This window comes from Pseudomonas sp. LS_2, from assembly GCF_042709235.1.
Lineage (GTDB): Bacteria > Pseudomonadota > Gammaproteobacteria > Pseudomonadales > Pseudomonadaceae > Aquipseudomonas.
Genome location: NZ_JAVAYC010000034.1, coordinates 1 through 45,576 on the forward strand (window position 1 = coordinate 1; position 45,576 = coordinate 45,576).

General features: G+C 64.3%; 44 protein-coding genes and 1 tRNA gene. 27 read left to right on the top strand and 18 right to left on the bottom strand.

Features of this window, described 5'->3' with window-relative positions; genetic code table 11:
• From RAC97_RS21985 to RAC97_RS22005, 5 genes are all read left to right on the top strand, one after another.
• The coding region (locus RAC97_RS21985; RefSeq protein WP_375101756.1) for a carbon starvation CstA family protein at positions 1 to 427 on the top strand (427 nt) is incomplete at its 5' end.
• A 20-nt stretch (positions 428 to 447) separates the two neighbouring features.
• Complete coding sequence (locus RAC97_RS21990; protein ID WP_375101757.1) at positions 448 to 645, top strand: YbdD/YjiX family protein; 198 nt, start codon at positions 448 to 450, stop codon at positions 643 to 645.
• A 74-nt stretch (positions 646 to 719) separates the two neighbouring features.
• A complete protein-coding gene (yjiA, locus tag RAC97_RS21995; protein WP_375101758.1) occupies positions 720 to 1,697 on the top strand; it encodes a GTPase in 978 nt (325 codons plus the stop codon).
• A 105-nt stretch (positions 1,698 to 1,802) separates the two neighbouring features.
• Positions 1,803 to 2,165 carry a type II toxin-antitoxin system RelE/ParE family toxin gene (locus tag RAC97_RS22000; protein ID WP_375101759.1) on the top strand — a complete coding sequence of 121 codons (363 nt, stop codon included), beginning with the start codon at positions 1,803 to 1,805 and terminating at the stop codon, positions 2,163 to 2,165.
• A 4-nt stretch (positions 2,166 to 2,169) separates the two neighbouring features.
• Complete coding sequence (locus RAC97_RS22005; RefSeq protein WP_375101760.1) at positions 2,170 to 2,472, top strand: Fis family transcriptional regulator; 303 nt, start codon at positions 2,170 to 2,172, stop codon at positions 2,470 to 2,472.
• A gap of 64 nt (positions 2,473 to 2,536) precedes the next feature.
• On the opposite strand, the gene glyA is transcribed toward RAC97_RS22005, so the two are convergent.
• Both glyA and RAC97_RS22015 read right to left on the bottom strand, forming a co-directional pair.
• Complete coding sequence (gene glyA, locus RAC97_RS22010; RefSeq protein WP_375101761.1) at positions 2,537 to 3,790, bottom strand: serine hydroxymethyltransferase; 1,254 nt, start codon at positions 3,788 to 3,790, stop codon at positions 2,537 to 2,539.
• Positions 3,791 to 3,951: 161 nt separating this feature from the next.
• Entirely contained in the window at positions 3,952 to 7,782 is a 3,831-nt protein-coding gene (locus tag RAC97_RS22015; protein ID WP_375101762.1) for an EAL domain-containing protein, read from the bottom strand.
• A 258-nt stretch (positions 7,783 to 8,040) separates the two neighbouring features.
• Between RAC97_RS22015 and RAC97_RS22020 the strand changes: the two genes are divergently transcribed.
• On the top strand, positions 8,041 to 8,436 hold the full coding sequence (locus RAC97_RS22020; protein WP_375101763.1) for a hypothetical protein: 396 nt from the start codon (positions 8,041 to 8,043) through the stop codon (positions 8,434 to 8,436).
• 11 nt (positions 8,437 to 8,447) lie between these two features.
• On the opposite strand, the gene RAC97_RS22025 is transcribed toward RAC97_RS22020, so the two are convergent.
• Positions 8,448 to 9,017: a CGNR zinc finger domain-containing protein gene (locus RAC97_RS22025; RefSeq protein ID WP_375101764.1), complete on the bottom strand. Its 570-nt coding sequence runs from the start codon at positions 9,015 to 9,017 to the stop codon at positions 8,448 to 8,450.
• 287 nt (positions 9,018 to 9,304) lie between these two features.
• On the opposite strand from RAC97_RS22025, the gene ettA reads away from it, so the two are divergent.
• Both ettA and gdhA read left to right on the top strand, forming a co-directional pair.
• Positions 9,305 to 10,972 (top strand): energy-dependent translational throttle protein EttA, encoded by a 1,668-nt coding sequence (gene ettA, locus RAC97_RS22030; protein ID WP_375101765.1) that lies wholly within the window; start codon positions 9,305 to 9,307, stop codon positions 10,970 to 10,972.
• A gap of 312 nt (positions 10,973 to 11,284) precedes the next feature.
• A complete protein-coding gene (gene gdhA, locus RAC97_RS22035) occupies positions 11,285 to 12,625 on the top strand; it encodes an NADP-specific glutamate dehydrogenase (protein ID WP_375101766.1) in 1,341 nt (446 codons plus the stop codon).
• A 91-nt stretch (positions 12,626 to 12,716) separates the two neighbouring features.
• Here gdhA and RAC97_RS22040 read toward each other — a convergent pair whose 3' ends face one another.
• The 4 genes from RAC97_RS22040 to RAC97_RS22055 all read right to left on the bottom strand — a co-directional run bounded on the left by RAC97_RS22040 (position 12,717) and on the right by RAC97_RS22055 (position 16,133).
• Positions 12,717 to 13,214: a GreA/GreB family elongation factor gene (locus RAC97_RS22040; RefSeq protein WP_375101767.1), complete on the bottom strand. Its 498-nt coding sequence runs from the start codon at positions 13,212 to 13,214 to the stop codon at positions 12,717 to 12,719.
• A 68-nt stretch (positions 13,215 to 13,282) separates the two neighbouring features.
• The gene (locus tag RAC97_RS22045; RefSeq protein WP_375101768.1) at positions 13,283 to 13,639 is read right to left on the bottom strand and encodes a hypothetical protein; all 357 of its coding nucleotides are present in this window, start codon (positions 13,637 to 13,639) and stop codon (positions 13,283 to 13,285) included.
• 75 nt (positions 13,640 to 13,714) lie between these two features.
• Positions 13,715 to 15,568 carry a DUF4105 domain-containing protein gene (locus RAC97_RS22050; protein ID WP_375101769.1) on the bottom strand — a complete coding sequence of 618 codons (1,854 nt, stop codon included), beginning with the start codon at positions 15,566 to 15,568 and terminating at the stop codon, positions 13,715 to 13,717.
• Positions 15,569 to 15,644: 76 nt separating this feature from the next.
• Positions 15,645 to 16,133, bottom strand: a complete 489-nt coding sequence (locus tag RAC97_RS22055) for a DUF3015 domain-containing protein (protein WP_375101770.1) — start codon at positions 16,131 to 16,133, stop codon at positions 15,645 to 15,647.
• A 255-nt stretch (positions 16,134 to 16,388) separates the two neighbouring features.
• On the opposite strand from RAC97_RS22055, the gene RAC97_RS22060 reads away from it, so the two are divergent.
• The 5 genes from RAC97_RS22060 to RAC97_RS22080 all read left to right on the top strand — a co-directional run bounded on the left by RAC97_RS22060 (position 16,389) and on the right by RAC97_RS22080 (position 21,076).
• A complete protein-coding gene (locus tag RAC97_RS22060; RefSeq protein ID WP_375101771.1) occupies positions 16,389 to 18,827 on the top strand; it encodes a Lon protease family protein in 2,439 nt (812 codons plus the stop codon).
• Positions 18,828 to 18,990: 163 nt separating this feature from the next.
• On the top strand, positions 18,991 to 19,329 hold the full coding sequence (locus RAC97_RS22065; protein ID WP_375101772.1) for a hypothetical protein: 339 nt from the start codon (positions 18,991 to 18,993) through the stop codon (positions 19,327 to 19,329).
• A 107-nt stretch (positions 19,330 to 19,436) separates the two neighbouring features.
• Entirely contained in the window at positions 19,437 to 19,925 is a 489-nt protein-coding gene (locus RAC97_RS22070; RefSeq protein WP_375101773.1) for a TIGR00645 family protein, read from the top strand.
• A gap of 137 nt (positions 19,926 to 20,062) precedes the next feature.
• Complete coding sequence (locus RAC97_RS22075; protein ID WP_375101774.1) at positions 20,063 to 20,368, top strand: DUF6482 family protein; 306 nt, start codon at positions 20,063 to 20,065, stop codon at positions 20,366 to 20,368.
• A 90-nt stretch (positions 20,369 to 20,458) separates the two neighbouring features.
• Positions 20,459 to 21,076, top strand: coding sequence for an FKBP-type peptidyl-prolyl cis-trans isomerase (locus RAC97_RS22080; protein ID WP_375101775.1), 618 nt, complete (start codon positions 20,459 to 20,461; stop codon positions 21,074 to 21,076).
• Positions 21,077 to 21,180: 104 nt separating this feature from the next.
• Here RAC97_RS22080 and RAC97_RS22085 read toward each other — a convergent pair whose 3' ends face one another.
• The 3 genes from RAC97_RS22085 to RAC97_RS22095 form a co-directional block, all read right to left on the bottom strand.
• Positions 21,181 to 21,426 (bottom strand): hypothetical protein, encoded by a 246-nt coding sequence (locus tag RAC97_RS22085; protein WP_375101776.1) that lies wholly within the window; start codon positions 21,424 to 21,426, stop codon positions 21,181 to 21,183.
• Positions 21,427 to 21,575: 149 nt separating this feature from the next.
• Complete coding sequence (locus RAC97_RS22090) at positions 21,576 to 21,917, bottom strand: zinc ribbon domain-containing protein YjdM (protein ID WP_375101777.1); 342 nt, start codon at positions 21,915 to 21,917, stop codon at positions 21,576 to 21,578.
• 169 nt (positions 21,918 to 22,086) lie between these two features.
• Positions 22,087 to 23,055, bottom strand: coding sequence for a polyprenyl synthetase family protein (locus tag RAC97_RS22095; protein WP_375101778.1), 969 nt, complete (start codon positions 23,053 to 23,055; stop codon positions 22,087 to 22,089).
• 245 nt (positions 23,056 to 23,300) lie between these two features.
• Here RAC97_RS22095 and rplU point away from each other — a divergent pair, with 245 nt between their 5' ends.
• The 5 genes from rplU (at position 23,301) to RAC97_RS22120 (ending at position 26,994) form a co-directional block, all read left to right on the top strand.
• Entirely contained in the window at positions 23,301 to 23,615 is a 315-nt protein-coding gene (gene rplU, locus RAC97_RS22100) for a 50S ribosomal protein L21 (RefSeq protein WP_375101779.1), read from the top strand.
• Between the two features lie 38 nt (positions 23,616 to 23,653).
• On the top strand, positions 23,654 to 23,911 hold the full coding sequence (gene rpmA, locus RAC97_RS22105) for a 50S ribosomal protein L27 (protein ID WP_375101780.1): 258 nt from the start codon (positions 23,654 to 23,656) through the stop codon (positions 23,909 to 23,911).
• Positions 23,912 to 24,098: 187 nt separating this feature from the next.
• Complete coding sequence (cgtA, locus tag RAC97_RS22110) at positions 24,099 to 25,322, top strand: Obg family GTPase CgtA (RefSeq protein WP_375101781.1); 1,224 nt, start codon at positions 24,099 to 24,101, stop codon at positions 25,320 to 25,322.
• Positions 25,323 to 25,408: 86 nt separating this feature from the next.
• The gene (proB, locus tag RAC97_RS22115; protein WP_375101782.1) at positions 25,409 to 26,527 is read left to right on the top strand and encodes a glutamate 5-kinase; all 1,119 of its coding nucleotides are present in this window, start codon (positions 25,409 to 25,411) and stop codon (positions 26,525 to 26,527) included.
• A gap of 23 nt (positions 26,528 to 26,550) precedes the next feature.
• Complete coding sequence (locus RAC97_RS22120; protein ID WP_375101800.1) at positions 26,551 to 26,994, top strand: CreA family protein; 444 nt, start codon at positions 26,551 to 26,553, stop codon at positions 26,992 to 26,994.
• 87 nt (positions 26,995 to 27,081) lie between these two features.
• Here the strand turns inward: RAC97_RS22120 and mksF are convergent, their stop codons facing one another.
• From mksF to mksB, 3 genes are read right to left on the bottom strand one after another with little or no spacing between them, the layout of a single operon-like run.
• Positions 27,082 to 29,913: an Mks condensin complex protein MksF gene (gene mksF / locus RAC97_RS22125; protein ID WP_375101783.1), complete on the bottom strand. Its 2,832-nt coding sequence runs from the start codon at positions 29,911 to 29,913 to the stop codon at positions 27,082 to 27,084.
• Positions 29,910 to 30,617, bottom strand: coding sequence for an Mks condensin complex protein MksE (gene mksE, locus RAC97_RS22130; RefSeq protein ID WP_375101784.1), 708 nt, complete (start codon positions 30,615 to 30,617; stop codon positions 29,910 to 29,912). Before mksE ends, mksF begins: the two co-directional genes overlap by 4 nt.
• Entirely contained in the window at positions 30,607 to 31,896 is a 1,290-nt protein-coding gene (mksB, locus tag RAC97_RS22135) for an Mks condensin complex protein MksB (protein ID WP_375101785.1), read from the bottom strand. Before mksB ends, mksE begins: the two co-directional genes overlap by 11 nt.
• A gap of 237 nt (positions 31,897 to 32,133) precedes the next feature.
• On the opposite strand from mksB, the gene RAC97_RS22140 reads away from it, so the two are divergent.
• Positions 32,134 to 32,916 carry an energy transducer TonB gene (locus tag RAC97_RS22140; protein WP_375101786.1) on the top strand — a complete coding sequence of 261 codons (783 nt, stop codon included), beginning with the start codon at positions 32,134 to 32,136 and terminating at the stop codon, positions 32,914 to 32,916.
• Complete coding sequence (gene rimI / locus RAC97_RS22145) at positions 32,913 to 33,368, top strand: ribosomal protein S18-alanine N-acetyltransferase (protein ID WP_375101787.1); 456 nt, start codon at positions 32,913 to 32,915, stop codon at positions 33,366 to 33,368. Before RAC97_RS22140 ends, rimI begins: the two co-directional genes overlap by 4 nt.
• A gap of 108 nt (positions 33,369 to 33,476) precedes the next feature.
• On the opposite strand, the gene RAC97_RS22150 is transcribed toward rimI, so the two are convergent.
• Positions 33,477 to 34,634, bottom strand: a complete 1,158-nt coding sequence (locus RAC97_RS22150) for a hypothetical protein (RefSeq protein ID WP_375101788.1) — start codon at positions 34,632 to 34,634, stop codon at positions 33,477 to 33,479.
• A gap of 68 nt (positions 34,635 to 34,702) precedes the next feature.
• Here RAC97_RS22150 and RAC97_RS22155 point away from each other — a divergent pair, with 68 nt between their 5' ends.
• Positions 34,703 to 35,293, top strand: coding sequence for a D-Ala-D-Ala carboxypeptidase family metallohydrolase (locus tag RAC97_RS22155; protein WP_375101789.1), 591 nt, complete (start codon positions 34,703 to 34,705; stop codon positions 35,291 to 35,293).
• 53 nt (positions 35,294 to 35,346) lie between these two features.
• On the opposite strand, the gene RAC97_RS22160 is transcribed toward RAC97_RS22155, so the two are convergent.
• Both RAC97_RS22160 and RAC97_RS22165 read right to left on the bottom strand, forming a co-directional pair.
• A tRNA-Met gene (locus RAC97_RS22160) sits at positions 35,347 to 35,423 on the bottom strand.
• Between the two features lie 96 nt (positions 35,424 to 35,519).
• On the bottom strand, positions 35,520 to 36,449 hold the full coding sequence (locus tag RAC97_RS22165) for a FecR domain-containing protein (RefSeq protein WP_375101790.1): 930 nt from the start codon (positions 36,447 to 36,449) through the stop codon (positions 35,520 to 35,522).
• Positions 36,450 to 36,638: 189 nt separating this feature from the next.
• Between RAC97_RS22165 and RAC97_RS22170 the strand changes: the two genes are divergently transcribed.
• The 3 genes from RAC97_RS22170 (at position 36,639) to RAC97_RS22180 (ending at position 39,431) form a co-directional block, all read left to right on the top strand.
• Positions 36,639 to 37,862, top strand: a complete 1,224-nt coding sequence (locus tag RAC97_RS22170) for an MFS transporter (RefSeq protein ID WP_375101791.1) — start codon at positions 36,639 to 36,641, stop codon at positions 37,860 to 37,862.
• 162 nt (positions 37,863 to 38,024) lie between these two features.
• Positions 38,025 to 38,183, top strand: a complete 159-nt coding sequence (locus RAC97_RS22175; RefSeq protein WP_375101792.1) for a hypothetical protein — start codon at positions 38,025 to 38,027, stop codon at positions 38,181 to 38,183.
• 87 nt (positions 38,184 to 38,270) lie between these two features.
• Positions 38,271 to 39,431: an MFS transporter gene (locus RAC97_RS22180; RefSeq protein WP_375101793.1), complete on the top strand. Its 1,161-nt coding sequence runs from the start codon at positions 38,271 to 38,273 to the stop codon at positions 39,429 to 39,431.
• Between the two features lie 19 nt (positions 39,432 to 39,450).
• On the opposite strand, the gene RAC97_RS22185 is transcribed toward RAC97_RS22180, so the two are convergent.
• Together RAC97_RS22185 and RAC97_RS22190 are read right to left on the bottom strand one after the other, a co-directional pair.
• Positions 39,451 to 40,407, bottom strand: a complete 957-nt coding sequence (locus RAC97_RS22185) for a FecR domain-containing protein (RefSeq protein WP_375101794.1) — start codon at positions 40,405 to 40,407, stop codon at positions 39,451 to 39,453.
• Positions 40,394 to 40,909 carry a sigma-70 family RNA polymerase sigma factor gene (locus RAC97_RS22190; protein WP_375101795.1) on the bottom strand — a complete coding sequence of 172 codons (516 nt, stop codon included), beginning with the start codon at positions 40,907 to 40,909 and terminating at the stop codon, positions 40,394 to 40,396. Before RAC97_RS22190 ends, RAC97_RS22185 begins: the two co-directional genes overlap by 14 nt.
• Before the next feature lie 174 nt (positions 40,910 to 41,083).
• Here RAC97_RS22190 and RAC97_RS22195 point away from each other — a divergent pair, with 174 nt between their 5' ends.
• The 3 genes from RAC97_RS22195 to RAC97_RS22205 all read left to right on the top strand — a co-directional run bounded on the left by RAC97_RS22195 (position 41,084) and on the right by RAC97_RS22205 (position 45,338).
• Positions 41,084 to 41,710 carry a DNA-3-methyladenine glycosylase family protein gene (locus RAC97_RS22195; RefSeq protein ID WP_375101796.1) on the top strand — a complete coding sequence of 209 codons (627 nt, stop codon included), beginning with the start codon at positions 41,084 to 41,086 and terminating at the stop codon, positions 41,708 to 41,710.
• Between the two features lie 127 nt (positions 41,711 to 41,837).
• Complete coding sequence (gene ada, locus RAC97_RS22200) at positions 41,838 to 42,881, top strand: bifunctional DNA-binding transcriptional regulator/O6-methylguanine-DNA methyltransferase Ada (RefSeq protein ID WP_375101797.1); 1,044 nt, start codon at positions 41,838 to 41,840, stop codon at positions 42,879 to 42,881.
• A 54-nt stretch (positions 42,882 to 42,935) separates the two neighbouring features.
• On the top strand, positions 42,936 to 45,338 hold the full coding sequence (locus RAC97_RS22205; protein ID WP_375101798.1) for a DUF3772 domain-containing protein: 2,403 nt from the start codon (positions 42,936 to 42,938) through the stop codon (positions 45,336 to 45,338).
• Positions 45,339 to 45,576: the final 238 nt, after the last annotated feature.

Consider the following 45,576-nt stretch of genomic DNA (forward strand, 5'->3'; position numbering starts at 1 on the left):
ATTGTTCGGTATCTCCAACCAGATGCTGGCCGGTATCGCCCTGATGCTGGGGACCGTGGTGCTGATCAAGATGAAGCGCCAGCGCTATGTGTGGGTCACCCTGGTGCCGGCGCTGTGGCTGCTGATCTGCACCACCACTGCCAGCCTGATCAAGCTGTTCGACCCGAACCCGGCGGTCGGCTTCCTGGCCCTGGCCAAGAAGTACAGCGCGGCGCTGGATGCAGGCCAGGTGCTGGCTCCGGCCAAGGACATCGGCCAGATGCAGCATGTGATCCTCAACGCCTACACCAACGCCGGCCTGACGGTACTGTTCCTGATCGTGGTATTCAGCGTACTGTTCTTCGCCATCAAGGTCGGCATCGCCGCCTTGGGTCGCAAGGAGCGCAGCGACAAGGAAACCCCGTTCCAGGCATTGCCTGACGCTTGATCGAATAGAGGAATGCAGTGATGTTCAACGACCTGGGTCGACTGGGTAAGTACCTGGGACAGGCCGCCCGCCTGATGGTGGGCATGCCTGACTACGACACGTATGTCGAGCATATGCAGAAGACGCACCCGGACCTGCCGGTGATGAGCTACGAGGCGTTCTTCCGCGAGCGCCAGGAGGCACGTTACGGCGGCAAGGGCGGCCCCAAGTGCTGTTGACCCTGCTACACGCGTGAACCTGTGGGAGCCCAGCCGGGCTCCCACATCTTTTTCGGCTTCATGGAGGCACCTGCTTGCAAACGCCTATTCCCGTTACTGTCCTGACCGGCTTTCTCGGCGCCGGTAAGACCACGCTGCTCAAGCACATGCTCAAGGCCGAACACGGCCTGAAGATCGCGGTGATCGAAAACGAGTTCAGCGAGGCCGGCATCGACAGCCAACTGCTCGGTGACGAGCCGGTCCAGGTGATGACCCTGGCCAACGGTTGCGTGTGCTGCAGCATCCACGGCGACCTGACCCGCGCGCTGGTACTGCTGCTCGAACGCCTCGATGCCGGTGAAATCGCCTTCGACCGCCTGGTGATCGAGTGCACCGGCCTGGCCGACCCGGCCCCGGTGGCCCAAACCTTCTTCATCGACGAAGAACTGCGCGACCGCTACATCCTCGATGGAATCATCACCCTGGTGGATGCCAAGCACGCAGACGTACACCTGACCCAGGCCATCGCCCAGGCCCAGGTGGGTTTTGCCGACCGCTTGCTGCTGTCCAAGACCGACCTGGTGGAGCCCGCAGAGCTCGAGGCCTTGGGCGAGCGCCTGGCGCGCATCAATGGCCGCGCCGCCCAGCGCGTGGTCGAGCACGGTCGTATCGACCTGGCAGAGCTGCTGGATGTGCGGGGCTTCAACCTCAACCCGGACCTGGGCGGCAGCCTCAAGCCAACCCTGCGCCCGGTACTCAAGCCAGCCACGCCCGATCGTATCTCCACCTTGGTGCTGCGCACCGACACCGCGCTGGATATCGACCGCCTCAGCGACTTCATGAACGAGCTGCTGGAAACCCATGGCAAGCAACTGCTGCGCTACAAAGGCGTGCTGAACATCGCCGGCAACGACCGCCGCCTGGTATTCCAGGGCGTGCTCAAGCTGTACGGTTTCGACTGGGATGCCGAGTGGGCCGATGGCGAGGTGCGGGAGAGTGTGATGGTGTTTATTGGCGATGAACTGCCGGAGGAGAAGATCCGGGCAGGCTTCGAGGCGTTGAGCGACAGCTGAGTCGGAAGCGTCTGATTGGTTAATGCCGCCGCAAGGCGGCATTTTTTTGCCTGCGATTTTGCGCCATCGCCAAGCAGATAAACCTGAACTCAATGAGTACCTTTTTTGGTACAGTTCTCCTCGTGCGATCAGCACATCGTTCTAAATGTCAGATTCTTCCGGACCGAGCTTGGTAACGAGCCCGTACGCGAATGGTTGAGTGCGTTGCCTCGTGAGCATCGTCAACGCGTAGGTATCGAGATCAAGAGCGTACAGATGGGGTGGCCGTTAGGCATGCCCCTGGTCAGGAAAATGGAGCCCGGTCTATGGGAGATTCGTGTGGACTTGGGGGAGAGCATTGCTCGCGTGATGTTCACGCTGGCAGAGGATTGCTTGTTGCTTCTCCATGGCTTCATCAAGAAAAGTCGCAAGACGCCTACAGCTGATCTGGTCTTGGCCCGGCAGCGCAAGGCAAGACTAAGGAGGTAACCCTATGCACCCGCACATAGGTTCGGATTTCGAAGATTTTCTCGTTGAAGAGGGGCTGGCCGAGGAGGTATCTGCGGCTGCTTTGAAAAGAGTCATTGCCTGGCAGCTTGCCAAGGCAATGAAGTCGCAGAAGATCAGCAAGACGATGCTGGCGCAACGCATGCACACCAGTAGAACGGCTGTAGACCGTGCTCTGGACCAGACCGACCCAGGCATGACCCTGGCAACGTTGGCCAGCGCAGCCAAAGCGCTGGGGCAGAGAGTCGAGATTCGGCTGGTACCGGAAATACCCCCCGGCCCGCCGTAGAAACCAAAGAAAAAGCCCGGCACATGGCCCATGGCCGGGCTTTTTCACAACAGGCGTTCGTCAATCAGTTGCCGTACACCGGCAGCTTCTTGCAGATGGCCTTGACCTTCTCGCGAACGGCGTCGATCACCGCTTCGTTGTTCAGGTCGGCGAGGATGTCGCAGATCCAGCCGGCCAGCTCGCGGCACTCGGCTTCCTTGAAACCGCGGGTGGTGACGGCTGGGGTGCCGAAACGCAGGCCCGAGGTGACGAAGGGCGAACGTGGGTCGTTCGGTACCGAGTTCTTGTTGACGGTGATGAACGCCTTGCCCAGGGCGGCGTCGGCGTCCTTACCGGAGATTTCCTGCTTGATCAGCGACAGCAGGAACAGGTGGTTCTGGGTGCCGCCGGAAACCACGTCGAAACCGCGCTCGATGAACACGCTGGCCATGGCCTGGGCGTTTTTCACCACTTGCTGCTGGTAGGCCTTGAACTCAGGCTGCAGGGCTTCCTTGAAGCAGATGGCCTTGGCCGCGATGACGTGCTCCAGCGGGCCGCCCTGGGCGCCTGGGAAGACGGCCGAGTTCAGCTTCTTCTCGATGTCGGCGTTGGCACGGGCCAGGATCAGGCCGCCACGCGGGCCGCGCAGGGTCTTGTGGGTGGTGGTGGTGACCACGTCGGCGAACGGCACCGGGTTCGGGTACACGCCAGCGGCAACCAGGCCGGCCACATGGGCCATGTCGACGAACAGGTAGGCACCGACCTTGTCGGCGATTTCGCGGAAGCGTGGGAAGTCCAGGACCTGCGAGTAGGCCGAGAAACCGGCGACGATCATCTTCGGCTTGTGCTCTACAGCCAGGCGCTCGACTTCGTCGTAGTCGATCAGGCCGTTGGCGTCGATGCCGTACTGCACCGCGTTGTACAGCTTGCCGGACGAGGAAACGGTGGCGCCGTGGGTCAGGTGGCCGCCATGGGCCAGGCTCATGCCCAGGATGGTATCACCGGCCGACAGCAGCGCCAGGTAGACCGCGGCGTTGGCCTGGGAGCCAGCGTGCGGCTGGACGTTGGCGTAGTCGGCGCCGAACAGTTCCTTGGCGCGGTCGATGGCCAGTTGCTCAACGATGTCGACATACTCGCAACCACCGTAGTAGCGCTTGCCTGGGTAGCCTTCGGCGTACTTGTTGGTCAGCACCGAGCCCTGGGCTTCCATGACGGCGGGGCTGGTGTAGTTTTCCGAAGCGATCAGCTCGATATGCTCTTCCTGGCGCAGGGCTTCTTGCTGCATGGCTTCGAAGAGCTCTGCGTCGTACTTGGCAATGGTCAAATCACGGCTGAACATGGCGGTCCTCAAGGATCGGGGCAGGTAATGGGGGGGCATTCTACCCCATTGCCCCTGGCCTGGCATATGAAGTGGCGTCATGTCGCGGACCAATGGAATTCAAGGTCATTCGTGGTCGCTGCGGGCCTCTTCGCGGGTTTACCCGCGAAGAGGACGGCGCGTCACTGGAACATGAACAACGTTTCGTTGCTGAACTGCGCCTCGAACTGGTTGGCCGGCATCGGCCGCCCGAACAGGTAGCCCTGCACTTCGTCGCAGCCGTGTTCGCGCAGGAACTCCAACTGCTCGTGGGTTTCCACGCCCTCGGCGATCACCGCCAGGTTCAGGCTGTGGGCCATGGCGATGATCGCCCGGGCAATCTGTGCGTCCTGCTCGCCTTCGGGCAAGCCGTCGACGAAGGTACGGTCGATCTTCAGCACATCGATGGGGAACTGCTTGAGGTAGTTCAGCGAAGAATAACCGGTGCCGAAGTCGTCGACCGCGATGCTCAGGCCGAGCTTCTTCAGGCTGTCGAGGATAACCATCGCCTCGTTGACCTCGCGCATCAGGATGCTTTCGGTCAGTTCCAGCTCCAGGCACGCCGGCGGCAGACCGGTTTCATCGAGGATATTGGCGATGCGCGTGCCCAACTGGCCGTCGGAGAACTGCCGCGCCGAGATGTTCACCGAGACCTTCGGCACCCGCACCTTGGCTGCGTGCCAGGCCTTGAGCTGGCGGCTGGCCTCGCGCAGTACCCAGTCGCCGACGTCGACCACCAGGCCCAGCTCCTCGATCACCGGAATGAACTCGCCTGGCGGCACCAGGCCGCGACGCGGATGGCGCCAGCGCAGCAGTGCCTCGGCACCGGTCAGGCGCTTGCCGTCGCCGCTGAACTGCGGCTGGTAGTAAAGGATGAACTCGTTCTGCTCCAGGGCGTGGCGCAGGTCGCTCTCCAGCTCCAGGCGCTCCAGGGCGCTGGCGTTCATGTCGGCCTGGTAGAACTGGAAGTTGTTCTTGCCGCGCTCCTTGGCGTGGTACATGGCGGTGTCGGCGTTCTTCATCAACTGGCTCAGCTCGCTGCCATCCTGCGGGCTGAGGGCGATGCCGATGCTGGCGGTGACGAAGAACTCGCGGCTCTCCAGCACGAACGGGCGCACCAGGCTGGCGAGGATGTTTTCCGCCACGTGGATCGCCCGGTTCAGCGCCATGTCGCGGCTGCTGCGCGGTTGCAACAGCAGGGTGAACTCATCGCCGCCCATGCGCGCCACGGTGTCGTCGTCGTCCACGCAGGCCAGCAGGCGCTCGGCCATGTCCTTGAGCATGCGGTCGCCTGCGGCATGGCCCAAGGAGTCGTTGATCGGCTTGAAGCGGTCGAGGTCGAGGAACATCAGCACCACCCACGACTTGTGGCGCTCTGCCTGCTGCAACGCGGTGTGCAGGCGGTCCTGGAACAGCGTGCGGTTGGGCAGGTGGGTGAGGGCGTCGTAGTACGCCAGGCGGTGGATGCGCTGTTCGCTGGCCTTGCGCTCGCTGATGTCGGTGAAGAAGCACACGTAGCTGGCCAGGTCGCCTTCGTCATCGAGCACGGCGGTGATGCCCACCCAGGCCGGGTAGTGCTCGCCGTTGCGGCGCCGCAGCCACACTTCGCCCTCCCATGAACCGCGCTGGTGCAATTGCTTGAGCACGTAGCGCAGGTGGGCGTCCTGCTGTTCGTCGACGGTCAGCAGGCTCGGCAACTGGTCGAGCACTTCACTGACTTCGTAGCCGCTGACCCGGCTGAAGGCCTCGTTGGCCTGGACGATATAGCCGGCGGGGTCGGTGATGAGAATCGCCGAGGTGGAGTGCTCGAACACCGTGGCAGCCATGCGCAGGTCTTTCTCGGCACGACGCTGCTGGCTGATGTCGCGGCCCACGCCGAGTACGCCTTCGAAGCGCTCGTTGTCATCCCACACCAGCACCAGGCGCAGCTCGATGGGGATCTTGCGGCCGTCGGCGCGCAGGCAGTCGAACAGGAACAGCTGGCTGGTCAGTTGGCTGCGCAACTGGCCCAGTTGCTCGCGGTCGTCCAGCGCCTTGCTGACCCGCTCCAAGAGGCTGTAGATGCCGGTGAGCTGCGCCGGGTTGGCGACGATCGACTGCCAGCCGTGTTCGAAGATCCAGTCGGCCTGGTAGCCGAGCACTGTCTGTACCGAGGGGCTGACGTAGTTGAAGCGCAGTTGGTTGTCGGTGGAGAAGATCACGTCGCTGATGCTTTCGGCGAGCATGCGGTAGCGTTGTTCGCTGTCGCGCAGGGACTGGCTGGCCTCGATCTGTGTGGTCACGTCCTTGGCCACGCCGATGATGCGCACCACCTGGCCTTCGCTGTCGCGGCTCAGGGCTTGCTCGCGAATGTCGTAGCAGCGCCAGGCGCCGTCGCGGTGGCGAAAACGTAGCTGGCAGTGCAGCGACTGATGGTGGCCACTGTCGCGCTGGTGGTTGCGCAAGGTGCGGTAGTGCTCGGCATCTTCCGGGTGCAGCAGCAGTTCCCAGAAGTGGTCGCCCATCTGCGTCAGTTCCGTGCGGTCGTAGCCCAGGGACTGGCCCAGGTGGCGGTTGCTGAAGATCATCCGCCGACTTTGCACGTCCTGCACATAAAGCTGGTCGGGCACGGTGCGCACCACGTCCGACCAGAAGCTCTCGCGTTCGAGCAACGACAATTCCACCTGCTTGCGGCTGGTAATGTCGCTGATGCTCAGGATCACCGCCTGGAAGTCGGAGCGCTGCCGGGGCAGACGCGCCATCACCCACAAGTGCAGTTCGCCGCCCAGTGGCGCGGGCAGACGCACTTCCAGTTCGAGCACTTCGCGCTGCTCGATCAAAGCATCCAGCAACTGCGCACCGATGCTTTCGCGGCCCACGCCGCTGCTTTCGAACAGGCGCTGCCAGGCGCTCTCGTTGCTGTCCACGTTGAGCAGTTGGCGGGCGACCTGGTTGATCTCGGTGATCTTCAGCTCCTGTAGCAAGGTACGCCGCAGGCTGGGGTCCAAGGCCAGGCTCTGGCGCAGGGCGGGCTGGTTGCCCAGGTGGTAGCGGTCGATCTGGCCGGGCAGGCTGGATAAGTCGAGCACGCACAGCGCAACACCGGTGCCTTCGAAGATCTCCTGGTAACGTCGGCGATCTTCCTGCAACGCCCGCTGCCGGCGGCGCATATTGATCAAGGCCAGCACTGGCAGCAGCGCACAGAACAGCACTAGCAGGCACTTGCCGAGCAGAGCCGGCAGCAGCTTCTGCTGGGCCAGGCCCGCATCGAACAGACCATGGACCTGCCAGGTGCTGTTGTCGAGGAAAGCCAGCATCACGCTGTGCAAGGGGCCGACGTTCGGCCCGTGTATGCCATGGCGCTCGAGGACCTCGCCGGTGCGTGCGTTCTCCAACAGCCACAGCGGGTGGGCCGCGCCTTCGAGCTTCCAGGTCAGGTGGTGGTAATAGTCGTTGGACAGGCGCAGCAGCCAGTAACCGCGGCCCTGTTCGGGCAGCTGGCGCAATAGCAGGTAGATGTAGCGGTTGTCGGGCGCGTTGGTGAAGAAGTAGCTGCGGCCTTCGGCGAGCTGCAACAACTCATCCAATTGCGCCTGGTCTGGCGTGCCGGCCAGGCTGTCGCGCACGACATGGCCCCTGCTGTCCAGCCACGCCACGCCGTACAGGGCCGGCAAGCGGTTGCGCAGGGTGTCCAGCAACGAGGGTAGGGCCACCGCCGTTGGCGCTGTGTCGTAGGGTTGCACCACGTTCATCGCCTGCTGGGCCTTGAGCGCCATGGTCAGGCTCAGGTGGTCGGCCAGTTCCGCACTCGCCGACAGGCTCTGCTGGCGCAGGTCGGCCTGGGTGTGGCGGTACTGCGCGAATAACTGCCACAGCAACAGCCCCAGCAGCACCAGTGCCAGCAAGGCCAGTGCGCCCTTGAGCGAGCCGCGCAGGGCGCTACCGGTGACCGGGGCTGCGCTGCGCGAGGGCGGTGGTGGAGTGAAGTTGGTCAAGCGTCGTTCCTGCGATTGGGCTGGCTATGGCAGGTGTCGGGTCATGCTCGCAGGTGTGTCGGTGTCAAAGTGCATGCCGCTTGCGCGCACTATAAGGCCGGACGTACGAAGGCGGCTAGCATGCCTTCAAATATGGCAAAGTGCCAGCCCGTGTGTCGGTCCTGAAACAGTGCGGCCGGTGCTGGTGGTTCGGCAAGGCCCTGCATCCTGTGCGAGAATGCCGGCCGCTTCATAGTCAACGCACTGGAGATGTACGGTTTGGTTACTCATTTTTCCGCCAATGGCCTCGATTCCGCCTGTGGGCGTAGCAGTCAGACCCTGGTCAGCACTGCCGAGGTCGGTGACGTATCCTGCAAGTCTTGCCAGCGTTCGCTGGACAAGTCCGATGCGGCCAGCGCCGGCGTGCGCAAGAGCCCATCGCTGGCCGAGTTGCGCAAGTCGGCCAAGGCCACTGTCGAACCGGTCGAGCCGGTAGCACGCCCGGCAGCAGCCAAGCCTGCGGGCAAGGTTGTGAACACCGTCGCGAGCAACGTGTCTGGGCGGCCGACACGTGCTGGCGGCTTCAGCGTCAAGGCGGCCTGGGCCGCTCGTCTGGCCGAAGAAAGCAGCACCTCGCGCCTGCCGCGTGGCAAGGCGCGCCAGCGCCACGTCTGAGGGCGCTGCCTTTATTGCTGTTTGCGCTTGCGGAACTCCGCCACTTTATGGCGGTTTCCGCACAGCGCCATGCTGCACCAGCGGCGGCGATGGGACTTGGTGCGGTCGTAGAACCACAGTACGCAATCGGGATGTTCGCATTCGCGCACCAGGTTGAAGTCGCCTTCCACCAGCAAGTTCGCGGCTGCTTCTGCGAGGGGCGCGAGGTACTGCTCGGCGGTATCGGCTGCGCGCACTGTCTCCAGGTGCGGTTCGCCGCTGGCCGACCACACCAGGCGGGGGTGGCCGGGCGTCGCCAGGAAGCGGTTGAGTACCTGCGGCGAGCCGGGTTCATGCCTCTTGCGCTTCTCTACCAGCTCACGCACCGCCTCGCGCAAGGCCACTGCGGCCATGTGCAACTCACCCTCGGCGAAGCTGGCCGCAGGCAGGCCCCAGCCGGTGCGCGCCAGCCAGGCCCGCACGTCCTCATCGTTGCGCCAGAAATCCACCAGCGTGCCGTCGCTTGCAGCTCGGGTGTTGAGCATGTCCAGCACCGGGTGGTCGGCCAGCACGAACGGTTCGAGGGGCGTGGTGGTGTTCATGGGCAGGCTCCGAAGGGTGAATGGCGAGATGGTAACCCTGAAAACATTTAAATAATAGTTACCGTGTTTGCAAGCCCGAGCACCTGCGGTAGTTGAGAGTGTCGCGGGTTGTTGAGAAGATAGCCCGCTCGGCGGCCATAGCTGCCGCCGCCCCTGTCCGGGAACCGCCCGGCAGGTCGATTTTCTGTCGTGCAGGGCTCGCATTAGCGCTCTTGCACTTTTCACGTGAGCCCGCGCAGGTCGCGGGCCGTGCAGTGTTCTCAATCTTTTTGACCGAGGTCGCCAGAATGGCTCAATACGTCTACACCATGCATCGGCTGAGCAAGGTCGTGCCGCCGAAGCGGGAGATTCTCAAGAATATTTCCCTCTCGTTCTTCCCGGGCGCCAAGATCGGCGTGCTCGGCCTGAACGGTGCGGGCAAGTCGACCTTGCTGCGCATCATGGCCGGGGTCGACAAGGAGTTCGATGGCGAAGCCCGGCCGATGCCGGACATCAACGTCGGCTACCTGCCGCAGGAGCCGCAGCTGGACCCAAGCAAGACCGTGCGTGAAGTGGTCGAGGAAGCGGTCAGCGCCATCAAGGACGCCCAGGCGCGCCTGGACGAGGTTTATGCCGCCTACGCCGAGCCGGACGCCGACTTCGACAAGCTCGCCGCCGAGCAGGCCAAGCTGGAAGCCATCCTGCAGGCGGCCGATGGCCACAACCTGGAGCGCCAGCTGGACGTCGCCGCCGATGCCCTGCGCCTGCCGGCCTGGGACGCGAAGATCGAGCATCTCTCCGGTGGCGAGAAGCGTCGTGTGGCACTGTGCCGTCTGCTGCTGTCGGCCCCCGACATGCTGCTGCTGGACGAGCCAACCAACCACCTGGACGCTGACTCGGTGGCCTGGCTCGAGCGCTTCCTGCACGACTTCCCCGGCACCGTGGTGGCGATTACCCACGACCGTTATTTCCTTGACAACGTCGCTGGTTGGATCCTCGAACTGGACCGCGGCGCCGGTATCCCGTACGAAGGCAACTACTCGGGCTGGCTGGAAGCCAAGTCCGAGCGTCTGGCGCAGGAATCCAAGCAGCAGAGCGCCCACGAGAAGGCCATGAAAGAGGAACTGGAGTGGGTGCGCAAAGGCGCCAAGGCTCGCCAGTCCAAATCCAAGGCCCGTCTGCAGCGCTTCGAGGAAATGCAGTCGCAGGAATTCCAGAAACGCAGCGAAACTAACGAGATCTACATCCCGGCCGGCCCGCGCCTGGGCGACAAGGTCATCGAGTTCAAGAACGTTTCCAAAGGCTATGGCGACCGCCTGTTGATCGACAACTTGTCGTTCTCCATGCCAAAAGGCGCGATCGTCGGCGTTATCGGCGGTAACGGTGCGGGTAAATCGACCTTGTTCCGCATGCTGATGGGCAAGGAGCAGCCGGACTCGGGCAGCATCGAGATCGGCGAGACCGTGCAGCTCGCCTGCGTCGACCAGAGCCGCGAGGACCTGGACGGCAGCAAGACGGTGTTCCAGCAGGTGTCCGACGGTTCCGACCAGATCCGCATCGGCAACTACGAGATCCCTTCGCGCACCTACGTTGGCCGCTTCAATTTCAAGGGCGGCGACCAGCAGAAGTTCGTCAAGGACCTCTCCGGTGGTGAGCGTGGCCGTCTGCACCTGGCCCTGACACTGAAGGAGGGTGGCAACGTCCTGCTGCTCGACGAACCGTCCAACGACCTGGACGTCGAGACCCTGCGCTCGCTGGAGGAAGCCCTGCTGGACTTCCCAGGCGCTGCCATCGTGATTTCCCACGACCGTTGGTTCCTGGACCGTGTGGCGACGCACATCCTGGCCTACGAGGACGACTCGAACGTGGTGTTCTTCGAGGGTAACTACACCGAGTACGAAGCGGATCGCAAGAAACGCCTGGGTGATGCTGCTGCGCAGCCGCACCGGGTACGACACAAGAAGCTGGCACAGTAAGTCGCTGGTTTTCTGCACGAGAATGGGGCCTTTTTAGGCCCCATTTTTGTGCCTGCCTTATAGATGGCAGCGGCTTCTTCGCGGGTAAACCCGCTCCCACAGGTTTTATGAAATGCTTCAGGAGGTGCGGTCCCTGCAGGAGCGGGTTTACCCGCGAAGAGGTCAGCCACGACTTTAGGCTTTGTATACAGTTATAGAATTCGCACCAAATATTTTCATAAAAACGACATTTCGCCCTGTTCTGGTGCGATAGCTTCTTGATACATTCCCCAAAAAATCAAGAAGCCCAATCCCTTTGGTGAGATGTCTACCATGATCGAATCCGTCGACCATTTCCTTGCGCGCCTCAAGCAGCGCGACCCTGCCCAGCCCGAATTCCACCAGGCCGTCGAAGAAGTGCTGCGCAGTCTCTGGCCGTTCCTCGAGGCCAACCCCCATTATCTGCAAGCCGGCATCCTCGAGCGCATGGTCGAGCCCGAGCGTGCGGTGCTGTTCCGGGTGTCGTGGGTCGATGACCAAGGCAAGGTGCAGGTCAACCGTGGCTACCGCATCCAGATGAGTAGCGCCATCGGCCCCTACAAAGGCGGCCTGCGTTTCCACCCGTCGGTGAACCTGGGGGTACTCAAGTTCCTGGCCTTCGAGCAGGTGTTCAAGAACTCGCTGACCTCGCTGCCCATGGGCGGCGGCAAGGGCGGTTCGGACTTCGACCCCAAGGGCAAGAGCGATGGGGAAGTGATGCGCTTCTGCCAGGCCTTCATGAGCGAGTTGTACCGCCATATTGGCGCCGACCTGGACGTGCCGGCCGGCGATATCGGCGTCGGCGCCCGCGAAATCGGCTTCATGTTCGGCCAGTACAAGCGCCTGGCCAACCAGTTCACCTCGGTGCTGACCGGCAAGGGCATGACCTACGGCGGCAGCCTGATCCGCCCGGAGGCCACCGGCTACGGCTGCGTGTACTTCGCCGAGGAAATGCTCAAGCGCCAGGAACTGCGTATCGATGGCCGCCGCGTGGCGATTTCGGGCTCTGGCAACGTGGCCCAATACGCCGCGCGCAAGGTCATGGACCTGGGCGGCAAGGTGATCTCGCTGTCCGACTCCGAAGGCACCCTGTATGCCGAAGCGGGCCTGAGCGATGTCCAGTGGGACGCGCTTATGCAGCTGAAGAACGTCAAGCGCGGGCGTATCAGCGAGCTGGCCGAGCGCTTTGGCCTGGAGTTCCGCAAGGGCCAGACGCCGTGGCACCTGCCATGCGACATCGCGCTGCCTTGCGCCACGCAGAACGAGCTGGGCGCCGAGGATGCCCGCACCCTGCTAAGCAACGGCTGCATATGCGTGGCCGAAGGCGCCAACATGCCAACCACTCTGGAGGCTGTGGATATCTTCCTGAAGGCCGGCATTCTGTATGCGCCGGGCAAGGCCTCCAATGCCGGGGGCGTAGCGGTGTCGGGTCTGGAAATGTCGCAGAACGCCATGCGCCTGCTGTGGACGGCTGGCGAGGTGGACAGCAAGCTGCATGCGATCATGCAGTCGATTCACCATGCGTGCGTGACCCATGGTCAGGAGGCCGATGGTTCGGTGAACTATGTGAAGGGCGCGAACATAGCCGGGTTCGTGAAGGTGGCGGATGCCATGTTGGCGCAGGGTGTGGTGTAAGGCATCTCCCGATGCAGTGACGTCTTCGCGGGCAAGCCCGCTCCTCCAGGAAAATGAAGAACCCGGCAGGAGCGGGCTTGCCCGCGATCCTTCAGCGCTCACGCTCGATGGCAATGACCTCGATCGACTGATCCCCCGCCGGTCGCCGCCATAGCACTTCGTCCCCAGGCTTGGCGCCGAGCAGTGCCCTGCCCAGTGGCGAGCCCCAATTGACCAGCCCGTGCGCCGCGTCGGCCTGGTCCTCCCCCACCAGCTGCACACAGTGCTCCTCGCCCTGTTCATCGGCGAAATGCACCCGGCTGCCGATCTGCACCTTGTCCTGCGAAAGGGCTGGCGGCACCACCTGGGCGCTTTGCACCCGCGCCGCGAAATAGCGCAGGTCGCGGTCGGTATCGGCCAGCCGTTGCTGGTCGGCGCGGTCGCCCTGGGCCTGCAATTCGCCGCGCAGGCGGTTCAGCTCGGCCACCCTCTGCTGTAGCTGCGCGAGACCTTTGGCGGTGACGTAATTGGGCTGGTCGCTGACCCGCCGCTCCACCGGCTGGCTGGCCTGGGCGGCGGCCTGGTCTTCGTTGACGAACGCTCGGCTCATGGGTGGCCTCCTGTAGGCAGAAGACCATGGTGGCAGGTCATGGGTTTCAGCGGATATCTGTCTGCGACCTAGTCGCGCCGGTACGCGCGCCCGGCGGCACGATCCTTTTCCTGCTGCCAGTCGCGGTCGCGATCATTCCAGTAGCGTTCGCGGTACTGGCGCAGGTCTTCGTTGCTCTGCATGGCGTGGCATTGGCGAAAACCATCGTCCCAGCCGCTTTCGTATTGGCGGTTGTGCAGGTAGCGCGGCACATCCTTGCGAAACCCGCCGACCATGAGGCCGGCGGCCTGGCGGCCGCTGCTGCAACCGTCGCCGAAACCATCGGCGTAGGCAGGTGGGTAGCCTTGTTCGAGCATCTGTTCATTGGCCGGCTGGCAGCCTGCGAGCAGCAGGGTTATCCACAACAGCGGCCATGACCGAGACATATCCACAAACCTCCAGGTAGTGGGGAAAGTCTAGGAGCTGCTTTGTCGACGCGATGTCAAAACACTGTCGAAGCTTCAATAGTGGTACCACTTCACTTCCAGCGTCACCTCGTTCTGAGCCGTCGCCAAGTGGCTGAACTCGCGTTTGGCGCTGAGCCGCAGGCCCAGGTCGCGGGAAATCTCCCACTGCTGGTTCAGGCTTAGGCTGCGACGTACCTCGCCATTGGTGAAGTAGTCACCCTTGGCCTCCAGGGTCATGTTGCCCAGCCCGTTGCGCCATAGCAGCCCGCCATTGAACCCGGCCGCCGGCGAGATGAACTCGGCGAAGTCGTTATGGTGCTCGACGCGCACAGTGCCCAGGGCAAAGCCCAGCAGGTCGTCGCTCAGCTGCCAGGTGCCACCGCCACCACCATTGATGTGGCTGACCAGCACTTCGTCATCGTGCTTGCCCGGGACTCGCTCCAGGCCTCCGGCTACCTGCCACGACCAAGGCTTGAGCAGCGCGTTGCGCGGTGTCAGCGAGCGGATGGTGGCGAGGTCCAGGCGTTGCACCTGCCAGTCGTTGCCCTCGTACTGGCGCAGCTTGAGCTGGAGGATCTCGATCTGCGCGCCGAGCGGGAAGCCGTAGGCGTTGTCGTTGAGGTCGTGATAGGCCATGCGCAGGCCGTACTCGGCGTAGGCGCGGTCTTCCCGCGTGCCCACGCCCAGTTGCCAGGTGCGCGACTGGTGGCCTTCCTCGGGCAGGCCGGGACGTTCGATCTGCAACGGCGGTGGCGGGTTGCGGTTGATGGCGCGCAACAACTCGAAGCTGCGCTTGGCCTGGGCCGGGTCGCGCTCCTGGCCGGTGGCGCGGTAGCGCTCCAGGCGGTAGGCGGCGTCCTGTACCAGGGCCTGGCGCTCGCGGGGCAGGGCGGTGAAGTCGGGGTTGTGCAGCTGTGCGGTGTCGGCGCTGAGGGCCAGCACCTGCTGCTGTTCCGCAGGTTCCAGAGGTTCGGCACGGGCCAGCAGTTCGCGTTCGCGGGAAGGGCGGTAGCGTGTGTCCGATACCAGGCCTGACTGCTTCACCGCCTTGACCGTGTCGGTGGGAATGGCGGTGAGCGGGAATTGCGAGGTCAGGTCCAGGCCAGGGCGCGCCACCTGCAACAGCTCCAGCAGGCGGTAGGAACAGTTTTCGTCGAAGAAAAAGTAGTCGAACTGGATCTGCTTGAGCTCCCAGACGTGTTCGACCATGCGCCCGGTTTCCTCGGGCGTGAGGTCCAGCTGGTATTCCCACAGGTCCCGGTTTTCCAGGCTGCGGTACTCAGACAGTTTTTCCTGGTACGGCATCATCGCGAACAGGCCGGGATAGCCGCCCATCAGGCCTTTCCAGGCGTAGAGAATGCTGTTGTCGCTGCCTTCGATATAGGCGCCGAAATTGATCGCGTAGCTCAACAGCGTGGTGTCGTTGCTGCGGGTGTCGGCCTTGTCGATACGCAGCAGGGTGTGGCCGAACATCGACGAGGGGCTGTTCAGGTAGGCCGCCGGGAAGATCATCACCGTGCTGTGCGGGTCGACGTCCTGGTACCAGCGGGTGAATTCCTGGCAGTTCGGCTGGGGCAGGTCGGTGAGCTGCAACTGCTCGCGCAGCCAGCGGGTGCGCGACGGGAATACGCACTGAGCGTGTTTGTCGCCCAGGCTGGGCGGGGCGTACAGCGCCTCCAGGGTAGCGCGCAGTTCCTGGTCGGGATGGTGCGCGCCGTCTTCTGCGAGGAAGAAATTGCGGTCGTCCACATAACTGCGCCAGCCGCCGAGCTTGGCGGGCTCGTAGTGGCCGAGGGCGATCCAGTAGCGGGTGGCGGCCAGTTCTTGCAGGCGCGCGTCGTCCACCCATGGGGCGGCATGCAGCGGCGCGCAGGCGCAGAGCGCAAGGTAAGCGAGGCGTTTGAGCATATCGGGCAACTACGTCTGAACGATGCCGAAGGGTGAGGTGTGAAGCCCGCCCCGTTGCCGGGGCGGGAGGGGCGACTCAAGCCTCGGTGGCGTATTTGGCCAGGCGTGGGTCGTTTTTCAGGACGGCGAGGGTGTTGTTGTGCACAGATTCCACAGTGGCGTCGGCGCTGCTGAAGATCTGCTGGAAGTGCTGGTGGGTAACGGTGGAGAAGTAGGCGCGGTCTTCAGGCGCGACACCGAGCACCACCGCGTAGGTGGTCAGGGCTTCGCCCTTGCCCTGGGCCATGTCTTCGGACAGCTCGTTCATGGTGCCATTCATGGCCAGCCAGGACTTGCCGCCATAGGTCAGCGCGCCCTTGGTGGAGCAGCCATTGGTGCCGGAGGTCATGCCGAAGGTGGCGTTGCCGGAAGTGCCGTTGGTGGTGGAGGCCAGGAAGTGTGCCGGGGTGCCGCGCTGGCCTTCGAACAGCAGGTTACCCCAGCCACAGTTCGGGCCACCTGGCGCTTCAGCCATGGCGTTGATGGAAACCGCAGTGAACAGCGTACCCAGAAGAATCCGTTTCATAGCATTAGTTCTCTTTTTCTAAGACGTACCAATGGTCAGGGTTACAGGCAACGATTGCCTGGTCGGGAAAGCGTTTCACCCCCCCGCGCAAGTTGGAGTTTAGGCACGTTCTAATAGTTGCGTCATTGATTGCGAAAAATTCCCTGGCGATAAAGCCCGTGGCGCATGCGACATAAAGTCCCGGCGAGCCTTGCAAGGCGCGCGCAGGCAGCGCCAGAATGCTGCGTATCCGCCCCGCCGAAGTAAGGAAGCCCAATGCCCGATCCTGTCGCCTCGCGTCTGCGCCTTGCGCCCGAAGCCCTGACCCGGCGTTTTTCCCCTGAGCAGTTCGCTTTCACCCATACCGACGATCTGGAGCCGTTTCGCGGTGTACTGGGCCAGGAACGCGCTGTCGAGGCCCTGCAGTTCGGTGTGGCGATGCCACGCCCTGGTTACAACGTGTATGTGATGGGCGAGCCCGGCACGGGCCGCTTCTCGTTCGTCAAGCGCTACCTCAAGGCCGAGGGCAAGCGCCAGCAGACCCCGGCCGACTGGGTCTACGTCAACAATTTCGAAGAGCCCCGCGAGCCCCGCGCCCTGGAGCTGCCGGCCGGCAGCGCCGGTGAGTTCGCCAGCGACATGAACGGTTTGATCGACAACCTGCTGGCTACCTTTCCGGCGGTATTCGAGCACCCGTCCTACCAGCAGAAGAAAGGCGCCATCGACCGCGCCTTCAACCAGCGTTACGACCGCGCGCTGGATGTGATCGAGCGCGCCTCGCTGGAAAAGGACGTGGCGCTGTATCGCGACGCCAGCAATGTCGCCTTTACCCCCATGGCCGATGGCAAGGCGCTGGACGAGGCCGAGTTCGCCCAGTTGCCCGAGGAGGTGCGCGAGCGCTTCCACGAGGATATCGCCGAACTGGAGGAGCGCCTGAACGAGGAGCTGTCCAGCCTGCCGCAATGGAAGCGCGAGTCGAACAACCAACTGCGTGCGCTCAATGAAGAGACCATCACCCTGGTCCTGCAACCGCTGCTGGCGCCGCTGTGCGAGAAATACGCGGAAAATGCCGCGGTCTGCGCCTATTTGCAGTCGCTGCAACTGAACCTGCTGCGCACCGTGGTCGAGCAACTGGTCGACGACGCCAAGACCGACGCCGTCGCACGCAAGATGCTCGAGGAACAGTACGCCCCCAGCCTGGTGGCAGCTCACCCGGGCAATGGCGGGGCGCCAGTGGTGTTCGAGCCGCACCCGACCTACGACAACCTGTTCGGGCGTATCGAGTACAGCACCGACCAGGGCGCACTCAACACCTCCTACCGGCAGTTGCGCCCAGGTGCCTTGCACCGCGCCAACGGCGGTTTCCTGATACTCGAAGCCGAGAAAATGCTTGGCGAGCCGTTCGTCTGGGACGCCCTCAAGCGCGCCTTGCAGTCGCGCAAGCTGAAGATGGAGTCGCCGCTGGGCGAGCTGGGTCGTATCGCCACCGTCACCCTGACGCCGCAGATGATCCCGCTGAACGTCAAGCTGGTGATCATCGGCTCGCGCCAGCTCTACTACGCGCTGCAGGACCACGATTCGGACTTCCAGGAGATGTTCCGGGTGCTGGTGGACTTCGACGAAGACATGCCGATGGTCGATGAGAACCTCGAGCAGTTCGCCCAGTTGCTGCGCACCCGTACCAACGAAGAAGGCATGGCGCCGCTGACCAGCGATGCGGTGGCGCGCCTGGCTACCTACAGCGCACGCCTGGCGGAGAACCAGTCGCGCCTGTCGGCGCGCATCGGCGACCTGTTCCAGCTGGTCAGCGAGGCGGACTTCATTCGCCAGCTGGCCAACGACGAGATGACCGACGCCGGGCATATCGAGCGGGCGCTGAAGGCCAAGGCCACGCGTACGGGGCGGGTGTCGCAGCGGGTACTCGACGACATGCTCGCCGGCATCATCCTGATCGATAGTGAGGGCGCGGCGATCGGCAAGTGCAACGGCCTGACCGTGCTGGAAGTCGGCGATTCGGCGTTCGGCATGCCGGCGCGTATCTCCGCCACCGTCTACCCGGGCGGCAGCGGTATCGTCGACATCGAGCGCGAGGTCAACCTGGGGCAGCCGATTCACTCCAAGGGGGTCATGATCCTCACCGGCTACCTGGGCAGCCGCTATGCCCAGGAGTTCCCCCTGGCGATTTCGGCCAGCATTGCGCTGGAGCAGTCCTATGGCTATGTGGATGGCGACAGCGCCTCACTGGGCGAGGCCTGCACACTGATCTCGGCGCTGTCGCGCACCCCGCTCAAGCAATGCTTCGCGATCACCGGTTCCATCAACCAGTTCGGCGAGGTGCAGGCAGTGGGTGGGGTCAACGAGAAGATCGAAGGCTTCTTCCGCTTGTGCGAAGCGCGAGGCCTGACCGGCGAGCAGGGAGTGATCATCCCGCGCGCCAACGTCGCCACGCTGATGCTCGATGAGCGTGTGCTACAGGCGGTGGAGGCCGGGCGTTTCCATGTCTATGCGGTCAGCCAGGCCGACGAGGCCCTGAGCCTGCTGGTGGGCGAGGAGGCCGGGGCGCCGGACGAGAAGGGCGAATTCCCCGAAGGCAGCGTCAATGCCCGGGTGGTCGAGCGCCTGCGGGTGATTGCCGAGATGATCAGCGAGGAAGAGATCAAGGAGGCCGAGAAGGAGCGCCTGGAAGAGGTCATCGCCCAAGCCAAGCCTGCGTAAGTCAATAAACCGGCGCTGAAGGCCAAGTGCTACCGTTCAGCGCCGGTTTTCCAACTCTTCCCGCTGGTCATCTATGCTGGAACTTAAGGACGGTATCAGCGTTCAGGATGGAAACAGCTCGCAGCTTGCGGGCTGAACAGGGCTTCATGGAGGGGACGCCGCCATGCGCAACCTCAGTCTCACCCGCCAGTGCCTGGGCCTGGTGACTCGCATCGAATGCAGCATTCGCCCGCTGGCCGGCGACAATGGCATGTGGACCTTGCTGTTCGCCGCCGGGATGTCCGGCGAGCAACCTTCGGCCATCAAGGCCCAGGGGCCCTTCCACGGGCCGATGGTGGCCGAGTCGGTGATGAATGCCGTTGTCGATAGCCTCACGCTGCATGGCTACCAACTGGCTGACGACCCGCAGATCTGGTGTCTGCATCTGCAGGCGCAATTGAAACGGATCAACGGAGAGCGTTGTCGAAACCTCGGCGACTACCAGTTCCACCCGGAAACCTGACTCCCCACAGGCAAGCCTGCGGCAGTGCGCCGCAGGCTTTTGCTGTCACAGGTGGCTGGCTATACTCGCGCTCGCTTTCCCGCCACCTGACGAGTTTCTAACACCCCATGGAACGTATCCTCGAAAATGCGATGTACGCCTCGCGCTGGCTGCTCGCCCCGATCTACTTCGGCCTGTCCTTGGGCCTGCTGGCACTGGCGTTGAAGTTCTTCCAGGAGGTGTTCCACATCCTGCCCAACGTCTTCGCCCTGAGCGAGGCCGACCTGATCCTGGTCATCCTGTCGCTGATCGACATGTCGCTGGTTGGCGGCCTGCTGGTGATGGTGATGATTTCCGGCTACGAGAACTTCGTCTCGCAGCTGGACATCGACGACAGCAAGGAAAAGCTCAACTGGCTTGGCAAGATGGACTCCTCTTCGCTGAAGATGAAGGTTGCCGCGTCCATTGTGGCGATTTCCTCGATCCACCTGCTGCGGGTGTTCATGGATGCCCAGAACATCTCCACCGACCACCTGATGTGGTACGTGATCATCCACATGACTTTTGTGGTTTCGGCGTTCGTCATGGGCTACCTGGACAAGGTCACCAAGCACTGACGTAATCCGGGCGCTTTTCCGGGCTCCCTGGGAAAGCGCCGCTCGCTGCGCTACCTAACGGACGAGCGGGCTTGTGCTTTCCACGGTCCTGTACAAAAGATAAGCAGTCTTGCGTGTTTCCACAGCGAGGTGCGCCCATGAACCTGCAGCAGCTCAATGTCGAGGCCAGGGCTGGCCATGTCGATGAACTGAACCTGATCGCCATCGAAGGTGGCGACTACTTGATCGAGGCCCGTATCAAGGGCCGCGCCCATCCCCTTGCCGACAACCGTGGTGAACGCGTGCGCGTGCGCTCGGTGGAGGGCGCGCGTACGCTCCTGCAAGGCCTGCCAATGCTGTCGATGAACCTGATGCATTGGTCGGTGCAGGATGAAATGTGCGGCATGGGTGTGCACCCGGAAGAAGACCTCAAGGTGCCGATCTCCCCGCGCTCCGCCTGGTAGCGATTCGCGGCGTCTGGCCGCAGTGTGCTAGGCTGCTCGCCCTTTTCATCAAGGGCGCGGCTTGGCTGCGTCCTGTATTGGAGCAAGCCAATGTCCGAACTCAACCTGACTACCGACGAAACCCGCGTCAGCTACGGCATCGGCCGCCAGCTGGGCGGTCAATTGCGTGACAACCCGCCACCGGGCGTGAGCCTGGAGGCCATCCTGGCTGGCCTGACCGACGCCTTCAACGGCGCCGACAGCCGCGTCAGCGAAGCCGACCTGTCGGCCAGCTTCAAGGTCATTCGTGACGTGATGCAAGCCGAAGCTGCCGCCAAGGCCGAGGCCGCTGCTGGCGAGGGCAAAGCTTTCCTGGCCGAGAACGGCAAGCGTGAAGGCATCACCACCCTGGCATCGGGCCTGCAATTCGAAGTGCTGACCGCAGGCCAAGGCGCCAAGCCGACCCGCGAAGACAACGTGCGCACCCACTACCACGGCACCCTGATCGACGGCACCGTGTTCGACAGCTCCTACGAGCGCGGCCAGCCTGCCGAATTCCCGGTTGGCGGCGTGATCGCTGGCTGGACCGAGGCGCTGCAACTGATGAACGCTGGCAGCAAATGGCGCCTGTACGTGCCGAGCGAGCTGGCCTACGGCGCCCAGGGCGTTGGTAGCATCCCGCCGCACAGCGTGCTGGTGTTCGACGTCGAGCTGCTCGACGTTCTGTAATCCGGTTTACTGGGGCCGCTTTGCGGCCCATTCGCGACACAAGGCCGCTCACACAGATACTGCGGCCTTGTGTCGCGATCGAGGGCGAAACCCTCGCTCACCGCTCAATTCCACTCCGTTCCCCCAGGGCGCAATGCCCGCGCATAGCAGAACAGGAACAGGTTGCGTACCAACTCCTTGAGCACCCCCGGTTCATTCGAATTCAGGCCTGTCAGGTCCAGGTCGCCCTGGTCGCGGAGTTCGTCGAGCGCATCTTCCTCGAGCACGGCGCAGACTTCGCCAGTTTCGCGGTGCAGGATGCGCAGGTAGGGATGGGGCCGGTCTAGCCAGGCGTCGATCAGGTAGGTCATGGCTACTCTCCTTGGATAGCGGTTCCAATGAGAATAATTCTTATTATCAAAATAGCAAGTGTCTATTGGTGAATTTCTGCCCGGTGGGCTAGCGACCCTGTTGCAGGGTCTGTCGGGGCTGCCAGATGGGCAGCCCCAGGAGAGGTGAGTCAGACCTTGCGCACGAACTCCGACTTCAGCTTCATCGCGCCGATGCCGTCGATCTTGCAGTCGATGTCGTGGTCGCCGTCGCACAGGCGGATGTTCTTGACCTTGGTGCCGACCTTGACCACCAGGGACGAGCCCTTGACCTTGAGGTCCTTGATCACGGTGACGGTGTCGCCGTCCTGCAGCACGTTGCCGACCGAGTCCTTCTTCACCACGTCATCGTTGGCAGCCTCGGCTTCGCCGCTGGCGGACCACTCGTGGGCGCACTCGGGGCAGACCAGCTGGGTGCCATCTTCGTAGGTGTATTCGGAGTTGCAGGCGGGGCAGGGTGGCAGGGTGCTCACTTCGGTTCCTTAAATGTGCAGGGGGCGGTTAAAGGCGCACATTGTATAAGGTTTTGCCTGGGGAATGTGTTTTGTCTGTGCCATAGCATTCGCGGGTAAACCCGCTCCCACAGGTTCAGTGGAGAACCTGTGGGAGCGGGTTTACCCGCGAAAAGTACGACGCGATCTATCAGTGCGTACGCGCTACCGCGAATTCGCTCAGTTCCACCAGCGCATCCCGGTACTCGCTGGCGGGCAGCACTTCCAGGCAGGCGATGGCGCGGGCGACATAGTCGCGGGCCAGTTGCGCGGTGTAGTCCAGGGCGCCGGAGGCCTCAACGGCCACGCGGATCTGCTCCAGGTCTTCCAGGCCACCCTTCTGGATCGCCTGACGCACCAGCGCCGCCTGCTCAGGCGTGCCTTCGCGCATGGTGTAGATCAATGGCAGGGTCGGCTTGCCTTCGGCCAGGTCGTCGCCGACGTTCTTGCCCAGGGTCTGCGAGTCGCCCTTGTAGTCGAGCAGGTCGTCGACCAGCTGGAAGGCCACGCCCAAGTGGTCACCGAAGGTGCGCAGCGCCTCACGCTGCTGCTCGGTGCCCTGTGCCAGTGCCGCGGCACTGTGCGTCGAGGCCTCGAACAGCATCGCGGTCTTGCCGCGGATCACTTCCATGTACACCTCTTCGGTGGTGCTGGCATCGCGTATCCGCGACAGTTGCAGCACTTCGCCCTCGGCGATTACCCGGGTGGCCTTGGAAAGGATCTGCATGACCGGCATCGAACCCAGTTCGACCATCATTTCGAACGAGCGCGAATAAAGGAAGTCGCCCACCAGCACGCTCGGCGCGTTGCCCCACAGGGCGTTGGCGGTGGAGCGGCCACGGCGCATGCCGGACATGTCGACCACGTCGTCGTGCAGCAGGGTGGCGGTATGCAGGAACTCGATGGTCGCTGCCAGCAGGCGCAGGTCGTCGCCTTCGCGGCCCAGTGCCTTGCCGCACAGCAACACCAGCAGTGGACGCAGGCGCTTGCCACCCGCTGACGTGATATAGTCGCCGATCTTCGATACCAGCGGCACGCGCGAGGTCAGCTGCTTCTTGATGATCTCGTCGACGGCGCTGAAATCGTCAGCCACCGCGCGGTAGAAGGATTGGGGTTGCATCGGCTGCTCCATTGAGGTTGCGCGGCATGCTAGGTCGCGGGTTCCGGCGTGTCAAGGCGCGCTGGCCGGGGCCTTGGGCCGGTACTTGCAAGCATCCAAAGGGTTGCGTACAATCGCGCACCCTAACTTTCCTGGGCAGCACCTGCCTTACGCAATTGCACGGGGCCTTTCCAGCCCAATGCAGCCATGCCAGCCAATACTCATCATATAAAGCGCTGGGTGAGCAGGATTATCGGAGAAATACCATGTCTTACGCAGTAATCGTTACCGGCGGCAAGCAGTACAAAGTCGCTGAAGGTGAATTCCTCAAGATCGAGAAGCTGGAAATCGCCACTGGCGAGTCCGTCACCTTCGATCGCGTTCTGCTGGTTGCCAATGGCGACGACGTCACCATCGGCGCACCAGTCGTCGCCGGTGCCAAGGTTGTGGCTGAAGTCGTTTCGCAAGGCCGTCACGATAAAGTCCGCATCATCAAGTTCCGTCGTCGTAAGCACCACATGAAGCGTATGGGCCACCGCCAGTGGTTCACCGAGATCAAAATCACCGGTATCCAGGCTTAATTTCCTAGATCCCCTGAATTTATTTGGAGAATTGAACCATGGCTCACAAGAAGGCTGGTGGTAGTACTCGTAACGGTCGCGACTCAGAATCGAAACGCCTTGGCGTGAAGATGTATGGCGGCCAGGCCATCAAGGCCGGCAACATCATCGTCCGCCAGCGCGGCACCCAGTTCCACGCCGGCTACGGCGTTGGCATGGGCAAGGATCACACCCTGTTCGCCAAGATCGAAGGCGTGATCAAGTTCGAGAAGAAAGGCGAGTTCAACCGCCGTTACGTGAGCGTTGTCGCAGCCTAATCGCGACGTCGCTGGAAAAGCCCCGTCACGCGACGGGGCTTTTTCGTTTGTGGTGAGCCTCTTGCAAAGCTGTTTGTATGGGCTGCCGGCGTTGGTTTCTGGTCGTACGGGGCCGCCGCGCTCATTTTTGCAAGAGCCTCAAGGTTTTCTGGTTTTCAGCTCGTCGTCCGACGAGAGGCGGTTTTGAATGAAGTTTGTTGACGAAGTATCGATCCGGGTAAAAGCCGGTGACGGCGGCAATGGTTGCATGAGCTTCCGCCGCGAGAAATTCATCGAGAACGGCGGTCCCAACGGTGGTGACGGCGGTGACGGCGGCTCGGTGTTCATGGTCGCCGACGAGAACCTCAACACCCTGGTCGATTACCGCTACACCCGCCACCACGAGGCCCAGCGCGGCTCCAACGGTGGCAGCACCGACTGCACCGGCAAGAAGGGCGACGACCTGTTCCTGCGCGTGCCGGTCGGCACCACGGTCATCGATGCTTCGACCCAGGAAGTGATCGGCGACCTGATCACCCCCGGTCAGAAACTGATGGTCGCCCAGGGCGGCTGGCACGGCCTGGGCAACACCCGTTTCAAGTCCAGCACCAACCGCGCGCCGCGCCAGACCACCCCTGGCAAGCCAGGCGAGCAGCGCGACCTGAAGATGGAAATGAAAGTGCTGGCCGACGTCGGCCTGCTGGGCCTGCCCAACGCCGGCAAGAGCACCTTCATTCGCTCGGTGTCGGCCGCCAAGCCGAAGGTCGCCGACTACCCGTTCACCACCCTGGTGCCCAACCTGGGGGTGGTCAGCGTCGACCGCTGGAAGAGCTTCGTCATCGCCGACATCCCCGGCCTGATCGAAGGTGCTTCCGAGGGCGCGGGCCTGGGCATTCGCTTCCTCAAGCACCTGGCACGTACCCGCGTGCTGCTGCACCTCGTCGACATGGCGCCGCTGGATGAAAGCAGCCCGGCCGATGCTGCGGAAATCATCATCAACGAACTGGCGCAGTTCAGCCCGGCGCTGGTCGACCGTGAGCGCTGGCTGGTGCTGAACAAGGCCGACATGGTGCCGGACGATGAGCGCGAAGAGCGCGTCAAGGAAGTGGTCGAGCGCCTGAACTGGGACGGCCCGGTCTACGTGATCTCGGCCATTGCCAAGCAGGGGACCGAGAAGCTCAGCCACGACCTGATGCGCTACCTCGAAGACCGCGCCGACCGCCTGGCCAACGACCCGGCCTACGCGGCGGAACTGGCCGAGCTCGACCAGCGCATCGAAGACGAAGCCCGCGCCCAGCTGCAGGCCCTGGACGACGCACGAACCCTGCGCCGTACCGGCGTCAAGAGCGTGCACGACATCGGCGATGACGATGACTGGGATGATTTCGAGGACGACGAAGACGGCCCGGAAATCATTTACGTGCGCGACTGATCGGTTGCAGTACACTGAACGCCGCTCTCTGGAGCGGCGTTTTTGTATCAATGTATCTACGGATTCGACATAGGTTGGAAGAGAAGATGCGAAGCAAGGTGACGGGCGCCAAGCGCTGGGTCGTGAAGATCGGCAGCGCGCTGCTGACGGCCGATGGCAAGGGCCTCGACCGCGGTGCCATGGCGGTCTGGGTCGAGCAGATGGTGGCATTGCGTGAAGCGGGTGTGGAACTGGTTCTGGTCTCTTCCGGGGCCGTGGCTGCCGGCATGAGCCAGCTGGGCTGGACCACGCGACCGAGTGCGATGAACGAGCTGCAGGCGGCCGCCTCGCTTGGCCAGATGCGCCTGGTGCAGGCCTGGGAGTCGAGCTTCGGCGAGCATGGCAAGCACACTGCGCAGATCCTCCTGACCCACGACGACCTCTCCGACCGCAAGCGTTACCTCAACGCCCGCAGCACCCTGCGTACCCTGGTCGACCTGGGCGTGGTGCCGGTCATCAACGAAAACGACACGGTGGTCACCGACGAGATCCGCTTCGGTGACAACGACACCCTGGCGGCCCTGGTGGCCAACCTGGTGGAAGCCGACCTGCTGGTTATCCTCACCGACCGCGACGGCATGTTCGACGCTGACCCGCGCAACAACCCCGAGGCCCAGCTGATCTACGAGGCCCGCGCCGATGACCCGAGCCTGGATGCCGTGGCCGGTGGTACCGGTGGCGCGCTGGGCCGCGGCGGTATGCAGACCAAGCTGCGGGCTGCGCGCCTGGCAGCCCGTTCCGGTGCCCACACCATCATCGTCGGCGGGCGCATCGAGCGCGTGCTCGACCGTCTCAAGGCTGGCGAACGCCTGGGCACCCTGCTGTCGCCAGAGCGCGGCATGATCGCTGCGCGCAAGCAGTGGTTGGCCGGGCACCTACAAACCCGCGGTACCCTGGTGCTCGATGCGGGTGCCGTGCAGGCGCTGCGCCAGGCCAACAAGAGCCTGTTGCCGGTGGGTGTGAAAACCGTGCAGGGCAGCTTCCGCCGTGGCGAGATGGTGGTGTGCGTGGGGCCGGACGGCGTGGAAGTCGCTCGCGGGCTGGCCAACTACAGTGCGTTGGAAGCGCAGAAGATCATCGGCCAGGCCTCTGATGCCATCGAAGGCCTGCTGGGCTATATCGCCGAGCCGGAACTGGTGCACCGCGACAATTTGGTCCTGGTTTGAGGAGCATGCCTGTGCTGAAAAGGATGTTTGCCGTGGTGGCGCTGGCGTTGCCGGTGCTGGCCGGGGCCGAGGAAATCGGCCAGGTGTCCACCGTGTTCAAAATTGTCGGGCCTAACGACCGCATCGTGGTCGAGGCTTTCGATGACCCCAAGGTCGACGGCGTGACCTGCTACCTGTCGCGGGCCAAGACTGGCGGCCTGAAGGGTGGGTTGGGGCTGGCGGAAGACCGCGCGGAGGCGTCGATTGCCTGTCGCCAGGTGGGGCCGATCAGCTTCAAGGGTGAACTGAAGGACGGCGAGGAAGTGTTCAAGGAACGCACCTCGCTGGTGTTCAAGACCATGCAGGTGGTGCGGTTCCTCGACAAGAAGCGCAATACCCTGGTGTATCTGGTGTACAGCGACCGGGTGATCGAGGGCAGCCCGCAGAATGCGGTGACGGCGATTCCGATCTTGCCTTGGGCGAAGTGATATCGCATTGACTGTATTGCGAGGGCTGCGCCCTCGTTTGCGCCGGACCGCCGCGAATGGGCCGCACAGCGGCCCCTGTTCATCGAATCAGGCCAATTCCTCGGCCTCATCCTCCCGCACGATCGCCTTCACCTCATCGCGACGACTGATGAACTTCCAGTCCGCCTCGTCGATGTAGATGCCGTTCGGCCCGCTACCGCCTTCCAGGTCGATCGCCACGCGCGCCGACACCTGCGGCTTCACGCTCGCCAGGATCGGGACGAAGCCCAGCTGCTGGCTGGTCTCGAGCAGCGCCGCTTGGTTGCGCTCGTCGATGTCCGCCGCCTCGTCGAGGTAGTACGGCAGGCGAATGCGCCCGGCCAGGTCGCGGTCCATCAGGTGCAGCAACAGGTACATGTTGGTCAGCGCCTTGATGGTCATGGTGGTGCCGTTGGACGCAGCGCCATCGATGTCCGCGTGGATCACCGGCTGGCCGTTGATCTTGGTGATCTCGAAGGCCAGCTCGAACAAGTCCTTCAGGCCCAGCTGGTTGTGGTTGGCCGCCACCAGCCGCGCCAGGTATTCCTTGGCCTCTTCGTTCTTGTTGTCCTGGTCGGCGCTCTGGGTCAGGTCGAACACCGACAGGGTCTCGCCTTCCTCGTACTGGCCGGCGCTGTGGATGATCTGGTCGATGTGCTTGAGCGCTTCCTTGTTCGGCGCCAGCACCACGCGGAAGCTTTCCAGGTTGGAGACCTGGCGGCGGTTGATCTCGCGGTTGAACAGCGCCAGCTGGTGTTCCAGGCTGTCGTAGTCGCTGCGGATGTTGCGCAGGGTGCGGGCGATGTCGGTCACCGCCGCACGGCGCGCCTTGGCCAAGGTCAGGGCTTCTTCCGTGCGGTGCGAGTAGGCGTTGATCAGCAGCGACAGGCGGCGCTCCATGTCGTCTTCGCTGTCGAACTTGGCCACGCCCTTCAGGCGCACCTGGGCGTACAGCGCCTCGATCTGGTTGTCGACGCGTTGCAGGCCCTGCCAGCTGTCCTGGTAGTCGTTGAGCAGCGGCAGCAGGTTGTCCATCGAGTCGTCCACCGGCTCCATGAACGGCGTACCGAACGGCAGGTCGGCCGGCAGCAGCTGCCGACGGCGCAGGGCGTCGTCGAGGGTGCGCTGCTTGGCTTCGAGGTCGGCGATCTGTCGGCCGATCAGTTGCAGCTTCGCCGACAGCTGCTGGACGCGCTCGGTAAAGGCGTCGCTGGAGCGCTTGAGCTCGTCCTGGGCGGCTTCGAGCTGCGCCAGCTGTTCCATTTTCTCCGGCTCTTCGGCGCTCAGCGTTTCGCTGCGACGGAAGTCTTCCAGGGCTTTCTGGGCATCGAGCACCTGCTGGTACAGGGCCTCGGTCTGCGCCTTGCTGGCGGCGCGGTCCAGGGCCACGGCCTGCTGGGTCTTGAGCTGCTTGAGCTCCTTTTCCAGGCGCTCTTTCTGGTCGCGCAGGGCGGCGCGGTCGGCAAGGGCCTGCAACGCTGGCGGATCGATGTGCGACAGGTCGATGGACAGCCCCGGCACTTCGAAGCGCTCACCCTTGAAGCCGTCGAGTACGGCTTCCAGGGATTTGACCCATTGTTCGCCATCATCCAGGGCGATGCCGTTGTCGCCCAGCGGCAGGCTGAACAGCGCGCCGTTGAACAGGCGCATCAGGCGTTCGACATCGGCCTGGGAGAACTCCTCGCGCAGGCGGGCGTAGCTGTTGTTGTCGGCGTGGTCGAGCTGCTGCTTGACCGCCTTCACGCGTTTTTCCAGGTCGCGCACGCGCTCGTCGAGGTCTTCCGCGGAGAACTGGCGCGACTGCGCCAGCGCACCGGCCAGTTCGTCGTGGGCGTCCTTGGCGGCCAGCAGTTGCTGCTCCAGGACCTTGACGTCATCGACCAGGGCGAAGCGGTGCTTGAGCACCGACAGCTCGCCCAGCCAGCGCTGGATGCCGGTGATTTCACGCTCCAGGCGCATCAGCTCCTGGGTGCCGCTGCGTTGGTCGTTCTGCAGGGCGTCCTGCTCGCCGCGGTAGTGCTCGGCCTGGATCACCAGCTCTTCCTTGCGCGCCATGGCGTAGTCCTGCCAGGTGCCCAGCAGGTTATCGAGCAGTGGCGAGAGGCGGTGCAGCTTGCCGCGCAACAGGTCGCGCTGGGCCACGCCACCGGCCAGGGCCTCGACCAAGGGGCCGGCGGCGACCAGGGCATTGTAGTCCTGCTCCATGCGGCGCACATCGCGGAAGGCCTCGTCGCAGGCGGCGATGTAGTCGACGCTGCCCGAGCGCAGGCTGTGCTCGAAGGCGTCGAGGAACAGCTGCTTGAGCTTGGCGGCGGTGATTTCACGCATGTGCAGCAGGTTGATGAACAGCGAGCGGAAGGTCTTCAGGCTCTGCTCGCTGGTCGAACGCAGCGGTGTCAGGGTGAGGTCCAGCGGCACCGAGGTGTGCCCGCCCACCAGCAGACGGCGCAGTTCGTCAGGCTTGAGCTCGTAGGCCTTCAGGCCATGCTGTTCGAGGTTGGTGAACAGCTCCTTCTGGCGCAGGCAGGTGTCGTTCTTCTGGTAATGCGCCAGGTCCAGCTGGCCCTGGTAGGCGAAGAACTGGTGGCCGAAGCCGCCGCCCGGGCCGCGGCCGACCACGCCGATCACGTGGGGGCCGTGGGGCAGGTCGAGTTCGCAGAGGATGTAGCTGGTATCGCTGGCGAAGTAGAAGCGCCGCGACTGCTCCAGGCTGTACTTGCCGAAGCTCATGTCCGACATGCGCGCGAGGATCGGGAACTGCAGCGCGTTGATCGACGCCGACTTACCCAGGTTGTTCGCGCCATAGACCGACAGCGGGTGTTCCAGCGGGAACAGGCCCAGGCTGTAGCCGGCGGTGTTGAGCAGTGCGAAGCGGCGGATGCCGTAGCGTTCCTGGCTCATGCGTCAATCTCCTGTTGCTCTTCGCGAATCGCCCGGGCCAGGGCGTCCTCCTCGCTTTCCTCGCCTTCGAACGGGCTGAGGTCGAGCGGATCTTCGGTGCGGTTGAGTTCTTCCGGGGTTTCTTCTTCGATCAGCACCGGGACTGGCAGTGGCAGGTCGCTGTGCAGGCTGGCGGCCAGGTCGCGGTCCTGCTGCACCGAGAGGCACACGTCGAGGAAGCGATGCATGGGGGCCAGGAAGCGGTAGATGCCGCCTTCCTCGAGGGCGAAGCCTAGCTGGGTCATACGCCGCAGGATCTTTTCTTCCAACTCCTCGACGGTCTGCACCTCGGCCTGAATGAACAGGTCGCGGTACTTCTCCAGCAACGAGGGCAGTTCGTCGCGGCCAATGCTGCCGCCGTCGAGCACGGCCATCGGGTCGCGGCCCTGGTCGGCCAGGTGCTCGACCAGGATGAAGGTGAACAGCGATAGGCGCTGGGCGGTCTTGTTGACCTGCGCGGCAGCCTGCTCGGGCACGAAATAGTAGAAGCCACGGGTGTCGCACACCAGCTCGAAGCCCAGGGCCTTGAACAGGGTGCGGTACTGGTCCTGGAAGTTCGACAGCTGGGCGTACAGCTCAGGGTCGCGGCGGCTGACGTGGAAGCCCTTGAACAGCTCGCGGAAGATCGGCGCGAGCTGGGACAGTTCGGAAAGATCAAGATGCATGGGCTGGGCTCGCGTTGGATTCGGGCGTGGTCTGGGGCTGCGCTTCGCGGCTCGAGGCGAGGGCGAACGAGCGCAGGCTGACCAGGTGTTCGCGGGTGCTGTACTCCTGGCGTTCCAGGCGCTCGCGTCTGAAGCGCTTCTCGCGCGACAGCCGCGAGAACCAGTACAGCAGTTCGTCGGTGGCGCCTTCGGGCTCCTGCTCCAGCAGCCAGACCATCAGGTCGGGCAGCGGCAGTGCGTCCTCGCAGCGCTCGAGCATTTCCTTGACCGTGCGCGGTGCGCCTGGCAGCGGGCCTTTGTTGACCTTGTGCGCCTTGGGGAAGCGCGCAGGTTTTGGCTCGAAGCGGGCCAGGGCGTAGACGTAGGCCTCGACCTGGCTGGCGCTGCCGAGAAAGGTGCTCTGCGGGCGGGTGAACAGGGGCATGGCGGCCTGGGGCAGGGCGTCGAGGCCCTTCTTGCGGATGACCGACAACGCCAGTGCCGCGCCACGGGTCACGGCGTTGTGCCGACGCGCTTCTTCACGCAGCGGCAGCAGCAGTTCGCGGGCATGGCGCAAGGTCAGCTGGGCGCTGGTCTGCATTTCCAGGATGCGCGCATGGGTGCGCAGCAGCATGTCATCGTCGACCAGGTGGCCCAGGCGCGCCTGCTCGCCCAACAGACGCAGCAGCACGGTCTCGACCTGGCGCACGCCTTGCTCGAAGGCGCCGTCGGCGTTGACCAGCTGGATCATCGGCTCGACGTATTCGTCCCAGGTCGCCAATACCTCGGCGTAGCGTTGGCGCAGGGGGATCTGGCGGTTGCTGGTCTTGGCTCGTTCGGCCACGGCCACCAGTGCCTGTTCGTCGTTGTCGAGCTTCTTCAGTACGTCGCGCACACGCATGTCGAGCAGGCGCAGCTGGCGCGCCAGGTCGTCGCTGTCGCGGTTGTCGAAGGCATCCTGGATATGCCCGGCCAGGCGCTCGAGGTGACGCAGGTAGGCTTCGATCTCCAGGCACAGGCCCAGGCGGTGCTCGCGGCGCAGGTAGGCGAGGAAGTCGTGGATCTGTGCGTTGAGCTCGAAGCGGTTCGGGCTCTTGGCCACCGGCACCAAAATGTCCAGGCGGATCCACACGTCGAGCAGCTGGGTGATCTCCTGCGGAGTGCTTTCCACCTGCTGGCGGGCCAGCTGCTGGCGCAGCTCGACCAGGCTCAGGGTGCCTTGGTCGAAGCGCTCGCACAGCGGCTCGATCAAGGCCCAGTGTTCGGCTAGGGCGCGCAGGACGCGCTTGGGTTCGATCATTGGCGGGTCGACTCGTTGCCAAGTAAAAGGGGCGATTGTACTGCATACGGGGGGGGGGATTTCACCCCTTGGTCTGGGTTTTGCGTTGCCTGAACCTCTGCGCTGAACCGCTGTAGGCACGGGCTTGCCCGCGAAAGGGCGGAAAAGCCGATAACTTTCCACCCGCCCGTTGCAGCAAGACGCCGCCAACGGCGTTAGAATGCCCGATTACCCGAATACCTCCCGGATGCCCGTGCCTTGCTGACCGAGTCCCGCCGCCGCGCCTACCTTTCCGCCATGCAAGTGGTGCATTGGCTGCCGCGCGCCGAACTGCCGTTCGCTGCGCCTTCGCGCCCGGAGTTGCTGCTGCCGCTGGCGCCGGTCGAAGCGCCCGTGTTCGAGGCTCGCCCCAGCGCCCCAGCGCCCGGCGAAGCGCCGCAGGCGCGCTCGGGCGAACGTCCGAAAATCGAGATTCCGCGCCCCAGCGTTGCCAGCAAGCCCGCTGCCAAGCCGGTCGAGTCCGAGGAAGAAGCACCCAAGGCGGCCCGCCCTGCGCCAGTCCCGCCACCGCGCTTCGCCCTGCAACTGCTGCGCGCCGGGCGTTGCCTGCTGCTGGTAGAGCTGGCCACCGGCCAGCCGTTCCAGAGCCGCGACCCTTCCTACCTGCTGCTCAAGGACATGCTGCGCGCCGCCGGCCTGCCGGATGCCCCGCAGATCGTCGGCGAGCCGGTGCGCTGGCCGTTGCTGGTGCGCGGCAACATGGACCAGGGGCCGGAGGCCGCACGGGATTTCGTCCAGGGCTTTATCCAGGCGCGTCTGGAAGAGTCTCCCAGCGCCTGCCTGTGGCTGCTGGGCCTGCCGGCCGTACGTTTTGCCGGCGGCGCCGACGAGCAGGCCTACTACCAGGAACTCGAGCTCGACGGCCTGGGCGCTGCCTGGGCCTTGCCGGGCCTTGAACTGTTGATGGACGAGCCGCAGCGCAAGGCCCACGTCTGGAAAGCGATGCGCCAGCTGATGGCGCGCTGGAAAACCGTTGAATGAGTGACTCGATCAGTTTCCGCCCGATGACCGAGGCGGATCTGGATGCCGTGCTGAAAGTCGAATACGCCGCCTTCAGCCACCCCTGGACCCGCGGCATCTTCCTGGATGCGTTGAAATCGTACGAAGTGTGGTTGATGTTCGATGGCCAGCAGCAGGTCGGCCATGGCGTGATCAACGTGATCATCGACGAGGCGCACCTGCTCAACATCACCGTGAAGCCCGAGAACCAGGGCCGCGGGTTGGGCCTGAAGCTGCTCGAGCACCTGATGGCGCGGGCCTACCAGCTCAATGGCCGGGAGTGCTTCCTGGAAGTGCGTGCCAGCAACCAGTCGGCGTACCGCTTGTATGAGCGTTATGGTTTCAACGAGATAGGCCGGCGACGGGATTACTACCCGGTGGCGGGTGGGCGCGAGGATGCGCTGGTGATGGCCTGCACCCTGTTCGAGGATTGAGAGCGGCGGCACGGCCTTCGCGGGCAAGCCCGCTCCTACAGGATCTGCGTGGAACCCTGTAGGCGTGGGCTTACCCGCGAAGGCATCAGCGCCCCTGTCAGGCCGGCATCATGCTTGCGGCTGCGGCACTTCCACCGGCGCCCGCAGGTCGCGCAGGTTGCGGGTCGCCGCGCCGGTATTGCACTTGGCCGCCGCTTGCTCCGGCGTCATGTCGCGGATGGTGCGGTAGAACAATTCGCAGGTCTGCTTCTTCTGCGTCACCTGCCACTTGGTGCTGCACGCATCCAGGGTCAGCTTGGCATCGGCCTGCGGGTTCTTGCCCATCCCGGCCTGCCAGCAGGCGGCGGTCAGGTCCTGGCCCATCATCTTCAGGCCCGCTGCGTCGGCCTTGTCCTGGTCGCCGCCGTAGCTGCTCTTGTCTGCCGCATACCAGATCGCGCTCGGGTGGTTCGAGCCCAGCACCGGCACCTGCTGGCCGGCCTCGGGGCTGATGCTGACCAGGCCCAGCACATCGACCTTCGGGCCGTATTGCTGCTGGATCCAGCTACGCACCGGCGCGCCGAAGGCGACCATCGGCAGCGGCTTGCCTGCGCTGCGCAGGGTCATTTCCTTGACCATGCGCACCTGGTAGTCGCTGAAGTAGCTGTAGGTGCCTTCCAGGTCCTTGCCGGCGCTGGCGGGTGCGGCGATCGGGGCGATGTCGACGATGGTCTGGTAGGCCGGGGTCTGGTTGGCATCCACGCCGTTGAAGGTCAGCAGTTGGGCCCAGCGGTCGGTGGTGTTGGAGCGCAGGTAGTCCTGGGCCTGGGTCAGCGAGTAGTCCGGCGGGAAGTGCAGCAGCTCGATGCTGCGGCGGTTCTCCAGGGCCATGCCCAGCGGCAGGAACAGGTACCAGTCGTAGGCCCACTTGCCATCCTTGTTCAGCTGGCTCGCGCCCTGGTAGGCCAGCTCGCCGCTGTCGAGCAGCTTGCGCAAAGGCTCTGCGTAGCTGGCGGGCACCTGGGTGATCTCGGCGTGCAGCTTGTCGTTGTCGCGACGCACGTGCACCTGGGCGTCGGCGTAGCCGTCGCGGCGTACGCTCTGGGTCAGGTAATGCTCGACGGTTTGTTCCAGGGTCCAGTCGCGAAAGCAGATCACGCTGCAATTGTTGGGGTAGGCGAACAGACGGGTGACCCGCTGCGCGTCGCCCAGGTCGATGTGCGCGTCCGCCATGACCAGGCCGCTGAAGGCGAGGGCGGCGAGGCCAGATACAGCAGTCTTTTGCATGCTTAACTCCTTGTCAGTGGCCGCCAGGGGGTGGCGGGCGCGCTCATACTGGATGAAGAGGTAGGGGGATGAAAAGTGCCAGGTTGTGGCTAATGGCTATGACTTTGTCCGGGGGGCTGCCTGCTCATGCCGACGAGCGTGACCTGTGGCTGTTCGCGCAGTGGGCCGGCGACCATCAAACCCGACCGTTTCGCGAGATGTTGGTGGATGCACGGCTGTATGGCGTGGTGCCGATCCACCAGTTGTTGCGCTCGGCATCCGACTGGCGCCAGTGCCGCGCCGCGCCATTCGCCGTGCCGCCCAGTAGCCAGTGGCCGGCGGTGCGTTCGACCCTGGCGCTGCTCCAGACCCTGCAAGAGCAGGGCATCCTGCGCCAGTTCGAAGTGGTGTCGGCCTACCGCGACCGCGCATTGAATGCCTGTGCCGGTGGCGCGGTCGGCAGTGCCCATACTCGTGCGTTTGCCGTCGATCTGCTGCTGCCCGATTGGGCCGACCCCAACCCGTTGTGTCGTTTCTGGCAACAACAGGGCAAGGCATGGAGCATGGGCCTGGGGCGCTACCCGTCGGGGCGTATCCATTTGGACACGGCGGGCTACCGCACCTGGGGCGGGGATGGCAGCGCCGGTTCGTCGTTCTGTGCCAAGCCTGCTGAGGGGTGAAAAACGCAGGCAAAGAAAAAGGGCTTATCTTTCGATAAGCCCTTTTCAGGATATGGTGGCTACACAGGGACTTGAACCCCGGACACCGGCATTATGAATGCCGTGCTCTAACCAACTGAGCTATGTAGCCAAGATGGCGCGCATTATTCGCTCGAATCGACTACCTGTCAACACCCGCCTTAAAAAAATTTCCAAGCTTTCAAACGCTTAGCCCGACGACCGGTTGTCAGCGAGCAATCAGCCAGTGGCCGAGCACGTTGTACAGGCGCAGGTCGTGTTCGTTCGCCAGGTGTTCCACGCTTTCGCTGGCACGATCAAGGTTGAAATCGCCCCTGATACGTCGGTAGGCAAGCTGTTCGTCCATCACCCAGGCACGTTGACCCTGGTAGCCAGCCAGGCGTTGGAGCACCTCGCCCAGTGGCATGTCGCGGACGTGCAGGTTGCCGCTGCGCCAGGCGTCGGCTGCCCTGGCGTCGGTCTTCTCCACGGCGCCGATGCGCAGGTTGGTGAAGCTCACCCGCTCGCCCGCCGAGAGCAGGCGCTGGTCGCCGCCCAGGCTGATGTTGGCCTTGCCGCTGAGTACCACCAACTCGTCGCGGTCGGCCCAGCGGGCGAGCAGCAGGCGCGTGCCGAATACCTGGATGCGGGCATCGTCCACCTGCACCTCCAGCGCCCGGCCATCGAGCATCACCTCCATGGACACCTGGCCTTGTACCAGGTGCAGGCGTCGGGTGCGTCCGCGCAGGTCGACGTTCATGGCGCTGGCGCTGTCCAGGTGCAGGGTCGAACCGTCGGCCAGGCGCACGCTGCGTCGTTCGCCAGCGTCGGTGTGCAGTTCGCTGCCCAGGCGCTGCATGAGCGGCCAGTAAAGGTAGGCGAGCGCCGCCACCAGCAACAGCAGCAGCAGGGCCACGCACTTGCCCAGGTGACTACGGCGCACTTCGAGCTCCCGTGGCCGAGGGCGTGCGGCTGGAGGCAGCTGTTGCCAGCGGGCTTCCAGCTCGGCGAAGGCGTGGGCGTTGTGCGGGTCCTGGCACCATTCGGCGAAGGCCTTGCGCTGGCGTTCGTCGGCACTGGCCTGGCGCAGGCGGGCGAACCATTCCAGCGCTTCCCGTTGCGGGTCGTGGGGGCACGGCAGGGCGGGCATCGGGTTCATGGGGGCTACTCGTGGAGAGGGCGGTTTGGCCCAATGTCTACGGGGTGCAGGTGCTGAAGATGCTAAATATAGTGAGAACCATTTGCAAGTGCGCGGCGGACGGATGGCCCCGCGGAGGCAAATAAGGGTGGCTTCGTATCCAGATGTTTCTAATAATCGGATCCCAAACCTGCTACGGACCTTCAGCTCATGGCTATCAGCAGCACCTCGACCAGCCCCGTGACCAGCGACGCCCCGGCCGCCTCCGGCAGCAGCCCGCTGGTCATGCGCATCATCGGTTTCTGTGCCCTGGCGCACCTGATCAACGACCTGATCCAGGCAGTGCTGCCGGCCATCTACCCGATGCTCAAGGCCAACTACAACCTGAGCTTCGCGCAGATCGGCCTGATTACCCTGACTTTCCAGATCACCGCCTCGCTACTGCAACCTTGGGTCGGCTTCTACACCGACAAGCGGCCCACGCCCAACCTGCTGCCGCTGGGCACCTTGTGCACCCTGGTGGGGATCGTGATGCTGGCGTTCGTCGGCAGTTTCCCGATGATCCTCCTGGCTTCGGCGTTGGTGGGGATTGGCTCGTCGACTTTCCACCCGGAAACCTCGCGTATCGCCCGGCTGGCCTCGGGTGGGCGTTTCGGCCTGGCGCAGTCGACCTTCCAGGTCGGCGGTAACGCAGGCTCGGCCTTCGGCCCACTGCTGGCGGCGGCCATCGTCATTCCCTTCGGCCAGGCCAATGTGGCCTGGTTCGGGCTGGCCGCGCTGTTCTTCTTCGGCGTTACCCTGATGCTGCGCCGCTGGTACAAAGGCCACCTCAACCAGTTCAAGGCGCGCAAGGCCCAGGCCGCTACCCACGGCCTGTCACGCCAGCGGGTGATCGCCGCCCTGGTGGTGCTGGGGCTGCTGGTGTTCTCCAAGTATTTCTACATGGCCAGTTTCACCAGCTACTTCACCTTCTACCTGATCGAAAAGTTCGACCTTTCGGTGGCCAGCTCGCAGTTGCACCTGTTCCTGTTCCTCGGCGCGGTGGCGGCCGGCACCTTTTTCGGCGGCCCGATCGGCGACCGCATCGGGCGCAAGGCGGTGATCTGGTTCTCGATCCTGGGCGTTGCACCGTTCACCCTGGCGCTGCCCTATGCCGACCTGTTCTGGACCACCGTGCTCAGTTTGCTCATTGGCTTCATCCTGGCCTCGGCGTTCTCGGCCATCGTGGTCTATGCCCAGGAGCTGGTACCGGGCAACGTGGGCATGATCGCCGGGATCTTCTTTGGGCTGATGTTCGGCTTCGGCGGGATCGGCGCGGCGTTGCTGGGGTACCTGGCGGACCTGCGGGGTATCGAATACGTGTATGGGCTGTGCTCGTTCTTGCCGCTGTTCGGCTTGCTGGCGGTGTTCCTGCCGTCCACTGGTAAGCGCTAAGCTGCGCGGTTCATGGCCGGGCCCCTGCCCTGGTTCGCGGGCAAGCCCGCTCCTGCAGGTCGACGATGCCGTACCTGTAGGGGCGGGCTTGTCGGAGCGCCGCGAGAAGGGCAGGGCGATTGACGGCCCAAGCAGCCTTGACCTAGAGTGCCCTTCCTTTCCATGCCTGTAACTCAAGCCATGCGCCGTACCCAGCCCCTCAGCCCAGCTCGCCCTGTCGCCCCGGCAGCGCGTCGCTCGTGGCCGAGCGACACGGTGCTCAAGCGCCGGCGCAGCGTGCTGTTCGCCTTCACCTTCTCGCCGCACCCGACCCTGGACTGACCTTCGCGTCCTCACCGGCCCGCCTCCCTTGCGGGGCCTGGGGGCGTTTGCGTTCGCACATCTTTTCAGCGTTGTCAGGAGTGGTACATGAACATGCGTTTGCTGGCGGGCCTGTTGTTCGCCGTGTCTGTCGTCGGCTTCAGCCTGGGAGCCAGCTTGCCGCTGGTGTCTTTGCGCTTGCACGAAGCCGGGGCCGACACCCTCAAGATCGGTATCGTCTCGGCCATTCCGGCAGCGGGCATGATGCTCTCGGCCTTCATGGTCGACGCCTGCTGTCGCTACCTCACCCGACGCACCCTCTACCTGCTGTGCTTCAGCTTGTGTGCCCTGAGCATCGCGTTACTGGAGTGGGCGTTCTCGTCGATCTGGTTGCTGGCCTTGCTGCGCCTGGGCCTGGGGTTGGGCATGGGGGTGGCGATCATCCTGGGTGAGTCGTGGGTCAACGAACTGTGCCCGGAGCACAACCGCGGCAAGGTCATGGCCCTCTACGCCACCAGCTTCACCGGCTTCCAGGTGCTTGGCCCGGCCATGCTGGCGCTGCTGGGCGCGAACAGTCCGTGGGTGATGGGCGTGGTTACCGCTTGTTACGGGCTGGCGCTGCTGTGCATCGTCTTCACGGTGCCCAACGACCGCGTGCGTCACGAGGGTGAGGGCGAGAAAAGCTTCACCTTGGCAGGTTTCTTCCGCGTGGCGCCAGCGCTGTGCATGGCAGTGCTGTTTTTCTCGTTCTTCGATGCGGTGGTGCTGTCGCTGTTGCCGGTGTATGCCACCAGCCTGGGCTTTGCGGTGGGCGTGGCGGCGCTGATGGTGACCGTGGTGTTCGCCGGCGACATGCTGTTCCAGTTACCGCTTGGCTGGCTCGCCGACCGGGTGGAGCGCACCGGCCTGCACCTGGCCTGCGGGGTGGTGGCGATGGCCATCGGTATCGGCCTGCCCTGGCTGCTACAGATGACCTGGCTGTTGTGGCCGCTGCTGGTGGTGCTGGGCGCCGTGGCGGGAGGCATCTACACCTTGGCGCTGGTGCTGATCGGCCAGCGCTTCAAGGGGCGCGACCTGGTCACGGCCAATGCCAGCGTCGGCCTGCTGTGGGGCGTGGGTAGCCTGGTGGGGCCGCTGGTCAGCGGTGCGGCGATGGATATCGCGCCCCATGGCTTGCCCATGGCGCTGGCGTTGATGGCGGGGTTGTTCGTGTGCCTTGCCCGGCAGGCGTATCGGCGGGCAGGGGCGTTGCGGGCGGTGGCGGACTGATGCGCGATTTCGCTGTCACCTACGCCGCGCCGATGCTCACCCAGTAGCGGGTGCGGTAGTCGATGCGCACGGGCAGCGAGCGCGCCAGCAGCCGCAGGATCTGCTCGCTGTCGCCGAGCTGGAAGGTGCCGGAGACCTTGAGCCCGGCCACCTCCGGCGCGCAACGCAGCACGCCTGGGCGGTAGCGCGAAAGTTCGTCTACGAACTCGCCCAGCGGCATCTGCTGCACGCTGAGCACGCCGTCGGTCCAGCCCCAGGGGTCGCCATGCAGGTGGGCCAAGCGCAGTTGGCCATCGGCGCTCACCTGGAGGACTTCGCCGGGCAGCACCAGGCGCGGGGTGGCGGAGGAGGGGAACAACGTGACCTCGCCACGGCGCACCGCCAGCAGCAGGCCTTGGTCGTTCTCGCGCAGCAACAGCTGACCGTCATGGGTGTCCATGTCGGCGATGGCGGTATCGATATGGAACGGGCGGTTGTCGTCGCCATTGCTGTCCAGGCTGACCTCGCCGCGCAGCAGAGTGAGCAGGCGCTGGTCAGGGCTGTAGCGCAAGTCGATGGCGCTGTCTGTGTTGAGTTGCAGGCGGCTGCCATCGCTGCCTTGCAGGCCGCGTCGCTCGCCAGTGGCGGTGCTGCTGTCGGCCAGCAGCGCAGGCAACCCCAGCGGTTCGCGTGCGCTCCACAGCAGGCCGCTACCCACGGCCAGCACGCCCAGCAGCTTGAGGTGATCGCGCCGGCTACTGCGCAGGTTGCGGCTGCCTTCAAGGGTGCGTCGGCTGATCGCACCGGGCAGTACGGCCAGTTCCTCGCCGAGGTTGTTGACCCGCTGCCAGGCCAGGGCGTTGTGCGGGTGGCTGGCCAGCCATTGCTGGAACTGCTGCTCCCTGCGCGGGCAAGGTTCGTCGAAGCGCAGCTTCACCAGCCAGTCGATGGCCTGGTCGACCTGGGCCTGGGCCGGAATACGTTCAGACATCGGCATAGCGCAACCGGTAGCAGACGCCCAAGGCCTTGGCCAGGTCGCGCTCCACCGTGGCCCGCGATACGTCCAGGTGCAGGGCGATGCGCGGAATGCTCAGGCCGTCGAGCTGCGCCAACAGGAACGCCTGGCGTGCCCGCGGCTTGAGTTGCAGCAGGGCGCGGTCCAGGCGTTCGAGGGTGTCGAGAATGATATGGCGATGTTCTTCGCTGGGCGCCTCGGCCTCTGGCACGCTGGCCAGGCTTTCCTGGTAGGCGCGCTCCAGGGCGCGGCGGCGGTACTGGTCGATCATCAAGCCGCGGGCGATGCTGCTCAGGTAGGCCCGGGGTTCCTTCAGCGGAGCCACCTGGCGTGCCCGCAGCAGGCGCACGAAGGTGTCCTGGGCGAGGTCGGCGGCATGCTCGCGACAGCCGACCCGTGCCCGTAGCCAGCCGCGCAGCCAGGCGTGGTGGGTTTGATAGAGCAGATCGACTTCGGCGGGCTTGAGCGTCTCGTTGACCTGCATCGTATGGCGTGCCCCACAGCTGAAAGAGAGTACGATTGTGAATGTTTCTCAATTCTAGGTGGGCGAATGGCCATAGGGCAACGGTTCACCGGGAATTAGTCGCGCAAGAACGGCCGTTTCGCCGATGAACGGTTGATCTAAGATGAGCCTTCAACCGCAGCACAGGTGATGCTCATGATAAAGGCCGACCTTTCTGCGCAAGCCTACCGGCAGGCCTGCGAGTTTTTGCAATCGCTCGACCCGGACTGGGCGCGGCATATCGAAACCACCGGTCCGTGCCTGCACCGTGCAACCCCTGGGCGCGAGCCGTTCGAGGCGCTGGTGCGTGCAGTGGCCTACCAGCAGTTGCACGCCCGCGCTGGCGAAGCGATTCTCGGGCGGCTGCTGGCGCTGTACCCGCAAGCGGCCTTCCCCAGCCCCGAGCAATTGCTGGCCACCGACCCCGAGACGCTACGCGCCTGCGGTTTTTCGGCCAGCAAGCTGGCGACCGTCCAGGGGATTGCCCAGGCCCGCCTGGAAGGGCTGGTGCCCAGCCTCGACGAGGCCCGTGGCCTGAGCGACGATGTGTTGATCCAGCGTCTGGTGGCGCTGCGCGGGGTCGGTCGCTGGACGGTGGAGATGCTGTTGATCTACAGCCTGGAGCGCTCCGATATCCTGCCAGTGGACGACTTTGGCGTACGTGAGGGTTACCGGCGCATCAAGGGCCTGGACAAGGCCCCGACGCCTGCGCAGATGCGCTCCTTGGGCGGCGCCTGGAGCCCGCACCGTACGGTGGCGGCCTGGTACCTGTGGCGGGCCTGAGCGGGTTGTAGTTGAGCGCAAAACATTACCCGCACACAGGGCTTCCATTTACCGAGCAAGAATCGGGGAGCCGCCACCGGCCGCTCCCTGGCAATCTTGCCGCAACTGCCTACCAAGGACTGCCGCCATGTACACCACCGACGCCCAACGCTGGCAGGCCGTGCAAGCGCGTGACAGCGCCGCTGCCGGCCATTTCGTCTACGCCGTGCGCACCACCGGGGTGTATTGCAGCCCCGGCTGCAAGTCGCGCATGGCCAAGCGTGAGAACGTCGAGTTCTTCAACGATGCCAGCGCCGCCGAAGCCGCTGGCTTCCGTGCCTGCAAACGCTGCGCCGGCAACCTGCGGGAAACCCGCTACACCGCTTTGGTGACACGGGCCTGTCGCCTGATGGAAGCCAGCGCAACGGCGCTTAACCTCGACCAACTCGGTACTGCGCTGGGCGTCAGCCCCTTCCACCTGCACCGCCTGTTCAAGGCTGAAACCGGCCTCACGCCAAAGGCCTACGCGACCGCCTTCCGCGCCCGCCGTCTGCGTGAGCGGCTGGGCGAGGGCGACTCGATCACCGACGCCATCTTCGAGGCCGGCTTCAACGCTGGCAGCCGTTTCTACGAAAGCGCCGGCCAGCGTCTGGGCATGCGGCCGCGTGACTACCGTGCAGGCGGTGCGGGAGTGACCATTCACTTCGCCATCGGCCAATGTTTTCTCGGGGCGATCCTGGTGGCGCAGAGCGAGCGCGGTATCTGCGCAATTCTGCTGGGCGACGATCCCGAGCGCCTGCTGCACGATTTGCAAGACCAGTTCCCCAAGGCCGAGCTGGTCGGCGGCGATGCTGGTTTCGAGCGGCTGGTGGCCGAAGTGGTGGGGTTCGTCGAGCAACCTGGCATAGGCCTGGCCTTACCGCTGGATGTGCAGGGCTCTGCTTTCCAGGAGCGCGTGTGGCAGGCCCTGCGCGAGGTGCCGGCTGGAGGGCGGGTCAGCTACAGCGACATCGCCGAGCGTATCGGCGCACCGAAGGCGGTGCGTGCGGTAGCGCTGGCCTGCGCAGCCAACCGCATCGCGGTGGCCATTCCCTGCCACCGCGTGGTGCGCCGCGACGGCGATATCAGCGGCTACCGCTGGGGCGTGGAACGCAAGCGGCAATTGCTGGACCGAGAAACGGTAATCACCTGAGTGGCGCAGCAGCGTAGAATTCCCGCTTTGTTCAGTTGGGTTTAGGGGAATTCGATGGGTCGCGTGGGCCTTTTCCGATTGTATTGGGTATTTCTTGCTTTGCTTTTGTGCGTGGCGCAGCCGGCCTGGTCGGCGGGCGCCGCGCCGGTGTCGCAACTGCTCAGCGAGGGTGTGCCGGCCCTTGAGGAAGACGCAAGCCTGGAACAGCTGAGCGATCGGCTCGACCTGGTGCGCCAGGGCGTGACCAGCAATGCCAACGACGACCAGCTCTCGCAGCTGCGCCAAGCGGCCTTGCAGGTGCAGCGCCAGGCCGATGCGCTGGGAGCGTTGCGCACCACCGACATCGAGCGTCTGGACGATCAGCTCAACGTGCTCGGCCCGGTGTTGCCGGACGAAGCCGGAAGCATCACTCGCCAGCGCAGGCAACTGACGGACGAGAAGAAGCAGTTGCAGGCCCAGCAGACGCAGGCCCAGCAACTGACCCAGTCGGCCCGCGACTTGTCCACGCAGATCGTCAACCTACGCCGTAGCCTGTTCAACTCGCAGATCACCAGCCGCGCCGCGAGCCCCTTGAGCCCGGCGTTCTGGTCCAGCTTGATCCGCCCGACCGACGACGACGTGGCGCGCTTGCGCGACCTGCGTGGCGAGGCGGCGGATGCCCTGACCAGTGCCTTCGGCCCAGAACGCCGCTGGTGGTTCCTCGCCAGTGTGCTGGCCGCCGTGCTGGTGTGGACCCTGGTGCGTCGCCAGCTCGAACGCCTGCTGGCCAAGGCGATGATCCGCTGGCTGCCGGAGGGCCGCCTGCGTCGCAGCGCCTTGGCCGTGGGGGTGAGCCTGGCCACCCTGTCGACCATCGCCGGCGCCGTGTCGCTGCTGCGCTGGGGCCTGGAGACCAGCGCGCAACTGGGCACCGACCTGGCCAGCCTGACCAACCATGTATTGACCCTGGTGGTGTTCAGCGCCTTCATTGCGGGCCTGGGCCGCGCCATGCTGATGTTGCAACGCCCCTCGTGGCGCCTGCCGCCGATCCCCGACGAGGTGGCCAGCGCACTGAGCTGGTTCCCACAGGTGCTGGCGCTGGCATTGGTGTTGCTGCTGACCCAGGAGCGCATCAACAGCGTGATCGGCACCAGCCTGGCGCTGACCGTGGCCACCAACGGCCTGACTGCGCTGGTGGTATCGCTGATCTTCGTCGCCGCCCTGGTGCGCTACCGCCGTACCCGCCGCAAGCACGGCCTGGAGCGTCCGGCAGGGTTGGCTGGGCTGATCCCGTTCGTGGTGGTGGTGTGGGTAGCTGCAATCCTGCTGACACTGCTGGCCGGCTACCTGACCCTGGCCTATTTCCTCACGGCCAAGCTGCTGTGGATCAGCGTGGTGGCCACCTGCGCCTACCTGCTGGTGACGGTGTTCGGCGACCTCTGCGAAACCTTGCTCTCGCCCCGCGAGCCAGCAGGCCGTGCATTGGCTTCTGCGCTGGGCTTGCAACAGCGCCACCAGGCGCAGTTCAGCACCGTGCTGGCCGGTATTGGTCGTACCGTGATGCTGTTGATCGCCGCCTTGCTGGCATTCCTGCCGTCGGGCACCAGCCCTGGCGAGTTGTTGCTGAGCCTGGCCGAGTGGGATGGCAGTGGCGGCAAGGTGCTCGGCAACCTGAGCATCGTGCCCCAGGACATCTTCCTGGCCATCGCGATCTTCATCGGTGGCTGGTTGGCCATCCGCGTGCTCAAGCGCTGGCTGAGCGAGCGCCTGCTGCCGGAGACCGACATGGACGCCGGCATGCGTGCCTCCCTGGTGACCCTGGTGGGTTACCTGGGTTTCCTGTTCCTGGCGATGCTGGTGATGTCGACCCTGCGCATCAACCTCACCAGCCTGACCTGGGTGGTCAGTGCGCTGTCGGTGGGTATCGGTTTCGGCTTGCAGCAGATCGTGCAGAACTTCATTTCCGGCCTGATCCTGCTCACCGAGCGCCCGGTGAAGGTGGGCGACTGGGTGAGCCTTGCCGGGGTCGAGGGCGATATCCGCCGCATCAATGTGCGCGCCACGGAGATCCAGATGGGCGACCGCTCCACGGTGATCGTGCCGAACTCGCAGTTCATCTCGCAGAACGTGCGCAACGTGACCATGGCCAATGCCCTGGGTGTGGTCGGCATTACCCTGACCCTGCCGTTGGAAACCGACGCCAACCAGGTGCGTGAGCTGTTGTTGACGGCGTTCCACGAGCACGAGGCTATTCTCGATGCCCCGGCGGTCTCGGTGACCTTCAAGGACCTCACCACCAGCGGCATGGTGCTGAGCGTGAGCGGCTACGTGGCGGGGCCGCGGCAGGTGTCTGGGGCGCGTAGCGACCTGCTGTTCACTATTCTCGGTCGCCTGCGCGACGAAGGCATCGCGCTGTCGTCGCCGCAGAGCATGGTGTTGTTGCAGGAAGCACAGCGCCCGGCTGACGAGCCCGCCTGAGGCCAGGGGGCCGCGCGCCCTGGCTTGATTCATCTGTAACCGTGCCAGCAGCTCTGGCCAATCGCCTGGCCAGGGCTGCGCACGGGTTCGCAGCGGTGCGGCGGTCCAACAAGCCCTGCAAGATTTTGCACACCTGCAGGAGCGGGCTTGACCGCGAACACCGGCAACGCCGGTGCCATCCCCCAATCCCCCGATGCACCACCTCAATCGTACCGATAGCGGAATTATATTTTGCGCA

Coding starts and splice junctions, on each gene's coding strand:
- cgtA (WP_375101781.1), top strand. CDS start 24,099: ATGAAGTTTGTTGACGAAGTATCGATCCGGGTAAAAGCCGGTGACGGC.
- RAC97_RS22060 (WP_375101771.1), top strand. CDS start 16,389: ATGCCCGATCCTGTCGCCTCGCGTCTGCGCCTTGCGCCCGAAGCCCTG.
- RAC97_RS22120 (WP_375101800.1), top strand. CDS start 26,551: ATGTTTGCCGTGGTGGCGCTGGCGTTGCCGGTGCTGGCCGGGGCCGAG.
- RAC97_RS22065 (WP_375101772.1), top strand. CDS start 18,991: ATGCGCAACCTCAGTCTCACCCGCCAGTGCCTGGGCCTGGTGACTCGC.
- ada (WP_375101797.1), top strand. CDS start 41,838: ATGTACACCACCGACGCCCAACGCTGGCAGGCCGTGCAAGCGCGTGAC.
- rimI (WP_375101787.1), top strand. CDS start 32,913: ATGAGTGACTCGATCAGTTTCCGCCCGATGACCGAGGCGGATCTGGAT.
- RAC97_RS22155 (WP_375101789.1), top strand. CDS start 34,703: ATGAAAAGTGCCAGGTTGTGGCTAATGGCTATGACTTTGTCCGGGGGG.
- RAC97_RS22055 (WP_375101770.1), bottom strand. CDS start 16,133: ATGAAACGGATTCTTCTGGGTACGCTGTTCACTGCGGTTTCCATCAAC.
- RAC97_RS21990 (WP_375101757.1), top strand. CDS start 448: ATGTTCAACGACCTGGGTCGACTGGGTAAGTACCTGGGACAGGCCGCC.
- RAC97_RS22180 (WP_375101793.1), top strand. CDS start 38,271: ATGAACATGCGTTTGCTGGCGGGCCTGTTGTTCGCCGTGTCTGTCGTC.
- RAC97_RS22070 (WP_375101773.1), top strand. CDS start 19,437: ATGGAACGTATCCTCGAAAATGCGATGTACGCCTCGCGCTGGCTGCTC.
- glyA (WP_375101761.1), bottom strand. CDS start 3,790: ATGTTCAGCCGTGATTTGACCATTGCCAAGTACGACGCAGAGCTCTTC.
- RAC97_RS22040 (WP_375101767.1), bottom strand. CDS start 13,214: ATGAGCCGAGCGTTCGTCAACGAAGACCAGGCCGCCGCCCAGGCCAGC.
- mksF (WP_375101783.1), bottom strand. CDS start 29,913: ATGAGCCAGGAACGCTACGGCATCCGCCGCTTCGCACTGCTCAACACC.
- RAC97_RS22080 (WP_375101775.1), top strand. CDS start 20,459: ATGTCCGAACTCAACCTGACTACCGACGAAACCCGCGTCAGCTACGGC.
- RAC97_RS22085 (WP_375101776.1), bottom strand. CDS start 21,426: ATGACCTACCTGATCGACGCCTGGCTAGACCGGCCCCATCCCTACCTG.
- RAC97_RS22045 (WP_375101768.1), bottom strand. CDS start 13,639: ATGTCTCGGTCATGGCCGCTGTTGTGGATAACCCTGCTGCTCGCAGGC.
- RAC97_RS22175 (WP_375101792.1), top strand. CDS start 38,025: ATGCCTGTAACTCAAGCCATGCGCCGTACCCAGCCCCTCAGCCCAGCT.
- RAC97_RS22195 (WP_375101796.1), top strand. CDS start 41,084: ATGATAAAGGCCGACCTTTCTGCGCAAGCCTACCGGCAGGCCTGCGAG.
- mksE (WP_375101784.1), bottom strand. CDS start 30,617: ATGCATCTTGATCTTTCCGAACTGTCCCAGCTCGCGCCGATCTTCCGC.
- RAC97_RS22205 (WP_375101798.1), top strand. CDS start 42,936: ATGGGTCGCGTGGGCCTTTTCCGATTGTATTGGGTATTTCTTGCTTTG.
- mksB (WP_375101785.1), bottom strand. CDS start 31,896: ATGATCGAACCCAAGCGCGTCCTGCGCGCCCTAGCCGAACACTGGGCC.
- RAC97_RS22185 (WP_375101794.1), bottom strand. CDS start 40,407: ATGCCGATGTCTGAACGTATTCCGGCCCAGGCCCAGGTCGACCAGGCC.
- rpmA (WP_375101780.1), top strand. CDS start 23,654: ATGGCTCACAAGAAGGCTGGTGGTAGTACTCGTAACGGTCGCGACTCA.
- RAC97_RS22170 (WP_375101791.1), top strand. CDS start 36,639: ATGGCTATCAGCAGCACCTCGACCAGCCCCGTGACCAGCGACGCCCCG.
- gdhA (WP_375101766.1), top strand. CDS start 11,285: ATGATCGAATCCGTCGACCATTTCCTTGCGCGCCTCAAGCAGCGCGAC.
- RAC97_RS22165 (WP_375101790.1), bottom strand. CDS start 36,449: ATGAACCCGATGCCCGCCCTGCCGTGCCCCCACGACCCGCAACGGGAA.
- RAC97_RS22005 (WP_375101760.1), top strand. CDS start 2,170: ATGCACCCGCACATAGGTTCGGATTTCGAAGATTTTCTCGTTGAAGAG.
- proB (WP_375101782.1), top strand. CDS start 25,409: ATGCGAAGCAAGGTGACGGGCGCCAAGCGCTGGGTCGTGAAGATCGGC.
- RAC97_RS22025 (WP_375101764.1), bottom strand. CDS start 9,017: ATGAACACCACCACGCCCCTCGAACCGTTCGTGCTGGCCGACCACCCG.
- rplU (WP_375101779.1), top strand. CDS start 23,301: ATGTCTTACGCAGTAATCGTTACCGGCGGCAAGCAGTACAAAGTCGCT.
- RAC97_RS22050 (WP_375101769.1), bottom strand. CDS start 15,568: ATGCTCAAACGCCTCGCTTACCTTGCGCTCTGCGCCTGCGCGCCGCTG.
- RAC97_RS22095 (WP_375101778.1), bottom strand. CDS start 23,055: ATGCAACCCCAATCCTTCTACCGCGCGGTGGCTGACGATTTCAGCGCC.
- RAC97_RS22150 (WP_375101788.1), bottom strand. CDS start 34,634: ATGCAAAAGACTGCTGTATCTGGCCTCGCCGCCCTCGCCTTCAGCGGC.
- RAC97_RS22190 (WP_375101795.1), bottom strand. CDS start 40,909: ATGCAGGTCAACGAGACGCTCAAGCCCGCCGAAGTCGATCTGCTCTAT.
- ettA (WP_375101765.1), top strand. CDS start 9,305: ATGGCTCAATACGTCTACACCATGCATCGGCTGAGCAAGGTCGTGCCG.
- RAC97_RS22075 (WP_375101774.1), top strand. CDS start 20,063: ATGAACCTGCAGCAGCTCAATGTCGAGGCCAGGGCTGGCCATGTCGAT.